Annotated in this window: 36 protein-coding genes; 24 read left to right on the forward strand and 12 right to left on the reverse strand. The window is 57.8% G+C overall.

Annotated elements, in window-relative coordinates:
* The 8 genes from U8U01_RS13335 to U8U01_RS13370 all read left to right on the forward strand — a co-directional run.
* Window positions 1–735: reverse transcriptase domain-containing protein (locus U8U01_RS13335; RefSeq protein WP_322175093.1), on the forward strand; the 735-nt coding region annotated here is incomplete at its 5' end.
* Window positions 696–1,316 (forward strand): carbohydrate-binding protein, encoded by a 621-nt coding sequence (locus tag U8U01_RS13340; RefSeq protein ID WP_322175095.1) that lies wholly within the window; start codon window positions 696–698, stop codon window positions 1,314–1,316. The genes U8U01_RS13335 and U8U01_RS13340, both read left to right, overlap by 40 nt.
* The gene (locus U8U01_RS13345) at window positions 1,306–1,719 is read left to right on the forward strand and encodes an isoaspartyl peptidase (RefSeq protein ID WP_322175097.1); all 414 of its coding nucleotides are present in this window, start codon (window positions 1,306–1,308) and stop codon (window positions 1,717–1,719) included. The genes U8U01_RS13340 and U8U01_RS13345 overlap by 11 nt, the downstream gene beginning before the upstream one ends.
* 163 nt (window positions 1,720–1,882) lie before the next feature.
* Window positions 1,883–2,236, forward strand: coding sequence for a hypothetical protein (locus U8U01_RS13350; RefSeq protein ID WP_322175100.1), 354 nt, complete (start codon window positions 1,883–1,885; stop codon window positions 2,234–2,236).
* Window positions 2,229–3,197: an N-acetylmuramoyl-L-alanine amidase gene (locus U8U01_RS13355; protein ID WP_322175101.1), complete on the forward strand. Its 969-nt coding sequence runs from the start codon at window positions 2,229–2,231 to the stop codon at window positions 3,195–3,197. Before U8U01_RS13350 ends, U8U01_RS13355 begins: the two co-directional genes overlap by 8 nt.
* A gap of 68 nt (window positions 3,198–3,265) precedes the next feature.
* Window positions 3,266–4,024, forward strand: a complete 759-nt coding sequence (locus tag U8U01_RS13360) for a DNA adenine methylase (RefSeq protein ID WP_322175182.1) — start codon at window positions 3,266–3,268, stop codon at window positions 4,022–4,024.
* A gap of 93 nt (window positions 4,025–4,117) precedes the next feature.
* The gene (locus U8U01_RS13365) at window positions 4,118–4,387 is read left to right on the forward strand and encodes a helix-turn-helix domain-containing protein (protein WP_322175103.1); all 270 of its coding nucleotides are present in this window, start codon (window positions 4,118–4,120) and stop codon (window positions 4,385–4,387) included.
* A gap of 266 nt (window positions 4,388–4,653) precedes the next feature.
* Entirely contained in the window at window positions 4,654–5,463 is an 810-nt protein-coding gene (locus tag U8U01_RS13370) for a PHP domain-containing protein (RefSeq protein ID WP_322175106.1), read from the forward strand.
* An 83-nt stretch (window positions 5,464–5,546) separates the two neighbouring features.
* On the opposite strand, the gene U8U01_RS13375 is transcribed toward U8U01_RS13370, so the two are convergent.
* Genes U8U01_RS13375 through U8U01_RS13385 form a run of 3 tightly spaced genes read right to left on the reverse strand, consistent with a single transcriptional unit; the run spans window position 5,547 to window position 9,444 of the window.
* Window positions 5,547–7,193 (reverse strand): CocE/NonD family hydrolase, encoded by a 1,647-nt coding sequence (locus tag U8U01_RS13375; RefSeq protein ID WP_322175109.1) that lies wholly within the window; start codon window positions 7,191–7,193, stop codon window positions 5,547–5,549.
* 13 nt (window positions 7,194–7,206) lie between these two features.
* A complete protein-coding gene (locus U8U01_RS13380; protein WP_322175112.1) occupies window positions 7,207–8,568 on the reverse strand; it encodes a CitMHS family transporter in 1,362 nt (453 codons plus the stop codon).
* A gap of 45 nt (window positions 8,569–8,613) precedes the next feature.
* A complete protein-coding gene (locus U8U01_RS13385) occupies window positions 8,614–9,444 on the reverse strand; it encodes an MBL fold metallo-hydrolase (RefSeq protein ID WP_322175114.1) in 831 nt (276 codons plus the stop codon).
* A 791-nt stretch (window positions 9,445–10,235) separates the two neighbouring features.
* Between U8U01_RS13385 and U8U01_RS13390 the strand changes: the two genes are divergently transcribed.
* From U8U01_RS13390 to U8U01_RS13410, 5 genes are all read left to right on the forward strand, one after another.
* Window positions 10,236–10,427 (forward strand): helix-turn-helix domain-containing protein, encoded by a 192-nt coding sequence (locus U8U01_RS13390; RefSeq protein WP_120436414.1) that lies wholly within the window; start codon window positions 10,236–10,238, stop codon window positions 10,425–10,427.
* 33 nt (window positions 10,428–10,460) lie between these two features.
* Window positions 10,461–11,081, forward strand: a complete 621-nt coding sequence (locus U8U01_RS13395) for a hypothetical protein (protein ID WP_120436359.1) — start codon at window positions 10,461–10,463, stop codon at window positions 11,079–11,081.
* A gap of 21 nt (window positions 11,082–11,102) precedes the next feature.
* A complete protein-coding gene (locus U8U01_RS13400) occupies window positions 11,103–11,852 on the forward strand; it encodes a phosphoadenosine phosphosulfate reductase domain-containing protein (RefSeq protein ID WP_322175118.1) in 750 nt (249 codons plus the stop codon).
* A 49-nt stretch (window positions 11,853–11,901) separates the two neighbouring features.
* Window positions 11,902–12,207 (forward strand): hypothetical protein, encoded by a 306-nt coding sequence (locus tag U8U01_RS13405; RefSeq protein ID WP_322175120.1) that lies wholly within the window; start codon window positions 11,902–11,904, stop codon window positions 12,205–12,207.
* 342 nt (window positions 12,208–12,549) lie between these two features.
* Window positions 12,550–15,246: an InlB B-repeat-containing protein gene (locus U8U01_RS13410; protein ID WP_322175122.1), complete on the forward strand. Its 2,697-nt coding sequence runs from the start codon at window positions 12,550–12,552 to the stop codon at window positions 15,244–15,246.
* Window positions 15,247–15,598: 352 nt separating this feature from the next.
* On the opposite strand, the gene U8U01_RS13415 is transcribed toward U8U01_RS13410, so the two are convergent.
* From U8U01_RS13415 to U8U01_RS13455, 9 genes are all read right to left on the reverse strand, one after another.
* The gene (locus tag U8U01_RS13415; protein WP_322175125.1) at window positions 15,599–17,500 is read right to left on the reverse strand and encodes an ABC transporter ATP-binding protein; all 1,902 of its coding nucleotides are present in this window, start codon (window positions 17,498–17,500) and stop codon (window positions 15,599–15,601) included.
* Window positions 17,493–19,322 (reverse strand): ABC transporter ATP-binding protein, encoded by a 1,830-nt coding sequence (locus tag U8U01_RS13420; protein WP_322175128.1) that lies wholly within the window; start codon window positions 19,320–19,322, stop codon window positions 17,493–17,495. The genes U8U01_RS13415 and U8U01_RS13420 overlap by 8 nt, the downstream gene beginning before the upstream one ends.
* Before the next feature lie 86 nt (window positions 19,323–19,408).
* Complete coding sequence (locus U8U01_RS13425) at window positions 19,409–20,089, reverse strand: sensor histidine kinase (protein ID WP_322175131.1); 681 nt, start codon at window positions 20,087–20,089, stop codon at window positions 19,409–19,411.
* Window positions 20,090–20,101: 12 nt separating this feature from the next.
* A complete protein-coding gene (locus tag U8U01_RS13430; RefSeq protein WP_322175134.1) occupies window positions 20,102–20,800 on the reverse strand; it encodes a LytR/AlgR family response regulator transcription factor in 699 nt (232 codons plus the stop codon).
* 58 nt (window positions 20,801–20,858) lie between these two features.
* Window positions 20,859–21,446, reverse strand: coding sequence for a hypothetical protein (locus tag U8U01_RS13435; RefSeq protein ID WP_322175137.1), 588 nt, complete (start codon window positions 21,444–21,446; stop codon window positions 20,859–20,861).
* A gap of 10 nt (window positions 21,447–21,456) precedes the next feature.
* The gene (locus U8U01_RS13440) at window positions 21,457–22,683 is read right to left on the reverse strand and encodes a deoxyguanosinetriphosphate triphosphohydrolase family protein (protein WP_322175139.1); all 1,227 of its coding nucleotides are present in this window, start codon (window positions 22,681–22,683) and stop codon (window positions 21,457–21,459) included.
* Window positions 22,684–23,172: 489 nt separating this feature from the next.
* Window positions 23,173–25,737 carry a response regulator gene (locus tag U8U01_RS13445; RefSeq protein ID WP_322175142.1) on the reverse strand — a complete coding sequence of 855 codons (2,565 nt, stop codon included), beginning with the start codon at window positions 25,735–25,737 and terminating at the stop codon, window positions 23,173–23,175.
* A 60-nt stretch (window positions 25,738–25,797) separates the two neighbouring features.
* A complete protein-coding gene (locus U8U01_RS13450; RefSeq protein WP_322175145.1) occupies window positions 25,798–28,368 on the reverse strand; it encodes an ATP-binding protein in 2,571 nt (856 codons plus the stop codon).
* Between the two features lie 116 nt (window positions 28,369–28,484).
* Window positions 28,485–28,745 (reverse strand): hypothetical protein, encoded by a 261-nt coding sequence (locus tag U8U01_RS13455; RefSeq protein ID WP_322175148.1) that lies wholly within the window; start codon window positions 28,743–28,745, stop codon window positions 28,485–28,487.
* A gap of 146 nt (window positions 28,746–28,891) precedes the next feature.
* Here U8U01_RS13455 and U8U01_RS13460 point away from each other — a divergent pair, with 146 nt between their 5' ends.
* The 11 genes from U8U01_RS13460 to U8U01_RS13510 all read left to right on the forward strand — a co-directional run bounded on the left by U8U01_RS13460 (window position 28,892) and on the right by U8U01_RS13510 (window position 44,876).
* Window positions 28,892–30,925 (forward strand): methyl-accepting chemotaxis protein, encoded by a 2,034-nt coding sequence (locus U8U01_RS13460; RefSeq protein ID WP_322175150.1) that lies wholly within the window; start codon window positions 28,892–28,894, stop codon window positions 30,923–30,925.
* Window positions 30,922–31,362: an FMN-binding protein gene (locus tag U8U01_RS13465; RefSeq protein ID WP_322175152.1), complete on the forward strand. Its 441-nt coding sequence runs from the start codon at window positions 30,922–30,924 to the stop codon at window positions 31,360–31,362. The genes U8U01_RS13460 and U8U01_RS13465 overlap by 4 nt, the downstream gene beginning before the upstream one ends.
* A 708-nt stretch (window positions 31,363–32,070) precedes the next feature.
* Window positions 32,071–33,528 (forward strand): Sapep family Mn(2+)-dependent dipeptidase, encoded by a 1,458-nt coding sequence (locus tag U8U01_RS13470; protein WP_322175155.1) that lies wholly within the window; start codon window positions 32,071–32,073, stop codon window positions 33,526–33,528.
* Window positions 33,525–35,285 carry a M24 family metallopeptidase gene (locus tag U8U01_RS13475; RefSeq protein ID WP_322175159.1) on the forward strand — a complete coding sequence of 587 codons (1,761 nt, stop codon included), beginning with the start codon at window positions 33,525–33,527 and terminating at the stop codon, window positions 35,283–35,285. The genes U8U01_RS13470 and U8U01_RS13475 overlap by 4 nt, the downstream gene beginning before the upstream one ends.
* A gap of 244 nt (window positions 35,286–35,529) precedes the next feature.
* Window positions 35,530–37,518 carry a helix-turn-helix domain-containing protein gene (locus U8U01_RS13480; protein ID WP_322175162.1) on the forward strand — a complete coding sequence of 663 codons (1,989 nt, stop codon included), beginning with the start codon at window positions 35,530–35,532 and terminating at the stop codon, window positions 37,516–37,518.
* Between the two features lie 477 nt (window positions 37,519–37,995).
* Window positions 37,996–39,663: a type 2 periplasmic-binding domain-containing protein gene (locus U8U01_RS13485; protein ID WP_322175164.1), complete on the forward strand. Its 1,668-nt coding sequence runs from the start codon at window positions 37,996–37,998 to the stop codon at window positions 39,661–39,663.
* A 144-nt stretch (window positions 39,664–39,807) separates the two neighbouring features.
* A complete protein-coding gene (locus tag U8U01_RS13490) occupies window positions 39,808–40,722 on the forward strand; it encodes an ABC transporter permease (RefSeq protein WP_322175167.1) in 915 nt (304 codons plus the stop codon).
* A 15-nt stretch (window positions 40,723–40,737) separates the two neighbouring features.
* Window positions 40,738–41,631, forward strand: coding sequence for a carbohydrate ABC transporter permease (locus tag U8U01_RS13495; protein WP_322175170.1), 894 nt, complete (start codon window positions 40,738–40,740; stop codon window positions 41,629–41,631).
* Window positions 41,632–41,674: 43 nt separating this feature from the next.
* Window positions 41,675–42,967: an L-cysteine desulfidase family protein gene (locus tag U8U01_RS13500; RefSeq protein WP_322175173.1), complete on the forward strand. Its 1,293-nt coding sequence runs from the start codon at window positions 41,675–41,677 to the stop codon at window positions 42,965–42,967.
* A 16-nt stretch (window positions 42,968–42,983) separates the two neighbouring features.
* Window positions 42,984–43,946 (forward strand): uroporphyrinogen decarboxylase family protein, encoded by a 963-nt coding sequence (locus U8U01_RS13505; protein ID WP_322175176.1) that lies wholly within the window; start codon window positions 42,984–42,986, stop codon window positions 43,944–43,946.
* Between the two features lie 12 nt (window positions 43,947–43,958).
* Window positions 43,959–44,876, forward strand: a complete 918-nt coding sequence (locus U8U01_RS13510; RefSeq protein WP_322175180.1) for an aldo/keto reductase — start codon at window positions 43,959–43,961, stop codon at window positions 44,874–44,876.
* Window positions 44,877–45,457 lie beyond the last annotated feature (581 nt).

Raw genomic sequence — 45,457 nt, forward strand, 5'->3', positions numbered from 1 at the left:
CAGCTGCGCTGGCATTACCGGCGCTATGGCAGGCAGGGCGGGGTGCTGCTTATGGACTTAAAGCAGTTTTTCCCCAGCGCCCCCCATAAGACCATTTACCAGCGCCACCAGCAGCTGATCCCCGACCTTTCCCTGCGGTGGCTTGCGGATACCATTATAGCCCATTCCCCGTGCCCCACGCCGGGGCGGGGTATGCCCCTGGGGGTGGAACCCAGCCAGCAGGAAATGGTGGCCCTGCCCAGCGCCGTGGACAACTGGCTCAAGTGCCAGAAAGGCATCCGCTGCTGCGGGCATTACATGGATGACTATTATGTGATCCTGCCGGACATAGGGGAGCTGAAAAAGCTGGCCCATGAGATGGTGCGGAAGTTTGCCGCCATCGGGGTGCCGGTGAACCAGCGCAAATGCAAAATTATCCCGTTTACAAAGCCTTTCAAATTCTGCAAGGCTAAGTTTCGCTTACTGGAAACCGGGAAAGTCATTGTAAACGGCTGCCGGGACGGCATGAAACGGGCGCGGCGCAAGCTGAAACTCTTTAAGAAGCAGGTGGAGGCGGGCAGGCGGGCCATTGAAGATGTAAAGCAATTCATGACCTGCCAGCTTGCCTACTACAAAAACTATAACGACCACGGGCGGGTGCTGCGGCTGTCCAGGCTGTGCTATGCTTTGTTTGGTGACATAATGGGAGGAAAACTGTGTTTAGAATTACCAAAGACGGGGCCAGCCTCGGCATGACCGAGGCCCCCACTTATATTAAGCGGGCACCCAATGGGTGCCTTGTTTTGTGCCCGGAAAACGAGGCCACGGGCATTGCCTGGGAGGGCAAAGTATACGGCCTGCTGGGCCGGGAGGAGCTGCCGGGTGTGCCCGCCATCATGCTGGAGCAGGTGGATGGCGGCGGGGAGCTGTACAAGGCCAGCGAAACGGGCGGCATTATGTTTGTCACACTGGCCGAGGGCGGGCAGATCGACCACGCGACTGCCGCCGAGCATACCGAGCTTTTTGCCCCCTGGGCCTGCCCGGTAAGCTATGCTGTAGGGCAGATACGCCAGCACGGCGGCAAGCTGTACAAATGCCTGCAAGCCCATACTTCACAAGAGGGCTGGACGCCGGATGCGGCCCCCAGCCTTTGGGTGGCGATATCCGACCCGGCAGAGGAGTGGCCCGCCTGGAGCCAGCCCATAGGGGCGCAGGACGCATACCCCCTGGGGGCCAGGGTAAGCCATAAGGAAAAGCGCTGGATTTCTACAGCGGACAATAATGTGTGGGAGCCGGGAGTATATGGCTGGGAGGAGGCCCAGGAGGATGGCGTATAAAAGATATATAGCCCGCCGCCGTGCCCGGTTCCAGGGTTTAAGCGGCCCGGTCAATCTGCCCTACGGCAGAGCCTTAGACTGCCGGGAGGGCTTTCTCTTTTGGAAAAACAGGAAGCTGTGCGCCGCCGCCAGCCAGAACACAAAAGATTATTTTGTCCAGAACGATGATGGGCTGGGCAAAATACGGGGTGACCTGGTGACGCTTATCCTGGCCCGCCTGGGGCCGCAGGAAGCCCGCAAAGGCAAGGCGGCGGCGCGGTGGGAAAAGGTATGGGCCGACCCTGTTTGTGGGCGCTATAAGCGGCCTGACAATGCGGAACACTGGCTCTGGAATGAGGCTTTTTACAATGCGCCGGTGGATGACCTGCGGCACATTGCAAGGCTGGTGGGTGTGAAAATTTAGAGAGGAAAAGCTGGGGTGACAGTTAATCGCAAAGCGATTTACTGTTTTCCCCGGCCTTTTTTCATATGTACAGAAAAGGGGGCGGTCAAAATGGGCGGCTTTCGGCCCTTGTAAAGGGCCTGTAAACGATGCAAAAATTACATTTACAAAGGAGAGATATTTCATGCTGGAAACTTCCAAGGCCGTGGCCATTATGCTCGTGTTCGCTATCCTGGTGCAGTTCCTGGTGGACAGGGTAAAGGACATCGTGGGTGAAAAGGTTATGGGGTATGTAAAAGCCCCGGTATGGGCCGCCCTGCTGGGCGTCCTGTTCGCGTTCCTCTTTAGGCTGGACGTGTTCGCCATGTTTGGCTACACGGCCCAACTGCCCGCCGTGGCCTATATCATGACGGGCCTTATTTTGTCCGCAGGGGCCGCGCCCATCCATGAGCTTATCGAGAAGGTGCGGGCCTCCAGGGACACAATCCTACTGCCCGGTGAAATTTTCGAGCCGGAGAAAGGGGCGCGGGATGAGTAACAGCGCTTTAAGCTGTATGCGGCAAATAAGCCCCAACCGCAACAGCCCCCGGAACCACAAAATCGACACCATCACCATCCATTGTGTGGTGGGTCAGATGGGCGTGGAGGCCCTGTGCAGCGAGTTCAGCCGCACATCTAAAGGGGCCAGCTGTAACTATGGCATAGGCTACGATGGCCGCATTTGCACCATTGTGGACGAAAGCGACCGCTCCTGGTGTTCCTCCAGCGCGGCAAATGACAACCGGGCCATTACCATTGAGTGCGCAAGCGATGCTATTTACCCTTACGCCATCAACGCCAATGTCTGGAAGTCCCTTATAGAGCTGTGCGCTGATATCTGCAAGCGCAACGCCATTCAGCGGCTGCTGTGGCAGGCTGACAAGGGGCTGGTGGGCCAAGTGAACCTCCAGAACATGACCGCCCACCGTTGGTTTGAAAACAAGTCCTGCCCCGGCGATTATATCTACAACCGGCTGGGGCAGATTGCCAAAGAGGTAAACCAGAAATTGAGCGGCGCTCCCGCTGGCCCCTTTAAGCCGTACCAAGGCCAGGTAAACGCCGATGACGGTCTTAACTGCCGCACGGCCCCGGTAAGCGGCTCGGTAATTAAAGCTTTCGAGGACGGTACGGTGCTCACCATTACCAAAGAGGACGGCAACTGGGGCTACTGCGGCGAGGGCTGGGTGTGCCTGGATTACATTAACAAAATTGCCTCGGCCAAAGACCCGGCGGCAAAGGAGGAAAGCATCATGGACGGCAAGCAGTTCAAGAAAATGTATGATGATATCAACCCCACCTACAACACCATTGATGAGGTGCCCAGCTATTGGCGGGACGATATCCGGGAGCTGGTGGAGAAAGGTATTATCTCCGGCGTGGGTGGCGGCAAGCTGGGCCTGACTCACAGCGACTGCAAGGCCGCTGTGCTTGCCAAGCGGATCGCGGAAAAGCTGAAATAACCTGCTGCCCTTTGGTAGTCCGTCCGAGGATTCTGCCCCTTAATTTTTATGAAGGGATGGACTATGATATGGACAGCTTTATGGGCTGGATTGGCGGCAAGCGTACCCTGCGCAAGGCCATTTTAGAGCGCTTCCCCACGGACAAAGTGGAGCGGTATATTGAGGTATTCGGTGGCGCGGCCTGGGTGCTTTTCGCCAAGGAAAAACAGGCGGGCCAGCTGGAGGTCTATAACGATATCAACGGCGATTTGGTGAACCTGTTCCGTTGTGTAAAGTACCACTGTGGGGAGCTGCAGCGGGAATTTGACTGGCTGCTTTCCTCGCGGGAGCAGTTCTTTGACTATGTGGCCCAGGCCAATATGCGGGGCCTTACAGACATTCAGCGGGCCGCCCGGTTTTTCTATGTGGTAAAGCTGAGTTTCGGCAGTGAGCACAGAACCTATGGAACCAGCAAAAAGATGGTGGACAATGCTGTCGAACGTCTTGCCTCCATAAAAGAACGCCTCCGGGGCGTGAACATAGAGCACAAGGACTATGCCGACCTTATCCGGGTATATGACCGCAAGGCTGCGCTGTTCTACCTTGACCCGCCCTATATTGGCACTGAGGGGTACTATGACAGCCCCTTTACCCCGGATGACCACCAGCGTTTAAGAGCCGCCCTGGAGCCTCTTAAGGGCCGTTTTATCCTCTCTTACAATGACTGCCCCCAGGTGCGGGAATTGTATAAAGGCTATACCATCGAGAGGGTAGAGCGCAGGGAAAACCTGTCTGGCAACGGGAAAAACAAAAAAAGCTATGCGGAAGTGATTATCTGTAACTACTAAAAGCGGGAAAAAATCCCATTTTTCGGGATTCTTTCCCATTTTTAAGGCAAATAGGTGAGATACTGGTAAAATATCCCTAAAGGGGTATAAAGGATGATAAAAAATCATCTCTCCAGAATCCTCGGCGAACGCCGCTGGACACAGACAAAGCTGGCCGCCATGACAGGGATACGCAAATCCACTATAAGCGATCTATACAACGAGATGGCCGAGCGTATCAGTTTTGACCAGCTGGACAGAATCTGCGAGGCTTTAGACTGCACCCTGCCGGAGCTGTTGGAATACATACCAAACCCGCAGCCGAAAACAGGGGAAAACCTGATCCTGGAGGAGCATGGAAACCGCAAGAAAAAGTCAAGCTGATTTTCCAAAAAGTAAGGGCGCTTAAACGGTTTATTTTACCGCTTAAACGCCCTTCTTTTTTTCTCAAATTATCTGAAAATCTTTCTCGGTTTTTTTGCAAAGCTACAGAGTAGTTTTTGGCTTTGCACAACGAAATCATTTGCTAAACAGAGAAGGGACGGGCGTTGGCCCGCCCCTTTTCCTGTTGTGCCCACGCGGCTTGCGAAACCGCCCGGAATGTGGTATACTGGGGGCAACCGAAAACTTTGCGAAAGGGAGGGGGAACTATGCCGGTTGTTGACCTGCATACCCATAGTACGGCCTCGGACGGCGAGTGCACGCCTACGGGGCTTGTGCGGCGGGCCAAGGCCAGGGGCCTTACCGCCATGGCACTGACCGACCACGACACCTTTGCCGGTACCCAGGAGGCGTTGGAGGCCGGGGAGGAGGCGGGTATCCGGGTGCTGCGGGGGATTGAATTGGGGGCCAAGGAGCACAAGAACCTGCATTTGCTGGGGTATGGGTTTTCCCCGGCGGACGAGGCCCTGACAGGGCTTTGCGCCGGCTTGCGGGAAGGGCGGAACGGGAGGAAGTTCCGCATACAAAGCTTTTTGGCGGAGAAGGGCGTGGACATCGACCTGGCAGAAGTGGAGGCCATGGCCGGGGGCAAGAACATCGGCAGGCCCCATTTTGCCAGGGTGCTGGTGCAGCACGGTTTTGTGCAGGACGTGCGGGAGGCCTTTGCGCGCTATCTTGACACAGAAGAGTACCAGCGCATCGAACGTCCCAAGCCCAGCGCGAAAGAGTGCGTTGCCGCGTTGAAGGGGGCAGGGGCAAAGGTTTCGCTGGCGCACCCCTATCAACTGGGGATGGAGGATAGCGAGTTGGAGGCGCTGGTCCGGGCGCTAAAGGGCTATGGGCTGGACGCCATTGAGTGCTATTACCCGAAACATACCCCGGCGCAGCAAGCCTTTTACCTGGAGCTGGCCCGGAAATATGGGCTGTATGTGACAGGCGGCAGCGACTTCCACGGGGAAACGGTAAAGCCGGGGATTGAGTTGGCGCGCTTTGCACTGGATATCAGTTGGCTGGTTTGAATATGCAGGGTTGCGCCTGGGAACCGGTTAGCGCAAAGAAAGCCCACCTGTTGGCATACAGGTGGGCTTTCTTGCGGGATGAACTACGCCGGGGTTTCCCTTACAGGGAGGATAACGCGGGAGGGATGCTGGGGCCCGGTCAGGACCGTCTGCCGGGCGGTTTGTACGTTGGCCTGCGTGGCCCAGCAGCCGGGGAGGTTGGAGTGGGCCGCGTACTGGGGGAAGTCGGACGAGGAGATATCCAGCCGGAGGCGGGAACCGGGCTGGAGCTGGTAGGCGGCAGCCCACATGGAGATGGTAAGTTTCCTGGTTTCACCGGGGATGTAGGGCGTTTCATAGGCCAGGGTGGTAATAGAGCCCCGGATGTGGTAGGCTTTCCCGTCCGGGGTGACTTCGATCAGCTTGGCGGTAAACGCGGTGTCTTCGGCGCTGCTTTGCACATAAAGCTCTACTTGGGCCTCGCCCAGCAGGGTCAACGCCGCCGGGAGGGGCGCGGAAAGGAAACTGACCACATCCGGCCGCCAATCGGGTTCGGGTTGCAGGAGGCTGCCTACATCCTGGGAACTGGCGAACAGGGACTCGGCCCCATGGGAGGGGACAGGGTCATGGGGGTCATAGGTATAGCTGACCGTGCCCCCGGCGCCCGGCTGGGGGCATAGGGCGCGGGTCGCCGCGTCCAGCAGGAACAGCCGCCGGGTTTGCGGGCGGGGGATATCCCGGAAAGACTGCCAGGTATCTTCGCCGGTGATATACAGGTCTACCCGGCGCTGGGGGCGTTTCTTTTCCAGAAGGGTTTCCCCAAACCAGTCCAATACCTGGTGCACCTCTTGATTGCGCAGGTCTTTTTGGATCCTGCCATCAGCACAGGGCTGGAAACTGTGGTTCCAGCAGCCGACGATCAGCCGGCTATGGGCCGCTGCCGCCGGCGAGAGGTTCTCAAAGGATTGCAGCGCGCTGCCAAGATGGTGGTCGTACCAGCCCTCTACTATGCAAACCGGGACGGCCAGCTTGCTAGGGGCATCGGACATAAAGCGCCAAAAACCCTGGTTCCAGTAAGGGTTCCCCCGGTGGGTGTTGGTGACCCATTCCCGGTACCAGGGCAGCTTGCCGCCCCAAAGCGCCTGGTCTACTTCCACATGGGGGCGGTACCGGCAGGACTCCAAATAGCCGGCCTGGATTTCCCGCCCGGCATTCCCCATAGCCCATGCGGTGAGGATATCATGGCGGAACAGGCCGCTTTGGTAGGCGGAGGTGAAACGCTCGGTACCATAGTGGGAGAGCAGCATGGACTTAGCCTTAGGCGGCAACACCCCGGTAATAGCCCAGCCGGTGGAGGCCAAATAGGAGCAGCCCCAATAGCCGATACTCTCTACCCAGGCGAGCCCATCTGCCCAGCGGATAAAAGCGGCCCCGTCCGCGGGCTCATTTACGTTGGGTTCCCATTGGCCTTCCGAGCCGCCGGTACCCCGGCAATACTGGCAAATGTAGGCATAGCCCCGTTTGGCCAGTTCCCGGCCGTGGATACGGTAGGCCTCATGGGCCATAGGGTAGCAACTGCGCTGGACAATGGCAGGCCAGGGGCCTGTCCCCGCGGGCCGGAACCAGAAAGTCCGCAGGCGGGCCCCGTCCGGGCAGGGGATATAGTCCTCCCCTTCCTCCACGGCGGGGTATTGCACAGGCACAGGGGAGCTTGCGTAGCTGTCCAGGATGGCTTGCAGCCGTTTATCCATACAGGTGGCCTCCTTATAGGGTGATACTGCCGGTTAACACTGCCACGGCCAGCATGGCCAGGGTGAGCGCGAAGGCAAAGGGAATGGTCTTTTTTTGATGCTCGCCCAAATCCACCCCGGCTAGGCCCACCAGCAGGAAGGTGGCGGGGGAGAGGGGGGACACCGGGAAACCCGTGGTCATCTGCCCCAAAATGGCCGCCCGGCCAACCATCAAGGGGTCGACCCCAAAGCCTTTTGCGGTTTCTCCCAAAATAGGCAGCACGCCGTAGTAGAAGGAGTCAGGGTCGAACAGCAGGGAGGCGGGCATGGAGATTACGCCGGTGATCAGCGGGAAGAAACGGGCCAGGGAGTTGGGCATGACAGAAACCAGGGCCTGGGCCATGCCGTCGATCATCCCTGAGCCCTTCATGATACCGCAGAAACAGCCAGCGGCAAACAGTACGGAGCACATCATCATGGCGCTTTGGGCGTGGGCATCTACCCGGGCTTTGGACTGCTCTACATGGGGATAGTTGATGACAGTAGCCAGTATGTAGAACACCATAAACACCACCGCCGGGGCCAGGCCCGATACCAGCAGGCTGACAATGGCCAGGATAATAAGGCTAAGGTTGACCCAAAACAGTTTGGGCCTGAGCAGGGCTTGCTGTTCGGGGGTCAATGCCTGTTCCTGGTAGGCCCCGCTGGCCAGGGTGAGCCGGCCGGCGCGGGACTTTTCCCACAGGCCCAGCAGGAGGGCAAAGCCCAGCACACACACCAGGCCCACCCCTATGGCGGGCAGTACCGGCAGGAAAAAGCCCACCGGGTCACCGGCACCTAAGGCGCTGGCTGCCCGGATGGTGGGGCCGCCCCAGGGCAGGATGTTCATGGTGCCTGCCGAGAGGGCCACGGTGGTGGCCAGGGTAGTGCGCTTCATGCCCATTGCATCGTACAGGGGGACAAGGGGCGGTACGCAGATCAGGAAAGTCACGGCCCCGGAGCCGTCCAGATGGACGCACATGGCCAGCAGGGCTGTGCCCAGGGTGATAAGCAGGGGGTTAGAGCCCATGTGCTTGATGATGCCGCCAATAATAGGGCGGAACGTGCCGGCATCGGTAAGTACACCAAAGAACAGGATGGAAAACAGGAACATAACCCCTGTGGCTGCCACGGAGCCAATGCCCTGGGTACCGACGACCATGCCGCCCAGGTTTTGGGCATTGGCCCAGAAATCCACCTGGCCAGGAGCCGATTCCGGGTCAGTAACGGTAAAGGCGCAGGCGATCAGCCCCGTCACCAGGGGCACGGCAATCAGCGCTACGGTGGGGGTCAGCTTTTTCCAAATAATCAGCGCAAGCATCAGGGCGACGGTGAGAAAGCCCAGAAAAGCCAGCATAGAAAATCGCTCCTTTTTAGCGGGGAATGGCTGCCGGGATAGGGGTTACTCTTTTACATAGATGAAAGAGGCGCCGCCGAGCTGGGCGCGTTCCAAGGTGCCAAGCTGGGCAAACTGGCTACCCTCTACGCTGGGGGCCCAGCCAAACCCGGCCAGATCGGGCATAATTTGGGCATCACCCGCCAGGATATGCTCGGAAAGTGCAATGTAGTCATCGATATAGCTTTTGTGGAGCTGGGGGCCGTTATGGGCGGGATAGATGGTATCGAACTCGTCCCAGTGGGCTTTCAGCTTTTTCATATTGGCCATGTGGTTGGACAAAACCTCTTTGAGAGGCAGCAGTTCATTGCGGACAAAGAGGAGCACTTGGCCGGCTTCCAGCTCATCGCCGGCATAGAGGGCGCGGTTGGAGCGGTCCAGCAGGGCAATGCTGCTCTCATGATGGGCGGGGATTTCCAGCACCTCCAGTTGGCGGCCGCCCAGGTCAAAGATATGGCCCTCACGCACGGTATGTACCTGGTAGTTGGGGAAGGGCTTTTTGTCAAAATCTGCCTGCATTTCGGGGTTAAAGGCTTTTTTCATGGTGGCTTCGGCGCCGGGGCCGGCATAGGCCTCTTTCCACCAGGGGTTGCCGCCGGTATGGTCAAAATGACCGTGGGAATTGACTACGATGACGGGCTTTTTGGTGATACCCTCTACAAATTCCCGTAAATTGCCTACGCCATAGGCTGTATCGAACAGAAGGGCTTTTTCCTCGCCGATAACCAGATAGCAGTATACCCCGCCCATAAAGCTGATGGTCCAGGTGTTGGGGGCGGTCATCCATTTGCCGTACAGGAACCCGCGCTCTGTGATGTTTGCACTACGATACTCCATTTGTGATGCCTCGCTTTGTAAAAATTGATGAAAATAGGGGGGTGAAGAAAATTTCCCTAATAGGGTCTTGTCTATTATAGCAGGTTTTTCGGAGAAATCAAAGAGGTTTTGGGCTACTTTTTTAAAAAAATGGGAGGGAGATCCGGGGAGGGGAAGGGGGCGGGGTGTAAAGCGGCGGGCTTGTCAAAACCCCTGGAATACCGGTAGGTATCCAGGGGGTATTGGCCGGGTAATAGGGGGATATTGGCGGGATAGCAGGCAGATAGGAGGGCGGTATCCGCGGGGTATTGTGTGGTATTGCGGGGCTTTTTTGTTTGTGGGGTGTTTGTGGGGGCCGGGTGATAGGTGGGGGAAGGTGATGGGGAATGGACAGGAGAGAGGAAGGCGGGGAAGTGGGGGCGGGGTTAGCCGTGGGGGAAGGGGAAGGAGGGCCGGGTAATGAAGGTGTGGGAAGTTGAGGGGGGATTGGGTGGGAGAGAGGGGAAGTGGGTTGGGGGTGTTCGTGGGGAGAGGGGAGGGTGGGTGTGCGGGGAGGGTATGGGAAAACTGGGAGAAATGGTGTGCTTTTTGACATATGCCTTTTGGGCGGGGGAGGGGCGGAGGCGGTAGGGCAAAAAGCTAAAAGAATTGCCGGCAGGGCCTGATAAGTTTTAGAATGAAATTCGACAAGAGGTTTTAAGCCTCTGCCGAATTTCTTTTTTTATTGAAATAGCAGAGAAAAAGAGAGCGTGCAGAGTGTAGAAACTCTGACACGCTTATTTTTTACCATTAAGCAGAAAGGAGCGGGGACGGTGGCAAGGAAGTATAAAAGATTACGCTATGAGGACAGACGGACAATAGAAAAGATGCTTAAGGCTGGCGACAGCGTAGTAATGATTGCAGGAGCGCTGGGAGTGCATAGAGATACGATTTACAAGGAACTTAACCGCAGCGGCACAGACCAGCACACATATACAGCAGACGTAGCGCAGGCGACACTTTAAACCCAGAGGGGCAACGAAAGAGAGGTAAACAGTATGGCAGCAGTAATGATGCAGGCACACGGCACAGAAACAATGATAGTAAAGGACGGCAATAAGTATAGCGCAGATTTCAGATATAAAAATGTTGATTATGAGCAGGACGAGTATAACGGCAGATGCTATTTTCTTGATACGTCAAGAAGTTTTACCAGCCAAGTAGCCAGAGAGGGCGGCTTAGTGCGCAGGCGAATAAGCAGGGCTGCATATGAAGAGGCAAAGGCAGCAGCTATTAAGGTAGTTGAGCAGGCAGCGGCACTGGAAGAGGCGGCAAAAGGGACGCAGGAAGAGTGGGAAAAAGCGCTTGATTTGTTCGGGGAGTATCTGACGGGAGAGCAGGAAGAGCCGAAACGCCAGAAAGTGAGAGAGCCATACACAAGGGAAGAGTTAGAGGCTGTATATGACAGAAAGATAGAGGCAGAGGTTAGGCACTGGGGAGAGCATAGTTTCTGGGCGAACATGGCAAGGGAAGTGAAAGCAAAAAGGCTGGAAGAGTTTGACGCTGGCAAGGTAGTGGGCGTATACAGCAGCGAGTACCACGCAGACGGCATGGACTGGGCAGACAATTACTATAGCGACGGTACGACAGATAAGAGCTGTTACGGCTATTCAGATTGAAACGAAAGAGAGGTAAACACAATGGCACGCACAAGGGTAGTACCGACAGAGGGATTATTAAGCGATTTGGAGTATACCAGCGCGATAGTAAGCTACTCAAACGGGATAGACAGCACGGGGGCGCTGTACTGGGCGGTTAAGAATTTCCCAAAAGAAAAGATATATCTGCTTTATTGTGATACTGGCTGCGAGTATCCAGAAAACGTAGCACTGTTTTACAAGGTGGCGGCGTTCATGGGAGTTAAGCCCGTTCTGTTATCGGATACCAGAGGCTTTTTAGGGCTGCTGCTGAATGAGCGGCTTAAGTTTCCAGATATGAAAAACAGATGGTGTACGGCTTATCTGAAAACGGCGGTAACTGACAAATGGATACGGCAGCATAGGCAGCAGCTAGGCGCAAAGTGCTTATTTGTATCTGGGGAGCGCAGGGACGAAAGCACGGGGCGGGCAAAGCTGCCAGAACTGGAATATCACAGCACGACGCTTAAGACAAAGCGGGTAGCAGATTTTACGTGCCATTGGTACAGACCTTGCCTAGATTATGAAAAAGGCAAAATGTTTGAGCAGGGTAGGGAGCTTAAGCTAGAGCCGCACCCGTGCTATGAATACGTCGGTAGGTGTAGCTGTATGTTTTGTATGTTTATGCCAGAGTGCCACGCCGCAGAGAATATGAAGAGATACCCAGAAATGGCGGCAGAGTATGTACGGGCAGAAATGAAGATACAGCACACATGGAAAAAATGCGGGCTGCGAGCCTGCTTTATCACTTGATAAAAGTATTAGCTTTAGGACAAGACTACCCAAAAAGGAGTAAAAAAATATGCCATACGTTGAGAGGATTACAAGGGCGGGTAAAACGATAGAGATAGAGCGTTCTATACTGGAAGAGGGGGAAAAGAGGACACATTTATATTACTGCCACCCGTATAGCAGCTGGGAGCGTGGCACGAATGAGGTAACAAATAAAATGGTACGGCGCAAAGTGCCAAAGGGGACAAACTTTGACGACAAGACCGACGAGGAAATAGAGGAAATAGAGAGTTGGATAAACGGATACCCACGCAGGATACATGGCTACCGTTCTGCTGGGGAGCTTTTCACAGAAGAGCTGGAAAAGCTGGCTTAATATCAGATACAGCGGCTTTGAGAGGCTGGCAGCAGTGGCAGCCTTAAAACTGCGCCCATTCCAGCAAAAGGGAGTTTACAAGGCGGGCGCACTCTGGTATAGTGAGGGTAGCACATCTGCTGTATTTCATTCTGTATAGTTAAATTCTACAAAATACCCACTACCCAATTAGTAAATATGCCGAAAGTGAAAAATTGTTCAAAAAAAGGTTGAAATTTTTATTGCCGGCAGGGCCTTGCGGATTTAGGGCAAATATGGTAAAATAAGGGAAAATGAGGGAACTGTCAAAAGGCACACTTTAAGACAGTAGCAAGTTCACTTATTATGTTGAGGAGGCATTGTATGAAAAAACGACTGCTTGCCCTATTGCTGGCCCTGTGTATGTTGGCGTCTTTGCTGCCAACCGCTGCCTTGGCGGCCGGGCAGAACCGCTTTAACGACGTGAAGGACAACGACTGGTTTTATGACCCGGTCCAGTTTATGTACAGCAATGGGTACATGAGCGGCACCGGCGCCAACACCTTTTCGCCGGGCACCACCACCACCAGGGGGATGATGGTTACGGTGTTGTACCGCCTGGACGGCGAGCCGGCGGACATAGGCGACAAAAGTTTCAGCGACGTGACGTCCGGGTTCTTTGTGGACGCGGTAATCTGGGCGGCGTCCAACTTGATTGTTGTGGGCTATGAGGACGGGCGCTTTTTGCCCAACAACTCCATTACCAGGGAGCAGATGGCCCTGATCCTCTACCAGTACGCCAAACATAAGGGCTACGACACCTCGGCCTCGGCCAACCTGGACGTGTTCCCGGACGGGCACAAGACCAGCTCTTGGGCACGGGAGGCCTTGGCCTGGGCCAACGCCGAGGGCATCATCAACGGCAGCAAGGAGGGCGGCCGCACGCTGCTGAACCCCTCCGGCTGGGCTACCCGCGCCCAGTTGGCCACGGTGTTCTTTACCTTTGTGCAGAAAGTGATCCAGAACACCTGCTATGTCAACTTTATGCTGAATGCCCCGGATGACGGCACCCCCAGCGGCGGCATATGGGAGCAGCAACGGGTGGCCAAGGGCGATACCTGCGCCCGGCCAAGCCGGGACCCCGCTTTTGAGGGCTACGTATTTAAGGGCTGGTACAGCATAGACGGGCAACCCTTTGACTTTACCACGCCCATTACTGGCGATACCACGGTGGAGGCCCGCTGGGAGAAAGCGGACCCGGACAGCTATATGGTTACGTTTGACCTGAACTATGAGGGCGCGGGCAACCCCTATTTGGCCTTGGTGCAGCCCGGTGAGCCCGTTACCGCCCCCGCCCAGCCCAGCCGGGAAGGGTATAAGTTTTTGGGGTGGTTTACCAAGGTCCAAGGCGGCGAACAATATGTGTTCGACAAGGCTGTGCATGGGAACCTCACCCTGTATGCCCAGTGGGCGGAAACCGTTACCCATACGGTAAGTTTTGACCTGAATTACCCCGGCGCCGGGGTGTACAAGACCCTGGAGGTGGCGGAGGGCCAGACCTGCGCCGCGCCCAATGAGCCGGGGCGGAGGGATTATATCTTTGCCGGTTGGTACAGCGGTAAGGACGGGGGGGAGAAGTTCGACTTTAGCACCCCGATTACCGGGGACACCGCGCTGTTTGCCCACTGGGTGTATGACGGGGTCAACTATGCGAACCCGTACCAGCAGACCACGGACAGCCGCTGCCCGGTCACTTTGTACACCAACGACCCCCTGAAGACTTTTTCCATGATGGGCAAGCCCTATGCCCAGGGGATTACCTTTACGGCGAGCTCCTGGAGTGCCGCCAGCGAGGCCGCTTACAGCCTGGAGGGGCAGTATGAACTGATGACCTTTAAGCTGGGCTCTTTGGACAACCGGGGGACGGCCGGGTCTACTTTGTACATCTACGCGGACGGGGAACTGGTGGACACCATAAAACTGGCCTGGAATATGCCCACCTATTTCTACAGCCTGAACGTGAAGGGCGTGACGCAGCTACGGTTCTACCGGGAAACCGACGGCTATACCTATGGCTACGGCATGGCGGATACCATTTTGTATACGGCGGAGGATGTGGCCGCGGAGGGCCTGACGGTGCCGGACTCCCACAGCGCGGTGTATTGGGAGGACACCAACCTTTCTACACAGGAGCGGGCGCTGCCCTATCAGTACACCACGGACAGCCGCTGCCCGGTCACCCTGTACGACGGCGACCCGCTGAAGGGCTTTGCCATGATGGGGAACCTCTATACCCAGGGCATCACCTTTACGGCGAGTTCCTGGAGCGCCGGCAGCGAGGCAGCCTTTAACCTGGGCGGGGATTTTGAGCAGTTCTCGGCGGTGATTGGCCATATAGACAACCGGGGCGGCGCGGGCTCGACCCTGCACGTGTACGCGGACGGGCAACTGGTGGAGAGCCTGGAGCTGACGGAAACCATGTCCTGTGTGGCGTATTGCCTGAACGTGCGTGGCGTGAATCAGTTGCTGTTTGTACGGGAAACCAGTGGCTATACCTATGGCTACGGCATGGCGGACATTACCCTTTCCACCTCGCCCCTGGACACGCAGCCGTTGGAATCGGCCAAAACCGCGGTGCTGCGGAGCAACCTGGAGGGGACGGCGCAGATACTGCCCTACCAGTATACCACGGATAGCCGCTGCCCCGTTACCCTTTACACCGGCGACCCGAATAAGTCCTTTACCATGATGGGCCGGGCGTATACAGAAGGGTTTACCTTTACCGCCAACAGTTGGGGCGCGGACAGCCAGTGGCAGTTTAACCTGGGCGGCGCGTATACGCGGATGACCTTTACCGTGGGCCACCTGGACAACAGCGGGGACACCAACAATACCCTGTACATCTACGGGGACAAGGACAGCGAGGGCAACCCGGTGCTGCTGCAAACGGTGGAACTGGCCTTTAATGGGGCCAACCAGGAGATTACTTTGGACGTGAGCGGCGTGAATAACCTGCGCATGAGCCAGACGCCCCATGGGTACCGTTACGGCTACGGCATTGCCAACATTGCTTTACAGTAAGGGACGGGCATAGCCCGGAACCGCCCGCCAGCCTGTGGGTTGGGGGGCGGTTTTTTGTGGGGGTTGATGGTAGGGGGCCATCCGGGAGCAGGCCCCCTATGGGGTGCGCTGTGGCTATGGTGCCGCCCACGCTGCTTTACAGGTAGGGACGGGCATAGCTTGAAACCGCCCGCCAGCCTGTGGGTTGGGGGGCGGTTTTTTGTGGGGTTGATGGTAGGGGGCCATCCGGGAGCAGGCCCCCTATGGGGTGCGCTGTGGCTATGGTGCCGCCCACGCTGCTTTACAGGTAGGGACGGGCATAGCTTGAAACCGCCCTCCAGCCTGCGGGTTGGGGGGCGGTTTTTTTGTGGGGTTATGTTTGGGCGGGGGTGGGCTCGTTCTGGTAGTACTGGGCCTGGGCCTCCCAGAGGGACTGGTAGGGGCCGGGGGTTTCTACCAGCCGGCTGTGGGGGCCCTGCTGTACCACCCGGCCGCCTTGGAACACCAGGATATCGTCGCAGAACCGGCAGGAGGACAGGCGGTGGCTGATGTAGACGGCGGTTTTATCCTCCACGATGTCATTGAACCGGGTGTATACCTCGGCCTCGGCCTCCGGGTCCAGGGCGGCGGTGGGTTCGTCCAGCACGATAAAGGGCGCATCTTGGTAGAGCACCCGTGCCAGGGCGATCTTCTGGGCCTCGCCGCCGGACACCTCCACGCCGTCATCCTCAAATTCCCGGTATAGGCAGGTGTCCAGGCCCTGGGGCAGTTCGGCAAGGCGGGCGCCGAAACCGGCTTTTAGCAGGCATTCTTTGGCCCTGCGGCGGTCGTAGTGCTCGGAGGCGGCCACGTTCTGCCCCAGGGGCTGGGCCAGCAGCTTGAAGTCTTGAAACACCACGGAGAACAGGGACAGGTAGTTATCGTAGCGGTATTTGCGGATATCAATGCCGTTGAGGAGGATCTCGCCCTGGGTGGGGTCATAGAGGCGGCAGAGCAGCTTGATAAAGGTGGTTTTGCCGGAGCCGTTTTCCCCCACCACCGCCAGCCGGGCGCCTACGGGGAACTTCATGGATACGTGGCGCAGGGCCCAGGTACTGGTGCCGGGGTAGCGGAAGGACACGTCCCGGAACTCGATCTGGTAGTTGCGGTCGGCGCGTTTTTCGGTGGTCAGGCTGCCCTGGTACATCCGGTTGGGGATATCCAGAAAGGCAAAGGTGGACTGGAGGAAACCGGCGTTGGTCCGCAAGGCGCCCAGCACCTCTAACAGGCGGGTAAGCCCCTGGGCCAGCCCGGCCAGCGCGCCGGCATACTGGGTGACGGAGCCCACCCCAAAGGCCCCGCCCAGGGCCTTTAACCCGGCGAACAGGTAGATGGCGCCCACAAAGACCTGGGACACGGCCCCGGAACCGGCCCGGCAGGCACCCATGGGCCCTTTGGCTGCTTTGCCGATGGAGGATTTGGGGCCGAAGGAGTACTCGCCCTCCATATCCTCCCGCGCTTTGGACTCCAGGAACCGGTCCTGGGCATAGGTGCGGATGTCTGTGCCCCGGTGGCGCTCCCGCATACCGATGAAGTAGAGGAAGGTGAACAGGCGGTTCCCCTGGGTGCCGTCATAGCGGGCCCAGTAGCCCTGGGCCCGGTTGGACAGGGCCCCGGACAGCAGCACGGACAGCAGCAACAGCGCCGCCATGCCTGCCAGGCAGAGGGGGTGGTTGAGCCAGCCCAAGGGGCTGCCCGGAGGCACCGGCAGGGTGAAAAGGCTGACGGACAGGGCCACCGCGCCCAGAATGCGGCACAGGGCCCCTACGGCATCGGAGAGGAGGGTGTACAGCTTGGGCAGGCCCCAGCCGCTCCAGTTGCGGTCCTGCTGGATTTTGGTGAGCAGGGCTTGGGTTTTGGGGTCGTCTACGTCCTGGAAGTCCATGGCCAGGAGTTTTTCAAAAAACAGGCGGTTCCAGGTGGGGGTCTGGTGGCTGTGGGCCATGGTTTCGTCCCAGCAGCGGGCGGCCGCCTGTAGGGCGCCCATGCCCGCTGCAGAGGCCAGCAGGGCCAGGAGCATGGCCCAGACCTGCCCGGCATCCCCGCCGCCGGCAAGGGCGTTTACCAGCCGGGCCGTGAAGTACAGGGGCAGGTAGGGGGAGAGGGCATCGACTGTTTGCCGTAGGGCGGCGGAAAGGAGGAGCATGGGCTCGGCCCTCCACCAGATGGCGAAACCCCGGCGGCTGTAGGATAGGGCCTGCCAGAAAGACAGGCGCGGGTTTTGTGTGTCAGGCATCTTCCATAGCCCCTTCCTGATAATATTTGCTTTGGATGTGGAACAGGTAGGCGTACCGCCCGCCGGCTTTGAGTAGCTCTTCGTGGGTGCCTTCTTCGGCGATACCGCCGTTTTCGATAAGCAGCACCCGGTCGCAGAAACGGGTGGAGGCCAGCCGGTGGGAGATGTATACGCTGGTGCGGTCCCCGGTGAGGGTGTTGTACTTTTGGTACAGGTCGCTTTCGGCGATGGGGTCCAGGGCGGCGGTGGGCTCGTCCAGCACCACCACCGGGGCGTTTTTATAGAGCGCCCGGGCCAGCATCAGCCGCTGTAGCTGCCCGCCGGAGAGGTCTACGCCGTCCAGGTATACCTCCCGGCCCAGATGGGTGTCCTCTTTTTGGGGGAGCTCCCGGATTTTTCCGGCGACGCCGGCCCGCTCCAGGCAGTCCCACATCCGGGGGAGGTCTACGGTGGTGGACTGGGCTACGTTCTCGGCTATAGTGCCCGCCATGATGGAGAACTGCTGGAACACGGCGGAGAAGTGCCGGTAGTAGTCCCGCCGGTCAAACTGGCGGATATCGGCGCCATCTAGCAGCACCTGGCCTTCGGTGGGGTCGTACAGGCCGCACAGCAGCTTGATGAGGGTGGTTTTGCCCGCGCCGTTATGCCCTACGACCGCCAGTTTTTCCCCGGGGCGGATGGTGAGGTTGACGTGGGAGAGGGTATCTTCCCCGGCGCCGGGGTAGCGGAAGGACACGTCCCGCAACTCCAGCCGGTACAGGTGGCCCGCTTGGACCGGCAGGGGCTTGCCGCCGGCGAAACGGAAGGGCTCGGACGTTTCCAGAAAGCTGCGCAGGGTGGACAGGTCCAGGCTTTGCCGGTGCAACTCGCCCAGGCCGGTGAAAAGGCCGGCCACCCACTGGGTAAAGCCGCTGACGGCGGTGAAATAGAGGACGAATTGGGCGGCGGTCAGGCGGCCCTCCAGGGCCATGGCGATGAGCAGGCCATAGGCCACGCCGTTGCGCAGCAGGGCCAGGGTAACATCCAGCAGGCCGGCCCATAACTCGTGGCGGCAGGCGCGGGCGTAGAAACTTTGGTAGAGGCGGATGTACTTCTCGTACAGCTCCGTCAGCCAGGGGCCGATGCCGAAAATGCGGATATCCTTGGCCAGCTTGATATCCTGGCTACGGGAAAACATATACTGGGATTTATGCTCCAGGGCGGATTCCTCCTCCCGGTGGCGGTAGCGCCAGGCGCGGATGTGCTCGCCGGCAAAATACCCGGCAGCGGACAGGCTCACGCACAGCAGCGCCAGCCAGGGCCCGACCCGGATGAGCAGCAGCAGGTAGAGGAGGAAACAGGCGGCATGGGTAAGCAACTCTACCAGGGTGGTCCAGATATGCTCGCCGGCGCTGCTGTTGTCGCCCAAGCTATGGGCGGCTTTTTCCGTCAGCTTAAGGTAGCCCGGATCCTCGGTATGGGGGTAGGCGGTGCGGCAGAAGGCCATGTGCACGTCCAGGCCCAGTTCGCTGCGCAGGTGGATGCGCCCAAAGATGGCGTTGGCCTCCAGATAGCCCCGCAGGGTGCGCACGCCTACCATGCCGGCGGTGAACCACAGGATTAGGGAGGCCAGGCGGCCGGGGCCCGCGCCCTGCCCGATGGTATCCAGGATGGCGGGCACCACGAACAGCTCCAGCAGGCTGGCCGCCGTGCCGCAGAGGATGAGGCCCACACAGATGGCCAGGACGCTTTTGCAGCCCCGCCAGGCCCGGCGGATCATAAAGGCGCAGTTGGACGCCATATGGTAGGCGGGCTTTTGTGTTTTTTCTTTTGCGTTTTCCATATTCTTCACCTCGTGCTTAACTATATCACAAAAACCCCCGGCTGTGTGGGCCGGGGGCTGAATGGTTGCGGTGGGGGGCTGAACGGTCAGGGGGATGGCGGGGCGGCTGGCTGGGGGAGCAGGATCTCGGTGGTAAACGCGCCGTCCTCGCTGTTGCGGGAAAGGTAGCCCCCCAGCCGCCCCACAATGGCATCCATGCGGCAAAGGCCAAAGCCGTGGCCCGCCCCCTTGGTGGAGCGGAACCTGCCTTGCAGTTTGGGGCGCTTGCCGCAGGCGGTGAAATTGGTGAAGGAGATGTAGAGCTGCGGGCCTTTCATGTCAATATACACCCGGATGAGCCGCTGCCCTTCCGGCAGGGCCAGGCTGGCTTCCATGGCGTTGTCGAACAGGTTGCCCAGAATGACGCACAGGTCCAAGGGGGAGAGGCGCAGGCTGACCGGGATGTTGGCGTCCGCCTGGACCGGGATGCCCCTGGCACGGGCCAGGGAGATTTTGCTGTTTAAAATGGCGTCTGCCATGGGGTTGCCGGTTTTTACCACGGTGTCTACGGTGGCGAGGTCGGTTTCCAGGCCGTCCAGGTAGGCGGTGAGGGCGGCCCAGTCCCCTTTGCCGGCGTGGGCCTTCATCACCTGGATATGGTTGTGGTAATCGTGCCGCCAACCCCGCATTTGGCGGTACATATTTTCCACCTCGGCATAGTGGATTTCCGTCAGCTCCCGCTGGTAGGCGGCAAGGCGTTTGTCCATGAGTTTGGAAAACAGGGGCATAGGGCATCCTCCTTACATCCGGTCAATGATGGCCCGGTTCAGCTTTTCGTACTGCCTGCGGGGCAGGGGGATGCGCTCGCCGGTGGCCAGTTCTACTTCGGTACGGCTTACCCGGCGGATGCAGGACAGGTTGAGGATGTACGAGCGCCCGACCCGGAAAAAGCGCTCGTCCAGCGCCTGGGCCAGTTCCCCCAAGGGGCGCTTGACCTGGTAGTCTTGCTGGGCGTGCACCGTCACATAGTTGTGGGACACCTCTAACCAGCGGATTTTGCCAAAAGGCAGGCGCACCGTTTCCTGGGGCAGCTCCAGGGTGAGGGTGGGCTCGTTTTGCTTGAGCCGGCTGACGGCCCGGCTGAGCACCTGGAAGAACTTGCCTTCCTCCACCGGCTTGACCAGGTAGTGGAGGGCGGCGACCTCGTAGCCCTCGGCGATGTAGTCCGTATAGCCGGTGATGAAGAGGATCTGGATATCCTCATTGGCCTGACGGACTTTTTTGGCCAGGGTGACACCGTCCATGCCGGACATCTCGATATCCAGCAGGAGCAGGTCAAAGTCCGCGTTCTCCTCGTAGCGGAAGAGGAAGGCCTCGGCGGAGGGGAACTGCTCGGTTTCCAGCAGCACCCCGGCGCGGGCGGCCCAGCGGGAGGCCAGGGAACGGATATGGCCGGCGGCGGCCGGGTCGTCGTCACAGATGGCAAAACGGTACGGCACGGATGGATCCCTCCTTGGGGGCAGGATGGTGGGGGCCGGCGTTCCGGCCGGCGGGGGGCTAGACCGTACGCAACTCGTAGAAAACCAGGTATTCGCTGCCGGTGGGCTCTTTTTGCAAATTGCAGGTTTGGGCGAAACTCCACTCTAAAAGCAGGCTGTGGCCCTCGATAAGCTGGCTGCGGAAAGCCTGCCGGATTTTGGGGACGTTTTCCAGGATCTTGGCGATCTCAGGGGCGGTGAGGAACCGGCTATTGCCGTGGAAGGCGGTTTGGCCGTCTTGTATCTCGATGGTCACTTCCCGGTCGGAAAGGGACACGAGGTTCCACAGGTCGGCCTTTACCGCCTCGATGATGACCTTTTGGCCCCTTACCTCCAGCGTGCCGCTTTTATTGGCCAGGAAATAGGGGTAGTAGACCACGATGCCGTTTTGTGCCAGGGAGCGCAGGAGCCCGGTGGCAAACAGCGTGGCCTCGCCGGCGGTGACCCCGACTTTCCGGGGGAGGTTCAGGTCGTCGCCCTTATATACGGCGCTGCGGACCGTCCAGAGGAGGCCGGCGTCCAGGGTTTCGGCGCCGGTGTATGCTTTCCAGGGGACGGTGGGTAGATTCAAATCATTTAGCTCAAAGAACCCCATCAATTTGTTCATCCAAATTCTCCTAAATCCCGATGATCTTGTTCTTGGAAAATTTTTCGTACTGGGAAATGGCGTAGGAGTCCATCATGCCGGCAATGTAGTCGCAGACAAGCCGCTTTTGCAGGCTTTCTTGGTCGCAGCCGGCTAAATCCGGGTACTGCCGCAACAACTCGCCCACACGGTACTCAGGGGGGAGGTACTTGGCGTCTTGGAGATAGAAACCCGCCAAAAAACGGAGGACGGTTTTTCCCTCGTTTTCATAGTGGTAGACGGCGTCATTGCGGTTGACGCAACGGAAAACCACCTTTTTCAGGCCGTGGATCAGCTCCGCGTACTGGACAAAGCCCAACTCTTTGCCTTGGGTGGTCCGGGTCTTTTCGGCCATGGACGCGGTTACGGGGACAAGGTCAATGTCGTTCAGGGCCAGGTTGATGATCCGGGAAACCAATTCTTGCCGGAACAGCTTGGAGAACTGGGCGGAGCCGATGGAGGTGCCGTAGCCGGACAGGGCGCGGGCCTCCGCCACGATCTCCTTCAGCTTGAGGAAGTTATCGCTGTCCCCGTAGGCGGCGCAGTACTCGTGGAGGATCTCGTCTATGGTGTAGGCCTTGATCCGCAAGCCGTCTTCCAGGTCATGGGCGGCATAGGCGATCTCGTCGGCGATGTCGACGATCTGCACATCCAGGGTGCGTACCTGCACCTGGTTCTCCTGCACCCATGCGGACAGGAGGGCATAGTCGGCATCGTAAATGAACTTTTGCCCTGCGTGGTCTTGCCGGAACTTTTCCGGGTCAAAGGTACAAAAGTATTTGGTGACCCCCAAAAGGGTGCGGTAGGTAAGGTTTAACCCCTGGAAGTTTGGGCGTTTACGCTCGATGGAGGTGAGGATGCGCAGGGTTTGGGCGTTGCCTTCAAAACCGCCCACATCCAGGAACAGGTCATGGAGGCAGGCCTCGCCCGCATGGCCAAAGGGCGGGTTCCCCAGATCATGGGCCAGGGCGCAGCACTCCACCACGTACAGTTCGGAGGCGTCATACTGGATCATTTCCGCGATGGAGCGGGAGATCTGGGCCACCTCCAGGCTGTGGGTGAGGCGGTTGCGGAAAAACTGGTCATTCTGGATGCCCAAAAGCTGCATTTTCCCCTGTAGCCGGCGGAACGCGGAAGAGTACATGACCCGCGCGTAATCCCGCTGGTACAGGCCGTTGGCCCGGTGGCGTTGGGGCTCGGTATAGTAACGGGACTCCATTGCCTCGGATTTCAATGGGTTCAGGTAATTCCTTTTTATGGCACCGGCATTTTTAACGAGCCTGATTTCTTCGGAAACCATTATATCCCTCCAGAAAATTGTTCTCAATTATAGTGTAGCTATAAGCCGCTTTGCGCCTTGCAAGTTTTGGCCCTACTGAAATATCCTTATGATATTTATAGTATAGCTGCAAGCCGCGTTGCGCCTTGCTAAATCGCCAAGGCGATTTGTAAACTTGCTTTGCAAGTTTTGGCCCTACTGAAATATCCTTATGATATTATAGTATAGCTGCAAGCCGCGTTGCGCCTTGCTAAATCGCCAAGGCGATTTGCAAACTTGCCCCGCAAGTTTTGGCTCTACTGAAATATCCTGCGGATATTATAGCATAGTTCCATGGGCTTGTCAAAAAGGGGGGACGGGGGTAAGGGCAGGGGCGGGACGCGGCAGCCGCCATGGCTTTGCGTCCCGCCCCTGTGTATTGGGCGCCTTTTATTTTAGGTATTTCCTTAATTTGCGGGCCACGGCCTGGGTGTCGATGGGCTTGGCCAGATGGTCGTTCATGCCAGAGGCCAGGCACTTTTGTATGTCCTCGGAAAAGGCGTCGGCGGTCATGGCGATGATGGGGAGGCCCGCGTCCGGGCGGTCCAGCTTGCGGATGGCCTCGGTGGTTTCGTGGCCGTCCATGACCGGCATACGCACGTCCATCAGGATCGCGTCATAATATCCGGCAGGGGAGGCTTGGAACTTGGCCAGGCAGGCCTGGCCGTTTTCTACCCAGTCCAGCTCCATTTCCAGGGGGGAGAGGAGCTCCCGGGCGACCTCCCAGTTGAGCTCGTTGTCCTCTGCCAGGAGGATGTGTTTCCCGCAGAGTATCTGGTCGGCGGGCTTTTCGGCGCAGGCGGTTTCTTCTGTGGAGGTGCCGGCAAAGGCTTGCAGCGCGTCCAGCAGGGAGGAGCGGAACAGGGGTTTGGAAACGAAACCGGCAACCCCGGCGCTGCGGGCCTCCTCTTCGACGCCGCTCCAATCGCAGGAGGCGAGCAGCAGGGCCGGGCCGGTTTCCCCGCAGCGCCGGCGGATGGCCTGGGCGGCCTCCAGGGCGCTTAGGCCGGGCAGGCCCCCGCCCAGCAGGACCAACTGGCAGGGGCTACCCCCAGTGAGCCGGTCGATGGCCTCCTCGGCGCTGAGGCACCAGCCGGCGCGAAGGCCCAGGGACTGCAAGGTGCGGGCGGTGTTGGTACACAGCCGCTCGTCCCCGTCGACAACCAGGATGTTCCAGTTGGGGAGGCGCGGACCGGCCGGCTGCCCGGCCCCTTTTGCCAGGTCCACCACCACATGGAACTCGCTGCCCTTGCCCTGCTGGCTGCGGACGGAAATGGAACCGCCCATGGTGTCTACAATACACTTGGTAATGGCCATGCCCAGCCCGGAGCCCTCTGTTTTTTGTACCCGGGTGTTGTCCTCCCGGCTGAAGGACTCAAAGATCACTTTCTGGTATTCATCTGACATACCGATGCCCGTATCGCTTACCAGGAAATGGGTGCGCACGCAGGAGGTGTCCTCCGGCAGGGCCTCCTGGTAGACGGTTACCTGGACAAAGCCGCCCTCCGGCGTGAACTTGACGGCATTGCCCAGCAGGTTGATGAGCACCTGGTTCAGCCGTACGCTGTCGCAGCAGACCTCTTCCGAAAGGATCTCGTAGGCGGCCGCGTGGAAGTGCTGGCGTTTTGCCTTGACCTGGGGCTGGATGATGTTGACGATGCTCTCCATGATCTCCCTTAAGGAGATGGGCTCGATGTTCAGCGTCATTTTGCCGCTTTCGATTTTGGAGATATCCAGCACGTCGTTGATCAGGCCCAGCAGATGTTTACTGGACAGGGAGATTTTGCGTAAGTAATCCTCCACCTGTTCCGGGTTGTGGGTGTTGTTGGCGGCCAGGGAAGTCATACCGAGGATGGCGTTCATGGGGGTGCGGATGTCGTGGCTCATGCTGGAGAGGAACTCCTGCTTGGCGGCATTGGCCTGCTCCGCCTCTTTGCGGGCGGCATCCATTTCGATGTTCATGCGTTTTAACTCGGCCACCTGGTCCCTGAATACCCGGAAATAGCGGAAGAACAGGTAGAGGAGCATGGCGATGACCACAAAAGAGGTGAAGTACACCAGGGCGATCCACTGGCTGCTCATGCCGGAAATGGCCTGGTCCAGCCGGTCGAAGGGCAGGACCGTGACCAGGTACCAGTCGCAGTAGGGGAGGTTGGTACAATACAGGTGGCGGCGGACCCCGCCGCTTTGTATGAGGGCCGAATAGTCGGCGCCGGCCTCCATAGCGGCGGCCATTTCGGCGACATAGGGGGCGGCTTCCTCGTCCTCGCCAATAAAAAGCTGATAGAGCCGGTCAAAATAGTTTTCCTGGGAACCTTCTGAGGAACTGTCCTCGTTGCCCACCACATAGCTGCCGTCCTGGCGGATGACAAAGGAATAACTTAGGGAGCTGTCGGAATCGAGGAAGAGGACCTGGCTCATGTATTTTGTGGAGAGCCCGACCACGATGGCGAGGCTTTCGTTGCCGCCGGCCATGGGGTAGGCGCAGGGGACGCCGAACAGGATGACGCCCTCGCCGTTGCTGTCAACGGCAGAGGCCGCTTTGCGCTCGCCGTTTTTCAGGCTCTCCAAAAAGGGCCCGGGATGGTTGAGGGTGACAGGGCCGCCATAGATCATTTCGATCTCGCCGTCAGTGGAATAGAGGGCGGCGCAGGAAAAGTGCCGGGCCGCCGCGCCGTATTCGATTTCCTCTTTGGAGCCGTAGCCGGCGGCGTCTTCGCCGGACGCAATATAGGCGATGGATTCCGCCATGGTCAGGCGGAGTTCAATGATGGTTGCAAAGTGCAAGGACACCTGCTCGTTCATCCCATGCATATAAGCCGTGCCGACATCCTCGATGGTGCTTTCGCCCGTTTTGTGGATGGACCACCCGAGGAAGGAAAACACGACAATAGTCAGGCAGATGATGACCGCTATGCTGATTTTTAATGAACGCGGTAAAGCGTTGTTGATCATATTTTTCCCTCTCTACAGTTTTTCGTAATGGGGCCGCCTGTGCGCGGCCCGGCCCACAGGTTAACCGCGCCTTAACCGGCTGATGGCCTGGAACATTTTGCGGGTGTCCACAGGCTTTGCCAAATGCTCGTTCATCCCGGCATCCTTTGCCATTACCACGTCCTCGTCAAAAGCATTGGCAGACAGCGCTATAATGGGGACATCCCCTGCGTCCGAGCGGTTTAGGCTGCGGATGACCCGCGCCGCCTCGTACCCGCTCATGACCGGCATCATCAGGTCCATGAGGATGCAGTCAAATGTCCCAGGGGCGGAGGCCGCGAAGGTATCGACGGCGGCCTTCCCGTTGCCAGCGCTTACCACTTCGGCGCCGGCTTTCTTTAGAATATACTCAACGATCTCACAGTTGATCTCGTTGTCCTCCACCAGAAGGACGCGCATACCGGTAATATTGTCCGGCACCTGCCAATCCTCCGCAGGGGGCGGCCCGGCCCAGGTTTCGTCTGACCGGATGGGCAGGGTGATTTGGACCACGCTGCCCTTGCCCACCTGGCTGCCGATCTCCACGGAACCGTGCATTTGGTCCACCAGCTTTTTGACGATGGACATACCCAGCCCTACGCCGCTGTAGTCGGTCCTGGCGCCCTGGTGCTCTTGGGTGAAGGGCTCGAAGATATGGGGCTGAAAATCTTCCCCAATGCCGATGCCGGTATCATCCACCACAAAACGGCAGGTTACGGCCCCGTCCTGACAGGAGAGCTCCTCTGCCCGGACAAACACGGAACCATGGGGGCGGTTATACTTCAGCGCGTTGTCGATGACGTTCATCAGGATCTGCTTGAGGTGCAGGGCGTTGCCGATGACCCGGTTATGGGGCAGGGCGGGGGTTTCCAGCTTGAGGCGGACGCCCAGTTCTTCTGCCTGGGGGGACAGGATGGTGATACAGTCTTTCAATATATCGTGCAGGTCAAAGGGCTCTTCCACGGCCGCAGGGCTGCCGCTTTCCAGCTTGCTGACCTGTAGGACATCGTTTACCAGGGAGAGCAGGTGCTCGGTGGACACGCGGATTTTCCGCCGGCATTCCTTTTGGCGCGCCGGGTCATCCGGGCTTTTTTCCAGGATGGCCAGCATACCCAGAATGCCGTTGATGGGCGTGCGCAGGTCGTGGGACATATGGGAGAGGAATTCGCTTTTGGCCGAGTTGGCATGCCTGACCCGCTCCAGAAGTTCCATGATGGATTGCTCCTGCTTTTTCCGGGTGACCATGGTTTCCGTAATATCCTGATGGTAGCCGTTGAGGCAGGCGCCGGGTTTTTGGAAGGTTTTATCCGGCACGCCGCCGCAGCGGACGTAGATTTTGCCCAAGGTGGGGTGGTTCCAGGGGTAGATCACCTCGGAGCGCCCGGTTTCCAGAATCTCCCGGACGGTTTCCTGCACCATGCCCACATAGTCCGGCTCGACGTTTTTGAACCAGTGCCGGTAGCAGTCCTCCGGCGAGATGCTGTCCGGCACGCCCAGAAGGATCCGCATGGTGCGGTCTGCGTACATTTTGGGCGGGCAGCCCTCTTCCAGCTCGATGGTCCAGATGCCGGTACGGGCACCCTCCAGGATATCTTCCAGGCTCTGCCGGGCCTCCAGCCGGTATTTTTCCTCCTGGTCCACCACGGCGTTTACATCCCGCAGTGCGAAAATGGCGCAATTGTCTTTGCGGGTATTCCCGGTGGCGGAAAAATGCATTTCCAGATGCTTGAGCCCGGAGGGGCTTTCCTGTACCTGATAGCGGAAGGAAAGCTTTTTCTTTGCCCGCAGTTGAGCCAGCACATAGTCCTTTTTCGTCACGGCGCGAAACCGTTCCTGGTCCTGGGGGGCTACGTAGCGGGCAATATAGTGTTCCATGGCGGTCTGGTAGCCGTTCCTAAAATGGGCGGCCCAGTCCATCCCCGTGCGCTGGCCGCTGCGGTAGACCTCGCATTCGCCGGTGTCGAAATTTACCTGGTAGATGCACAGGTAGTCCACGCTAAGGGCATGGAGCACGTTATAACTCTGTTTTTGGAGCGCCCGGAACAGGTTGCGCCGCTTGAGGGAGGACACGATGAAGTGCGCCGCTGTTTGGAGTATATTGGACGCGTATTCCAGGGACTTGACAGGGGGATTGTCTACCCCGTAGAAACCGATGGCTTTTTTGCCGTCGTACAGGGGAACCACCACAAGGGAGTGGATGCCCTGCCGTTTTAGGTTATGGTACTGGAGGGGGTCGGTTTCCCGGATATCCTCCAGATGCTCGATGACGATATGTTTGCCGATGCTGAAATTCCGGTACCAACTGGCGCATACCGCGGAAGGGACGTTTTGCAGGTTGTCTTTTTCCGGCGCCACGCCTTCGGCCGCCCACTCGTAGGTGTTGTCGTCGCAGCCGGACTCGTTCTGCTCGAATATGTAGGTGCGGTCCCCGCTTAGCGCTTTGCCCAGGTGTTCCAGCAGCACGGCCAGGGACTGGTCCGGGGTGTCCTCCATCAAAGCGACGCGGAGGGCCTCATTGATGATGGCCTCCAGGTTCTGCACGCTTTGCACATCACTATGCTGCTTATGGGTTTCATCCAGCGGGACGCCGCCCCCGGCACCTTTATAATCCATCCGTCCGTCCTCCCAATTAATATGCTTTCCGGCCGTAACAGCCTGTAGCGGAGCCAAGAGTCTGTTTTAAAACGCCGAAACGCCGTCTATTTTGCCCCAAAACGGTGCTTTCCGTGTCAAAAATCCTCGAAAGGCAGCAAGCCTTTCTGGCGGCAAGCCTTTCTGGCGGTTTTTCCTTGAAAGCCCTCGTTTTTTGGACAAAAATCCGGCATTTCTCCGGTTTTAAAACAGACTCTAGCGTGGAGGGCCATTTTACCAGAAAGCACGATGATGTTTTGCTGTATCCCTGCATCCTGGCGACAAAGCCAGGCAATCACTGTAATAATACCATGTAGGCCCAAGCGTGTCAATGAAAAAAGTCGTAGAAAAAATTGCATACTGGGCGCGAAAAAAAAGCACTTCCCATAATAAGGAAACTGTGCTATACTGGGTGGGAAAGTCCATCGCCTGCTGGTACGGCGCGGTATGAAGCAGCCGGACGGAGGGCTCGTGTGGCTTTTATTCTGTCTATAGGACAAAAAATATGCAGAAAAGGAGCAAGAAGGACGTGAAGGGTACGAAAGTGGACTCCCGTGGCAACCGGGGGATGAAACGGAGCTTAAACAGGCGGATATTGCGGAACACCATGCTCAATATCCTGACTTTGGTGGTTATATGCTGTATCATTATGGCCATGTCCTTGCAGTCGCTGGCCAACAGCATCTTGCTGGACAGCTTGCAGCCCATGGCCCGGCAGTCGGCCAAGACGGTGGAGAGCAACATCCATATGCTGGCTGACCGGATGATGACGATTGCCGGCGACCCCCGGCTGGGCGGAGCCACCCCTTTGGATACTGCGGCGGCCCTGGAAAACCGCGGGGCGGTACTGGAGGAAGCGGCGGAGATCTATGAGCTTTATACGATCGCCCTCTATGGCCTGGACGGGCGGCTGGTACAGGGGACCGGCAACGCGCCGGAAAACCTGGACAGCAGATTTTTTGCCCTTTTAAAGGAAACGGACAATTTGACCATCGACTCCAGCACGATCTTCCAGGGCAAACTGGGGATAACCATTGGGATGCCGGTGAAGGCGGAGGGGGAAACCGCCCTTTATGTGATGGGCGTATATAAATATGACCTGCTCAACGATGTGATCAGCAGCATTAATTTGGGCAGGAGCGGTATGGCCTATATGGTCGACCAGAACGGGGTGGTTACAGGCCACCCGGACCAGTCCCTTGCCCTGGGCCAAAGCACCCTGGTAGAGCTGAGCGGCGGCAACGGGGACGCGGTGGAGCGGGTTACTACCGGGGAAACCGGGGCGGTGGAGTTCCCCATAAACGGGGAACAGATGCTGGTGGCCTTTTCTCCCATCCGAGGTACCCAGTGGTCGCTGGTCATCCAGATACCCAAGGCGGACTACGGCCACATTATCAACGGGGCCATGCTCCTGTCGGTTTTGGCGACCCTGGTGGGCCTGGTCATCTCCGTGCTGCTGATCTTGCGGTTTGCCCGTTCGATCTCCCGGCCGGTGAAGCAGGTGACGGGCCGGATGGTGGCCCTTTCTGACGGGGACTTGCACACGGAGGTGCTGGCGGTCAGCACAGGGGATGAACTGGAGGTTATGACGCAGACCCTGGACACCACGCTGGAAAGCCTGAACCGGTACATATCCGATATCCAGCAGGTGCTGACCCATGTGGCGGAGGGCGACCTGCGTACCGGGCCCCAGGTGGAGTATGAAGGCGATTTCGCGTTGATTCGCGGCAGCCTGTGTACCATTACGGAGTCTATGAATGAAACGCTTTTGGGGTTCCGCGCGGCCGCGGACCGGCTGACCGCTATGGCGGAGCGGCTGAGCGGGCAATCGGTGCAACTGCACCAGGCCTCTTTGGAACAGAATGAATCTACCGAGGAACTGGTGCAGGAGGTGGCCAACGTGAAGGAGCGGCTGGCCGGGGTGACGGAAAGCAGCGGCCAGACCAGGGCCCAGACGGAGGAGATCACCCGGCGGATAGAAAGCGCCAACCGGCAGATGGCCGCCTTGTCATCGGCAATGGATGACATCAGCGCCAACGCGCAGCAGATAACGAAAACCGCCAAGGATATTGAGGATATTGCGTTCCAGACCAACATCCTGTCCTTGAACGCCTCGGTGGAGGCGGCCCGGGCGGGGGAGGCCGGGAAGGGCTTTGCCGTTGTAGCCAACGAGGTGAAACAACTGGCGAATAAAAGCGCGGAGGCTGCCCAAAGCGCTACCCAGATGGTGGACAACACCAAGGCGATTATACAGACGGGCGTGGAACTGACAGCGGACACTGCCGGCTCTTTGCAGGCGATTTCCGACGTTTCCACCGAGATCAGCCGGATATCGGACCAGTTGGCGGCGGCCGTGCAGGGGCAGGAAAGCGCGCTGGCCACGATGGAGGAGAGGATCGCGGCGATATCGGGCATTGCGGACCGCAACCTGCAAAACGCGGGGGAAACGGAGCAGTCCAGCGGTTCGCTGGCCAAAGAGGCGGAGTCGCTACAATCCCAGGTACAAAAATTTATTTTGAAGGAGAAGGACAAGGGATGAAACGGATCATGGTTATGGTGGTAAGCCTGCTGCTGGTACTGTGGCTGCCGGCCTGCGGGGACCAGGCAGGGCTTAAGGACGGGTATTATACCGCCCAGGCATCCGAATTCAGCCATGGCTGGAAGGAATACATCACCATTTTGGTGAAGGGGGGGAACATCCTCTCGGTAGAGTATAATGCGGAGAATGCCAGCGGGTTTATCAAGAGCTGGGATAACGCGTATATGCAGAATATGCTCCACTCTAATGGCACCTACCCCAATGAATACACCCGCTATTATGCCAACCAGCTTTTGGATGGGCAAGGCGAAGGGGGCATTGACGCGATTACAGGGGCGTCCTCTTCCCACAAGTCTTTCCAGATACTGGCGCAGGCGGTGCTGGAACAGGCACGCCGGGGGGATTCCAGCATTGCGATTGTGGACACGGGGCATTAAGGGTTTCAGGAGGGGCACCGCTTGAGACGGGTGAAAGGGAGCCCGGCGGGCTATATAGCTGGGGCGGAAAGTTGCCAAAAGCGGCTGCACGGGGATCGTCTGGATCACGCGGAGTAGGCGAGGCTTGGGCAAGGGATTTGCCTAGACTATCTTTAATATTTAATTTTAGAAAAGGCAGGGCCCGCCGGGGGATCACAGGCGGGCCCTACCTTTTTTGGGGGGCAAGCTTTTATAGGGGATGGTTTTTGGGAGTGTCTAAAGTGGAGAGTTTAAAAGTGAGGTTCCAGCAGGCAAATGGTAAAAGTTTCGTCGCCTCACCTGCCGGTTCGGTCGGCTCGTGACGGCCACCCCCGGTGGCCCTCGCCCTTTTCAAGGGTTGTGGGGTTCTTAGGGGGCGACAATCGCCGGTGGCGATTGCCCGTCGCCGACCGAGGCGGCAGCCGAGAACCAGAGCCCAAGAGTTGGCGTAGCCAACTCTCCGCCGCCGGAGGCCAAAATTTCGTCATAAACTCTTCTTTTGGACGCGCTCTTGCTTTTTATAGGCTTGACAAAACCCGGAAATGGGTATATGATGGAAGAAAGCATTTTGATTTGTGCCGCTTATAGAAAGATTTTATACTTTCAGCCATGGGAAGGCAGGTGTAGGCCATGCCCTCCTTTGTGCTGGAAGTTTTTTTATTATCGATTATTTTGCATGGAGGTTACAGCATGGAACTGACAAAGGAACTGTTGGAAAAAATAGACCAGTGGGTGGACGCGCACATAGGCCGCCTGGTGGAGGACACCTGCACGCTGGTCCGCATCCCCAGCGTTTCGGACAAGGCCAGTGACGTTAAGCCCTTTGGCCAGGACTGCCGGGACGTACTGGAGAAGTATATGGAACTGGGGGTTTCTTATGGGCTGGAGGCACATAACTATGAACATTATGTGGCAAAGCTTTCTGTGCCGGAGAACCGGGGCAAGCCCAGGCAGATCGGCCTGATGGGGCACCTGGATGTGGTGCCCGCGGGGGAGAACTGGATCTACCCGCCTTATGAGGGGATCGTGCAGGGGGACTGGATCATCGGCCGGGGCTCTCAGGATAACAAGGGGCCCTGCCTGGCGGCCATGTACACGGTGCTCTGTTTGCGGGATTTGGGGATCCCCCTTCAATATGACGTTTGCGCCCTGGCCGGTGCGGATGAGGAGGCCGGTATGTGCGACGCGGCGTATTTTGCCCGGCAGCCGGGCATACCGGATTTGATTCTGGTGACGGACAGCGGGTTCCCGGTGTGCTACGGGGAAAGGGGCATTGCCAGCGGCTGGCTGAAGTCCCGGCAGGGGCTTTCGGGGAATATCCTGGGGCTGCGTGGCGGGAGCGCCACCAACCAGGTGCCCGACACGGCGGAGATCACCCTGCGGATGACCCCGTACCTGGAGAAGAAATGGGAGGCGGTCCCCCATCTGGACGCGTGCCGGGACGGGGAGTACCTGGTGGTGACCGGCCACGGAAAGGCGGGCCACATTGCCATGGCCGGGCAGGCGGCCAACGCCATCGGCGTACTGCTGGGCCAGATACTGGACGCGGGGCTGGTGGAGGACGTCGGCGACAGGGAGATACTGGGGAATGCGGAGCGGATCATCAACAGCCCACAGGGGCAGATCTTCCAACTGTCCGGCCAGCGGGAGATAGCGGAGGATGTGCGCTATGGCTGCGGCGTGGCGGAACTGGAGGACGGGAAACTGAAGTTCTCCTTTAACCTGCGCTGCCCGGTAGCCCTGGATGAGACCCAGGTGCTGGAAAAGGTGGTAAGCTTTGGGGGGCAGGCGGGCTTTGAGCCTGTGGAGCCCAGGGTTTTGCCCTCGAACTATTTCCCCAAGGAGCGGCCGGTCATCCAGATACTCAACCGGGTATTTAACCAAGTGACCGGGCTGGCGCTGGAGCCCCAGATTTTTGTGGCGGGTACCCATGCCCGGAAACTGCCGAACGCGGTGGCGTACGGCCCCGGCATCCCGGACCAATCCTATTATGCGGGGAAACGGGAGATGTTCCCGGAGGGCCACGGCGACTGCCATATGCCGGACGAGGCCCAGTCCATCCCAGCCCTGAAGGAGGCTTTGCGTATCTACATCAGGGCCGTCATAGAACTGGACGGGGCTGCGCTGTCAAAGGGGGGAGAGCAGTGAACCGGGACGGACGTATCGCACGGGTACAGGGGTTCTTGAAACCGGGCCAGGGGGCGCTGCTGACAGAGTACGCCCACCGGGTGTTCCTGCTGGGGTTTCCCTCGTCGGCGGGGACCATTTTCCTCACAGCGGAAAAGCGCTTTTTTCTGGTGGACTTCCGCTATATAGAAATGGCCCGGAAGATAGGGGCGGGGTTCCGGGTGATCTTGCAGGAGGACATGGCCGCCCAATTACAGGCTTTGGCCGTTGAAAACGGCATTACCGGGGTTTTGACCGATGGGGAGGCCCTGACGGCCGAGGGGTTTGAAACCATCCGGCGCAACCTGGGGCAGGGGATCTTACAGGAGGGGCCGGAACTCTCGGCCTTTTTGCGGGAGCTGGAAAAGGAAAAGACGGAGGATGAATGGGCCTGCCTGGAGAAAGCCAAGGGGATCGCAGCCCGGATAGAAAAGCGGTTTGGCCGCTTTGTGCGGGAAGGGGCCTCCATAGAAAGCTTACGGCGCAGGCTGGGGCTGATACGGGGGGAAGAGGGGGACGAAAGCCGTACCTTTGCCGCCCAATTTGCCGTAGAGGGACAGGATGGGCCTACCGGCCCTCTGGCGGCCCTGCAGGCGGGCAGCAGCCTTTCCGTCCAATTTACGGTGACGGTGGGGTTGACGTCCTGCCGGCAGGAGATGCGGTTCCCGGTAAAGGGGCTGCTCCCGGTGCCGGCCCAAAGCCGCCGGGCAGCCCTGGGGGAACTGCTGTGGGAGGCGCACAGCGCTGTCCTTCTTTGCAGCCGGCCCAATATCCGCTATTACCTGGGGGTGGACCCGGGCAGGGGCGGGAGGCTGCTCTTTACCGGGAAGGATATCCTCCTTTGGGGAGAGAAGAGAGTGGATCTCCCTGGGGTTACGTGGCTGCCCGGCCAGCAGCGGAGGGCTTACCTGGCAGGGTTTGTGGCGCGGGAAGGGATCCGGGCGATTTACGCCGAAGAGGGCATCCCCCTGAAATGCCTGGACGAGTGGAAAACGCTTCCCTGCCGGGTATGCCCCAGCGGGGAACTGGAGGCGCGCATCTACCGCAGAAGGAGCGTGAAGGCGGCGGAGGAGCTGGATCGCTTACGGGCGGCCCAGGCTGTGACCGACCGGGTATTTCTGGAATCCCTCCACTACATCCGGGCGGGGATGAGCGATGTAGAGATACAGCGGATGATCGGGCTGCTCTTTTACGAGATGGGCTCCCAGATGGACGCTTTTAACCATGTGTGCGGCTGCGGGCCGGATACCTCTTTGCCCCATGTGCGGCCAAGCGGGCGGATTGCCCAGCGGGGGGACCTGGTGATGCTGGACATTGGCGCCCAGGTGGACGGGTATGGGTCTGACATGACCCGCATGGTGGGCATTGGGGAAGTGGACGGGGAGAAACGGGAAATCTACGCTCTGGTTCTAGAGGCGCAGGAGGCGGCTATCCGGGCGGTACAGGCGGGCGCCGTGTGCCGGGATATAGACGCGGCGGCCAGGGACGTCATTGGCGGCAGGGGGTATGGGGCGTATTTCCTTCATGGGCTGGGGCACCCTGTAGGAAGCGGCGGGCGGGAAGGCCCGCGGTTCAGCCAGGGCGACAGGAGCACCCTGCGCCCCGGCGTGGTGATGACCGTGGAACCGGGGATTTACCTGCCGGGCAAGTTTGGGGTTCGCATAGAGGATATGGTCTATGTGGGGGAGCAGGGGACGGAGAACCTGACCCACAGCACCAAGGAACTGATTTGTGTGTAACGGCTGAAGGAGCGGGGCCCTATGGTTGGGGCCCTGCTTTTTGTAGGGGGGGCTTTCATCCGGCGGGCAAGGGGGCCGGCGGTATGGCGGCAGCTTTGCAGCGGGAAGGTTAGGGGACAAGCGTTTATCACATTACAATAAAAACGGCAGGTTGGGCTTGCCATTTGGATAATTTCATGGTAACATTATAAATTATAATAGAATTATTACAAATTACAGGGCGTTCAGGGCAGGAGGGGTGACGATGCGTATTTTTTTCCGTAAAAACACGTTTGCCAATATAATTATCTCCTATCTTATTGTACTGGTGATCCCGTTGATTTTTGGCGTGTCCTTTTTTGTGACGACCTTGGGTATCACCCGGAGAAGCGTGGACGAGGCCAACCTGTCTGTACTGGACAATGTGCGGGACAACATGAACATCAGCCTTTCGGGTATTAGCAACATGATGCGTGCCCTGCTTAACGACAATGCCATCACCAGCCTGTCCAACAAGGCCAGCTATACGCCCCAGGACTATAATATGATGGACGGATTACAGAATATCCTCTCTATCTCCCTGGTTTCCAACTCCTATATTGATGACATCCTGATTTACTTCCACAAGTCGGATTTTGTGCTGAGCAGCAAAAGCTACCTGCATTATATTGGGGATATGACCGGCTATTCCTCGACGGTGGGGCTGGACATCGCCGACTTTATTGAGCAGGTGAGCATCACCGACAACTATACCCTGCGGCTGGTGAATTCCAACGCGGGCCCTGCGGCGTTTATTACCGCCCTGGGCACATCCCGCACCGGCACCAACGACGTGGTGACCATTTTGGTGCGGCTGAAGTCCAGCCTGCTGGCGGATATGATGGTTTCGGACGACTGTTCTACCTTTTTGGTGGACGCCTCGGACAATACCCTGCCTGCCCAAAAGGGGGCATGGGTGCGCAAAGAGAATGGCGTCTGGGCTTTGGAGGGGGACAGCGGCGGCAGCCAGCGGATTGAAACCGAGGACCATGTGTTTCAGATCTGTTATGTCCGGTTTGTGCCCTCAAGGATCTACTTCCAGAACTTTTCTACGGTATGCCTGCTCTTTGTGGCTTTTCTTGTGCTGTGCCTGGGCTGCGGGCTGCCCTTGGCGGTTTCCACTGCCCGGCGGAGTTACCATCCCATTCAGGAGATCCTGTCTTTAGTCCCGCAGCCCCATGGTACCCAGGATGTGGATGATTACCGGGTGATCCGCTCCTCCCTGACCGCTTTGCTGCAAAAAACGGAGGACTATAAGGTGGAGCGGGACAACCGGGCCATCACCCTGCGCAGTTACCTGCTGTACCGGCTGCTGAACGGCGCGGATATGAAGGAAAGCGCCTTTCTGGCGGAGTGCCGCAAGTGTGAAGTGCCTTTTGAGAACACCTGTTTTTTGCTGATGGGGTTCTCCATAGAAAACGGCAGCAACCTGTTTTTTGAGCAGAACGACAGCGTAAACGAGGATATCTCCCATTTCCTGTCGGTGGCCATTACCAGTGTGCTGCGGGATGTGTTTACGGAGGATTACAGCTTTTTTACAGCGGAGTTTAAGGATGCCTGGTATGTGGTGGTGAATGTAAATGCCCGGCTGGACCGGGAGGTAGTGGTGGATGAAATTAAGAAAAGCTGCCTGATGGCCGCCGACCGGCTGGACGCGGATTTCCGCGTGATCGTTTCCATTGCTGTGAGCAATGTGCATACGGGGTACCAGAAGATCCGCCGTTGCTATGCGGAGGTGGAGGAGATCGCCCGGCAACAGGAATGCCAGAAACACTCGGCCTATGTGACCCAGTACAACGAACTGGCACGCCTGAAACAGGAGGCGGATATGCAGGCGCCCGGCCGCCTGGCACCTTCTGTTTCGGGAACCAAAAAGGAGAGTAAAAAGGGGGTGAATGTCCAGGAGATCAGCGCCTACATTGACGAGCATTACTCGGAGCCGGATTTGACTGTGGGCGCCCTCTCGGAGCGCTTCCACATGACGGCCGCCAACCTGTCCCTGCTGTTTAAGCGGCGGCTGGGGCTGCCACCGCTGGAATACATCCAGCTTAAGCGGGTCAGCGAGGCAAAATTGCTTTTGGACACCACCCAGATGAAGGTTTCGGACATTGCTAAAAGTGTAGGATACTATGACTCCCGCCCGCTTATCCGGGCTTTCCGGCGGATAGAGGGGGTTAGCCCCGCCGAATACCAGGAGCAGAAACGGCCCGGATAGCCCTTGCTGAAAAACCCCAGAAACACCATGAGCCTGTTTTCTTTATGAAAGCAGGCTCATTTTTATCATATAGTAAGCCATAATTTAACGTGTGGGAGGGCGGTTTTTTACAAAAAAGGTATATATCCTCAATATTTTGTAAAAATACGGCCTGTTTTTGCCAATTATAGACGAATTGTGAAGAAAAAGTAAGGGAAGGAGGGGTTGTGTGTTTTGCACAGGCTAAATTCTGGCTATTTAACAAATTTGTTGTTTGTGCTAGAATGGGGCCAGGCTGAAAGACAGAAACCCGAATGGTAAGCAGACATACCTAAATTAATTTGCATAGAAAGGAGGGCAGAACCTTGGGCTTTCTGCCGGCGGCACCGGCGGGACGCTTTTCCAGTGCCGAAAGCGGCGCAGATCAAAAGCTTTACACAATGTAACACAACACAGCATGACTGCAAGCACACGAAAAGAAAGGACGGAAGCTAAATTATGAAAAAACGGTTTTTATTGAAAGTCTGCTGCGGCATCCTCGCGTTGGCGATGCTTGCCGGGTGCGGTAACAGCAACTCCAGCAGTAGCAGCCAGTCCAGTTCCAGCACGGTTTCGGCCTCCAGCGCCGAAAGCACGCCGGAGAGCAGTGAAACCAACGGGACAGAGGAAAAGCTGCCCTTGACGGAACAGACCCTGCCGATCTCTGACGAGAAAGTGACGCTTTCCTATTGGCGGGTATGGTCCAACGATTACACGCCTGACTTTAACGAGTACCAGGTCAACAAGGAAATGGAAGAACTGACCAATGTGAAGATCGAGTTCACCACCGTGGCCTCCTCCATTGGCAAAGAGAAGTTCGGTATTTTGCTGGCGTCCCAGGATCTGCCGGACATGATAGAGAACAACGTGGCCTACCCCGGCGGCGGTGAAAAGGCCATTAGCGACGGCATCTATATTGATATGGCCCCCTATGTGGCGGACTATATGCCCACCTACCGGGCCCTGCGGGAGTCTGACGAAACCGTGCGGAAGATGACGGTTTCGGATACCGGGAAGATGTGGGGCATTTACCCTCTGTTCTGCAACAACGATATGGAGCTTTGCGCCGAGCCCTCCTGGATCGGTATGGTGATCCGCCAGGATTGGCTGGACGACCTGAAACTGGAGCAGCCCCATACCATTGACCAGTGGCACACCGTGCTGACTGCCTTTAAGGAACAGAAAGGCGCTGAAGCCCCGCTGCTGCTTTCCAAGACCGGCATTATGCCCTATGACTACTTCCTCTCTGCCTTTGGGGTGAAATCGGAGTTCTACCGGGACGGCAGCACTGTGAAGTACGGCCCCATTGAGGAGGGCTACCGGCAGTATCTGGAACTGATGGCCCAGTGGTACGAAGAGGGCTTGGTGGACCAGAACTTTATCTCCAACGAGATTACCAGCAACGCGCCGAAGGATTATATTGCGACGGGTAAGTCCGGCGTGGCCACCTACTCTTGGGCCGGTACCGGGAACTACCTGTATGAAACCGGCAGCAGCACGGACGCCAACATCAACTGGCAGCCCATTACCGGCCCTGTGCTGAAGGAAGGGGAGGTCTGCCAGGCCCGCAACATCAGCTATATTGCCATCCAAACGCCGGTGTCCGTGACCAGCTCCTGCGAGTACCCGGAAGTGGCCGCCAAGTGGCTGGATTACCAGTATACGAAGGACGGTTTTATTGCCAACAGCTTTGGGGACTCGGAATGCTACACTGTGGACGGGGAAGGGAATTATGCTTTCACCGATAAGATTATGAACGGCGAGCATGGCATTGATCCCCAGAACGAGCAGTTCTGCTACCGCCGGAAGGACTTCCCGGGCCTGGTGAGCTGGAAGGTGTACGACCTGACCAACCCTGCCGAGCGCCTGGCCGCCAGGGAGGTGTATGACTCGGACGGCACGGACTTGGTGCTGCCCAAGATTGAGATGACCGACACCGAAGGGAATGAGTACAACGCCCTGTATACCGATATACAGACCTTTGTGCAGGAAAAGACGGCGGCCTATATTATGGGGTCGGAGTCCCTGGATAGCTTTGACAGCTTTGTGGAAACCATTAAGGGCATGAACATTGACCGCTGCATTGAGATTCAGCAGGCGGCCCTGGAGCGCTATGACGCCCGCTAACCTTTTATAGAAACGTTCTTCTTTACAGGAATGCACCTGGTTGGAGGTTCTCGCCCCGCCTATAGCGGGGCGAGGGCACCCGGCCGGACACATTCCCCGGCATGACGTAAAACCACTAAACTTTGATTTGGACGGGAGATCATCATGAAATTATTACATAACATTGCTCTGGATTTCCGGAGGAATAAGGTGATCTATTTCTTGTGTATTCCTATTGTCGTGTGGTATATCCTGTTTCACTATATCCCCATGGGAGGAATCGTGATCTCCTTCCAAAATTATACCCCCGCATTAGGTCTGGCCAAAAGCCCGTGGATCGGCTTTGATAACTTTATCCGTTTCTTTACGGGGGAATATGCTTTCCGGCTGATCCGCAACACCTTTATGCTCAGCCTTTTGGACTTGCTTTTCAACTTCCCGGCGCCTATCCTTTTTGCCCTTTTGCTCAACGAGGTGCACAACCGCGCATTCCGCAGGAGCATCCAGACCATCAGCTATATGCCCTACTTTGTTTCTATGGTGGTTATGTGCGGCATTATTGTGGACTTTACCCAGAGCGGGGGGCTGATCTCTGACGCGGTGGCCTTCCTGACCGGGGGCAAGGCCCAAAACCTGCTGGGCAATAAAGACTATTTCCGGACGATCTACACCGTGTCCAGCATATGGCAGGGGCTGGGCTACGGCAGCATCATCTATCTGGCAGCCTTGTCCGGCGTGAACCAGGATCTGTATGAGGCAGCGAAAATAGACGGGGCCGGCAGGTGGAAACAGACCATCCATGTGACCCTGCCCTCGATCTCCAGCACGATCGTCATCATGTTCATTATGAAGATGGGGACCATGCTTTCTGTGGGCTCGGAAAAGGTACTGCTGCTGTACTCCCCGGCCATTTACCAGACCGCGGATGTGATTAGCACCTATGTTTACCGCAACGGCTTTGAAACCTACGATTACGGTTTCAGCACGGCGGTGGGCCTGTTCAACTCCGTTGTAAACACCGTATTTCTGGTTTCTGCGAATTTCCTGTGCAAAAAATATACAGAAACCAGCCTGTTTTAAGGGGAGGGCTATTGTATGGTTGGAAAACTTACCCCAGGCAGGGTTTTGTTCAATGTCCTTAATACCTGCCTGATGATCCTTATAGCCCTTTGCTGTGTGATCCCCCTTTGGCACGTGGTGATCGCTTCCATCAGTGACCCCGGCATGGTAGAGGCCCACACGGGTATTATCCTGTGGCCCTTGGGCAAGCCCTCTATCAACGGATACCTGTACCTGGGGCGCTACCCAAAAATCTGGTGGGGCTATGCCCATACCGTCTTTTATGTGGTGGCCCAGTGCCTGATCTCCTGCGTGCTGGTGCTGCTGGCCGGGTATGTGCTTTCCCGCAAGCGGTTCCGCTACCGCAATGTGCTGTCGGGATTTATCACCTTTACCATGCTGTTTAACGGCGGTATGATCCCCACCTACTTGGCTGTACAGCGGCTGGGGCTTATTGACACCTATGCGGCCATGCTGCTGCCCGGCGCCATGAGCGTGTTCAACATTATCATTATGAAAACATCCATTGCCCAGATACCAGACAGCTTGGAGGAATCTGCCCGGATTGACGGGGCGGGGGAAATGACCATCCTGTTCCGTATCATCCTGCCCCTTTGCAAGGCCACTTTCGCGGTGATCATCCTTTTTGTGGCTGTGGGCAAATGGAACGAGTGGTTCTCTGCCCTGCTGTACCTGAATGACGAGAGCAAGTACCCCTTGCAGATGGTGCTGCGGGATATCCTCATCAACCTGACCACCATAAAGGCGGACCGGATTACCGGGGATATGGCTAACCAGCAGATGGAACTTTATAAGGTGCTGATGCGCTACTGCTCTATTGTGGTGGCAACGCTGCCTATCCTGTGCATTTACCCCTTTGTGCAGAAATATTTCGTGGCGGGTGTGATGATCGGGTCCATCAAGGAATAAAGGGTGGGCATGGTGAAAATTCGAGTTTGTTAGGAGGCATACGGTGAAAGGAAAAGAGAGAGCAGATTGGCTGGCGCTTATCCAGCGGGAAACCTCCCCGGCCCTGGGCTGTACCGAGCCGGTAGCCGCGGCCCTTTGCGCGGCAGGGGCTGCCTCTATGCTGCCTGGAAGGCCGGAACAGATTGCCCTGGAGGCCAGTGAATACATTTTGAAAAACGCTATGAATGTAGGCATTCCGGGCACCCATGCCGTGGGGTTGGAAATGGCCTGCGCGCTGGGGGCCGCTGTGGCCCAGCCGGAAAAGGGGCTGCTGGTACTGAAGGGCCTTACCCCAGAACAAAAAGAATTTGCCCAAAGCCTGGTGGACCAGGGCCGTGTGAAGGTTTCCAAGGCCGGGGCCGGGGAAAAAGTTTACCTGCGGGCTGTGGCGAAGGGGGGAGGCCACCAGGGGGAGGCAGTTATCTCCGGGAACCACGGGCATTTTTCCCGGATGCTGCGGGACGGGCAGGTGGTTTCTACGGACGAGCCCGCCTTTGGGGGCGGGAAACCGGCGGAGGCTGGCACGGGCTTGACGGTAGCCGGTATCTGGGCATTCATCCAGGAGAGCCGGGAGGAGGACTTCCGCTTTTTGGATGAGGCGATTGCCCTGAACAAGGCCGCGGCCCAAGAGGGCCTGAACGGCAGCTATGGGTTGCAGGTGGGACAAAGCCTTCTGGAAGGCGACCCAGGCGGGCTGCTGGGGGACGGCCTAGCCAACCGGGCGGCTGCCGTTACCGCGGCGGCAGCGGACGCTAGGATGTCCGGATGCGAAAAGCCGGTGATGAGCGTGGCCGGCAGCGGCAACCAGGGGCTTACCGCCACCTTGCCGGTTATTGTACTTACGGAGGAAGGCCCTGCCGCTTTCCGTGAAAAGCAGCGGCGGGCGTTGGCGCTGAGCATTTTGATCACGATCCACGCCAAGGAGTTCCTGGGGAAACTTTCGGTATTGTGCGGCTGTTCCATCGCGGCGGCCATTGGGGTGACGGCCGCTGTGGTATACCTGTACGGCGGCACGCAAAAGCAGGCGGAGTTGGGCATCAAGACCATGACAGCGGACATTTCCGGGATGATCTGCGATGGGGCCAAGCCGGGGTGCGCATTGAAAATTGCCACCTCGGTGAATGTGGCGATGCGGGCGGCCTCTATGGCCTGCATGAACCGTGGCGCAGGCGGCCACGACGGGATTGTTGACCAGGATGTTGAGATGACTTTAAAGAATTTAGGTGACTTAGGTACAGTAGGGATGAGCGGCACGAACCTGGTGATTTTGGAGATGCTGCTTAAGAAACAAAACTGAAAGGAGTATATTTGGTATGAACAAAGTAGAGAGAATGCAGGCGGTATTTGAAAACCGGGAGCCTGATCGGGTGCCGGTGGGGTTCTGGTTCCATTACCCCAAAGAGCTGACCATGGACGAAAGGGCCCAGGCCCATGTAGACCTGTGCCGGGAGGTAGGCACGGACATCATCAAGGTGATGGACGACAGCTTTGGGCAGTTCTTTACCCAGGGTATTCAGATCACCCAACCCTCCGACTGGCGGAAGATACGGCTGCCCGGCAAGGATTGTGCCCACTACCGGGGCATGACGGACCTGATTAAGCGGGTGCTGGAAAAATCGGGCGGGGAGGCGATGGTGTTCCCCACGGTGTGGAGCCCCTTTAAGATCGCGTCCTTTACCTATCTCTGCGCCGGCAGCACGGACCAGAAGTTTATGGAGCACTGCAAGGAGGATCCGGAATCAGTGCTGGAAGGCGTGAAGGCCCTGGCGGAAACCTTGCAGGAGTGGACCAGGGATTATCTGGAACTGGGCAGCAGCGGCATCTATTACTCCGGCCAGTTCAGCGAGCCCCAGCGGTTTGACGAGGAAACCTGGGCCCGGCTGGTCAAGCCTTCCGACTTGGCGGTGCTGGGGGTGACGAAGGAGATTGCCGGCAAGTACAACATCGTCCATATCTGCGGCGAGGTGGAGTTTGGGTTCCAGTCCTCCCCCCGGCGTTACGTGGGCTACCCGGGCGACCTGTTTAACTGGGACGTCCACCGCACGGACCTGCCTTTGGAAGAGGGCCGCCAGGTGTTCCAAAAGCCTATTTTGGGCGGCCTGGATAACCACGGCGCCCTGATTGAGGGCAGCCTGGAGGAGATCCGGCAGGAGGTCAAGCAGATTATCGGGAGTATGGGGAAACAGGGTTTCATGCTGGGCGCCGATTGTACGGTTCCCGCCTCTATTGCGTGGGAACGGCTGAAAGCAGCGGTGGAAACCGCAGCCAGCCTGTAAAGGGGGCGCGCTATGAGAGAGATCACCCTAGGGGGCGCCTTGCAGGCCCCAGCCGTTGCTTTGGGTTGTATGCGCATGGCCGCCCTGGACAAGGCCGAGGCCAACCGCCTGCTGCACACAGCCCTGGAAAACGGCGTGAACTTCTTTGACCACGCGGACATTTATGGGGGAGGGCAGTCTGAGCGGCTGTTCGCCGAGGCGCTGCCCATGAGCCCGGCTATGCGGGAAAAGGTGCTGCTCCAGTCCAAATGTTCCATTCTGCCGGGCGTGGCCTATGACTGCTCCAAGGAGCATATCCTGCGGTCTGTGGACGGTATTTTGGAGCGGCTGGACACCGAATACCTGGATGTGCTGCTGCTCCACCGGCCGGATGCCTTGGTAGAGCCTGAGGAAGTGGCAGAGGCTTTCCACAGCCTTAAAGAGGCCGGGAAGGTGCGGCATTTTGGCGTCAGCAACCACAACCCAGGGCAGATTGCCCTGCTGGAACAGGCTTGTGGCGGGAAACTGATTATAGACCAGCTACAGATGAGCATAGCCCACTGCCTTGCTATTGACGCGGGGCTGAACGTTAACATAGAGAACAGCTTTGCTGTGGATCGGGACGGGGACATTTTAAATTACTGCCGCCTGCATGGTATTACCATCCAAGCCTGGTCCCCCTTCCAGTACGGGATGTTCCAGGGGACTTTCCTGGGCAGTGATAAGTACCCGGCGCTTAACGAGAAGATCAACCAGTTGGCCGAGAAATATGACGCTACGCCCAATGCGATTGCTATTGCCTGGCTCCTGCGGCATCCGGCAAAGATACAGGCCATTGTGGGCACCACAAATGCCGGGCGGTTGGAGGGAATCTGCAAAGCAAGCGAGATCACCCTTACCCGGCAGGAATGGTACAGCCTTTATATAGCAGCGGGAAAATCCCTGCCGTGACCGGCTACCGGCACAGGCAAAGGGGTGGGCCGGTATAGCCAATAGGTGAGGAGATGCAGGCCCTCTCAGGAATGCTATTAGATTTTACGTGTTTGATAAAAAGGAAAGCCGGCCCATTTACCTGGGGCGGCTTTCCTTTTTTTGATAAACCGGCGGCTGGGGTAGACGATGGGCGGGGGGCAGGAGGATCCTGTATAGTTATAGAAAGCCTGTTTGCATACGGCTTTTTGTGTGCTATAATATCCGCAGGATATTTCGGTAGAGCCAAAACTTGCAGAGCAAGTTTACAAATCGCCTTGACGATTTAGCAAGGCGCAACGCGGCTTGTAGCTATGCTTATAATATCCGCAGGATATTTCAGTAGAGCCAAAACTTGCAGAGCAAGTTTACAAATCGCCTTGACGATTTAGCAAGGCGCAACGCGGCTTGTAGCTATGCTTATAATATCCGCAGGATATTTCAGTAGAGCCAAAACTTGCAGAGCAAGTTTACAAATCGCCTTGGCGATTTGGCAAGGCGCAACGCGGCTTGTAGCTATGCTTATAATATCCGCAGGATATTTCAGTAGAGCCAAAACTTGC

This window comes from Acutalibacter caecimuris, assembly GCF_034335085.1.
Lineage (GTDB): Bacteria > Bacillota > Clostridia > Oscillospirales > Acutalibacteraceae > Acutalibacter > Acutalibacter caecimuris.

Excerpts from the sequence above, each read along its gene's own strand:
- U8U01_RS13345 (WP_322175097.1), top strand. The coding sequence starts at position 1,306 with ATGGCGTATAAAAGATATATAGCCCGCCGCCGTGCCCGGTTCCAGGGT.
- U8U01_RS13350 (WP_322175100.1), top strand. The coding sequence starts at position 1,883 with ATGCTGGAAACTTCCAAGGCCGTGGCCATTATGCTCGTGTTCGCTATC.
- U8U01_RS13355 (WP_322175101.1), top strand. The coding sequence starts at position 2,229 with ATGAGTAACAGCGCTTTAAGCTGTATGCGGCAAATAAGCCCCAACCGC.
- U8U01_RS13360 (WP_322175182.1), top strand. The coding sequence starts at position 3,266 with ATGGACAGCTTTATGGGCTGGATTGGCGGCAAGCGTACCCTGCGCAAG.
- U8U01_RS13365 (WP_322175103.1), top strand. The coding sequence starts at position 4,118 with ATGATAAAAAATCATCTCTCCAGAATCCTCGGCGAACGCCGCTGGACA.
- U8U01_RS13370 (WP_322175106.1), top strand. The coding sequence starts at position 4,654 with ATGCCGGTTGTTGACCTGCATACCCATAGTACGGCCTCGGACGGCGAG.
- U8U01_RS13375 (WP_322175109.1), bottom strand. The coding sequence starts at position 7,193 with ATGGATAAACGGCTGCAAGCCATCCTGGACAGCTACGCAAGCTCCCCT.
- U8U01_RS13380 (WP_322175112.1), bottom strand. The coding sequence starts at position 8,568 with ATGCTGGCTTTTCTGGGCTTTCTCACCGTCGCCCTGATGCTTGCGCTG.
- U8U01_RS13385 (WP_322175114.1), bottom strand. The coding sequence starts at position 9,444 with ATGGAGTATCGTAGTGCAAACATCACAGAGCGCGGGTTCCTGTACGGC.
- U8U01_RS13395 (WP_120436359.1), top strand. The coding sequence starts at position 10,461 with ATGGCAGCAGTAATGATGCAGGCACACGGCACAGAAACAATGATAGTA.
- U8U01_RS13400 (WP_322175118.1), top strand. The coding sequence starts at position 11,103 with ATGGCACGCACAAGGGTAGTACCGACAGAGGGATTATTAAGCGATTTG.
- U8U01_RS13405 (WP_322175120.1), top strand. The coding sequence starts at position 11,902 with ATGCCATACGTTGAGAGGATTACAAGGGCGGGTAAAACGATAGAGATA.
- U8U01_RS13410 (WP_322175122.1), top strand. The coding sequence starts at position 12,550 with ATGAAAAAACGACTGCTTGCCCTATTGCTGGCCCTGTGTATGTTGGCG.
- U8U01_RS13415 (WP_322175125.1), bottom strand. The coding sequence starts at position 17,500 with ATGCCTGACACACAAAACCCGCGCCTGTCTTTCTGGCAGGCCCTATCC.
- U8U01_RS13420 (WP_322175128.1), bottom strand. The coding sequence starts at position 19,322 with ATGGAAAACGCAAAAGAAAAAACACAAAAGCCCGCCTACCATATGGCG.
- U8U01_RS13425 (WP_322175131.1), bottom strand. The coding sequence starts at position 20,089 with ATGCCCCTGTTTTCCAAACTCATGGACAAACGCCTTGCCGCCTACCAG.
- U8U01_RS13435 (WP_322175137.1), bottom strand. The coding sequence starts at position 21,446 with ATGAACAAATTGATGGGGTTCTTTGAGCTAAATGATTTGAATCTACCC.
- U8U01_RS13440 (WP_322175139.1), bottom strand. The coding sequence starts at position 22,683 with ATGGAGTCCCGTTACTATACCGAGCCCCAACGCCACCGGGCCAACGGC.
- U8U01_RS13445 (WP_322175142.1), bottom strand. The coding sequence starts at position 25,737 with ATGATCAACAACGCTTTACCGCGTTCATTAAAAATCAGCATAGCGGTC.
- U8U01_RS13450 (WP_322175145.1), bottom strand. The coding sequence starts at position 28,368 with ATGGATTATAAAGGTGCCGGGGGCGGCGTCCCGCTGGATGAAACCCAT.
- U8U01_RS13455 (WP_322175148.1), bottom strand. The coding sequence starts at position 28,745 with ATGCAATTTTTTCTACGACTTTTTTCATTGACACGCTTGGGCCTACAT.
- U8U01_RS13460 (WP_322175150.1), top strand. The coding sequence starts at position 28,892 with ATGCAGAAAAGGAGCAAGAAGGACGTGAAGGGTACGAAAGTGGACTCC.
- U8U01_RS13465 (WP_322175152.1), top strand. The coding sequence starts at position 30,922 with ATGAAACGGATCATGGTTATGGTGGTAAGCCTGCTGCTGGTACTGTGG.
- U8U01_RS13470 (WP_322175155.1), top strand. The coding sequence starts at position 32,071 with ATGGAACTGACAAAGGAACTGTTGGAAAAAATAGACCAGTGGGTGGAC.
- U8U01_RS13480 (WP_322175162.1), top strand. The coding sequence starts at position 35,530 with ATGCGTATTTTTTTCCGTAAAAACACGTTTGCCAATATAATTATCTCC.
- U8U01_RS13485 (WP_322175164.1), top strand. The coding sequence starts at position 37,996 with ATGAAAAAACGGTTTTTATTGAAAGTCTGCTGCGGCATCCTCGCGTTG.
- U8U01_RS13490 (WP_322175167.1), top strand. The coding sequence starts at position 39,808 with ATGAAATTATTACATAACATTGCTCTGGATTTCCGGAGGAATAAGGTG.
- U8U01_RS13495 (WP_322175170.1), top strand. The coding sequence starts at position 40,738 with ATGGTTGGAAAACTTACCCCAGGCAGGGTTTTGTTCAATGTCCTTAAT.
- U8U01_RS13505 (WP_322175176.1), top strand. The coding sequence starts at position 42,984 with ATGAACAAAGTAGAGAGAATGCAGGCGGTATTTGAAAACCGGGAGCCT.
- U8U01_RS13510 (WP_322175180.1), top strand. The coding sequence starts at position 43,959 with ATGAGAGAGATCACCCTAGGGGGCGCCTTGCAGGCCCCAGCCGTTGCT.